The sequence below is a fragment of the Hyphomicrobium sp. genome (assembly GCF_036780825.1).
Lineage (GTDB): Bacteria > Pseudomonadota > Alphaproteobacteria > Rhizobiales > Hyphomicrobiaceae > Hyphomicrobium_C.
In genome coordinates this window covers 57672-112699 of record NZ_DAIQCD010000004.1, presented here as the reverse complement: position 1 = coordinate 112699, position 55028 = coordinate 57672, and the positions used below count along the sequence as shown (strand labels likewise).

At 62.5% G+C, this 55028-nt stretch carries 59 protein-coding genes and 2 pseudogenes (2 of these 61 cut by a window edge); 18 read left to right on the top strand and 43 right to left on the bottom strand.

Annotated features, from left to right (window positions below; genetic code table 11):
- The 7 genes in view from V7P99_RS03685 to V7P99_RS03655 are tightly spaced (at most 36 nt apart) and all read right to left on the bottom strand, a layout consistent with a single transcriptional unit that may run on beyond the window.
- Positions 1 to 51, bottom strand: the 5' portion of a protein-coding gene (locus tag V7P99_RS03685) for a DUF736 domain-containing protein (RefSeq protein ID WP_030092764.1). It extends 282 nt beyond the left edge of the window; 51 of the gene's 333 nt are visible here — the first part of the coding sequence; the start codon lies at positions 49 to 51; its stop codon lies off the left edge, out of view.
- 36 nt (positions 52 to 87) lie between these two features.
- A complete protein-coding gene (locus tag V7P99_RS03680; protein ID WP_030092763.1) occupies positions 88 to 645 on the bottom strand; it encodes a S26 family signal peptidase in 558 nt (185 codons plus the stop codon).
- Entirely contained in the window at positions 642 to 1160 is a 519-nt protein-coding gene (locus V7P99_RS03675; protein WP_030092762.1) for a DUF2840 domain-containing protein, read from the bottom strand. The genes V7P99_RS03680 and V7P99_RS03675 overlap by 4 nt, the downstream gene beginning before the upstream one ends.
- Complete coding sequence (locus tag V7P99_RS03670) at positions 1157 to 1411, bottom strand: hypothetical protein (RefSeq protein WP_030092761.1); 255 nt, start codon at positions 1409 to 1411, stop codon at positions 1157 to 1159. The genes V7P99_RS03675 and V7P99_RS03670 overlap by 4 nt, the downstream gene beginning before the upstream one ends.
- A complete protein-coding gene (parA, locus tag V7P99_RS03665) occupies positions 1408 to 2061 on the bottom strand; it encodes a ParA family partition ATPase (RefSeq protein WP_030092760.1) in 654 nt (217 codons plus the stop codon). Before parA ends, V7P99_RS03670 begins: the two co-directional genes overlap by 4 nt.
- Entirely contained in the window at positions 2058 to 3098 is a 1041-nt protein-coding gene (locus V7P99_RS03660) for a replication initiator protein A (RefSeq protein WP_030092759.1), read from the bottom strand. Before V7P99_RS03660 ends, parA begins: the two co-directional genes overlap by 4 nt.
- A complete protein-coding gene (locus V7P99_RS03655; protein ID WP_030092758.1) occupies positions 3099 to 3368 on the bottom strand; it encodes a helix-turn-helix transcriptional regulator in 270 nt (89 codons plus the stop codon).
- A gap of 470 nt (positions 3369 to 3838) precedes the next feature.
- On the opposite strand from V7P99_RS03655, the gene V7P99_RS03650 reads away from it, so the two are divergent.
- Positions 3839 to 4126, top strand: coding sequence for a DNA -binding domain-containing protein (locus V7P99_RS03650; protein WP_030092757.1), 288 nt, complete (start codon positions 3839 to 3841; stop codon positions 4124 to 4126).
- Positions 4127 to 4164: 38 nt separating this feature from the next.
- Here V7P99_RS03650 and V7P99_RS03645 read toward each other — a convergent pair whose 3' ends face one another.
- The 8 genes from V7P99_RS03645 to V7P99_RS03610 all read right to left on the bottom strand — a co-directional run bounded on the left by V7P99_RS03645 (position 4165) and on the right by V7P99_RS03610 (position 11210).
- Entirely contained in the window at positions 4165 to 4686 is a 522-nt protein-coding gene (locus tag V7P99_RS03645; RefSeq protein WP_030092756.1) for a DUF2285 domain-containing protein, read from the bottom strand.
- 46 nt (positions 4687 to 4732) lie between these two features.
- Complete coding sequence (locus V7P99_RS03640) at positions 4733 to 4948, bottom strand: transcriptional regulator domain-containing protein (RefSeq protein WP_081876353.1); 216 nt, start codon at positions 4946 to 4948, stop codon at positions 4733 to 4735.
- 308 nt (positions 4949 to 5256) lie between these two features.
- On the bottom strand, positions 5257 to 6102 hold the full coding sequence (locus tag V7P99_RS03635) for a DUF932 domain-containing protein (protein WP_099865077.1): 846 nt from the start codon (positions 6100 to 6102) through the stop codon (positions 5257 to 5259).
- Between the two features lie 397 nt (positions 6103 to 6499).
- A complete protein-coding gene (locus tag V7P99_RS03630) occupies positions 6500 to 6817 on the bottom strand; it encodes a DUF736 domain-containing protein (protein WP_030093188.1) in 318 nt (105 codons plus the stop codon).
- 755 nt (positions 6818 to 7572) lie between these two features.
- Positions 7573 to 8064, bottom strand: coding sequence for a type II toxin-antitoxin system YhaV family toxin (locus V7P99_RS03625; RefSeq protein WP_030093187.1), 492 nt, complete (start codon positions 8062 to 8064; stop codon positions 7573 to 7575).
- Position 8065: 1 nt separating this feature from the next.
- Positions 8066 to 8401 (bottom strand): type II toxin-antitoxin system PrlF family antitoxin, encoded by a 336-nt coding sequence (locus V7P99_RS03620; protein WP_030093186.1) that lies wholly within the window; start codon positions 8399 to 8401, stop codon positions 8066 to 8068.
- A 97-nt stretch (positions 8402 to 8498) separates the two neighbouring features.
- Positions 8499 to 8915 carry a hypothetical protein gene (locus tag V7P99_RS03615; RefSeq protein ID WP_030093185.1) on the bottom strand — a complete coding sequence of 139 codons (417 nt, stop codon included), beginning with the start codon at positions 8913 to 8915 and terminating at the stop codon, positions 8499 to 8501.
- A 180-nt stretch (positions 8916 to 9095) separates the two neighbouring features.
- Positions 9096 to 11210, bottom strand: a complete 2115-nt coding sequence (locus V7P99_RS03610) for a ParB/RepB/Spo0J family partition protein (protein ID WP_099866429.1) — start codon at positions 11208 to 11210, stop codon at positions 9096 to 9098.
- Positions 11211 to 11632: 422 nt separating this feature from the next.
- On the opposite strand from V7P99_RS03610, the gene V7P99_RS03605 reads away from it, so the two are divergent.
- From V7P99_RS03605 to qatD, 6 genes are all read left to right on the top strand, one after another.
- Positions 11633 to 12670: an SIR2 family protein gene (locus V7P99_RS03605; protein WP_099866484.1), complete on the top strand. Its 1038-nt coding sequence runs from the start codon at positions 11633 to 11635 to the stop codon at positions 12668 to 12670.
- Positions 12667 to 14418, top strand: coding sequence for an ATP-binding protein (locus tag V7P99_RS03600; protein ID WP_099866428.1), 1752 nt, complete (start codon positions 12667 to 12669; stop codon positions 14416 to 14418). The genes V7P99_RS03605 and V7P99_RS03600 overlap by 4 nt, the downstream gene beginning before the upstream one ends.
- Positions 14419 to 14445: 27 nt before the next feature.
- Positions 14446 to 16404, top strand: a complete 1959-nt coding sequence (gene qatA, locus V7P99_RS03595) for a Qat anti-phage system ATPase QatA (protein WP_099866427.1) — start codon at positions 14446 to 14448, stop codon at positions 16402 to 16404.
- Complete coding sequence (gene qatB / locus V7P99_RS03590; RefSeq protein WP_333793440.1) at positions 16329 to 17282, top strand: Qat anti-phage system associated protein QatB; 954 nt, start codon at positions 16329 to 16331, stop codon at positions 17280 to 17282. Before qatA ends, qatB begins: the two co-directional genes overlap by 76 nt.
- Positions 17283 to 17410: 128 nt before the next feature.
- Complete coding sequence (gene qatC, locus V7P99_RS03585; RefSeq protein WP_333793439.1) at positions 17411 to 18628, top strand: Qat anti-phage system QueC-like protein QatC; 1218 nt, start codon at positions 17411 to 17413, stop codon at positions 18626 to 18628.
- 8 nt (positions 18629 to 18636) lie between these two features.
- Positions 18637 to 19389, top strand: coding sequence for a Qat anti-phage system TatD family nuclease QatD (qatD, locus tag V7P99_RS03580; protein WP_099866425.1), 753 nt, complete (start codon positions 18637 to 18639; stop codon positions 19387 to 19389).
- A gap of 128 nt (positions 19390 to 19517) precedes the next feature.
- On the opposite strand, the gene V7P99_RS03575 is transcribed toward qatD, so the two are convergent.
- From V7P99_RS03575 to V7P99_RS03560, 4 genes are read right to left on the bottom strand one after another with little or no spacing between them, the layout of a single operon-like run.
- Positions 19518 to 20486, bottom strand: coding sequence for a glutathione S-transferase family protein (locus V7P99_RS03575; protein WP_333793438.1), 969 nt, complete (start codon positions 20484 to 20486; stop codon positions 19518 to 19520).
- A gap of 38 nt (positions 20487 to 20524) precedes the next feature.
- Positions 20525 to 21205 (bottom strand): class I SAM-dependent methyltransferase, encoded by a 681-nt coding sequence (locus V7P99_RS03570; RefSeq protein ID WP_099866422.1) that lies wholly within the window; start codon positions 21203 to 21205, stop codon positions 20525 to 20527.
- Positions 21202 to 22107, bottom strand: coding sequence for an NAD(P)/FAD-dependent oxidoreductase (locus V7P99_RS03565; RefSeq protein WP_099866421.1), 906 nt, complete (start codon positions 22105 to 22107; stop codon positions 21202 to 21204). Before V7P99_RS03565 ends, V7P99_RS03570 begins: the two co-directional genes overlap by 4 nt.
- A 15-nt stretch (positions 22108 to 22122) precedes the next feature.
- Positions 22123 to 23718: an MFS transporter gene (locus tag V7P99_RS03560; protein WP_198585982.1), complete on the bottom strand. Its 1596-nt coding sequence runs from the start codon at positions 23716 to 23718 to the stop codon at positions 22123 to 22125.
- Positions 23719 to 23844: 126 nt separating this feature from the next.
- Between V7P99_RS03560 and V7P99_RS03555 the strand changes: the two genes are divergently transcribed.
- Positions 23845 to 24288 (top strand): Rrf2 family transcriptional regulator, encoded by a 444-nt coding sequence (locus tag V7P99_RS03555; RefSeq protein ID WP_030091724.1) that lies wholly within the window; start codon positions 23845 to 23847, stop codon positions 24286 to 24288.
- 63 nt (positions 24289 to 24351) lie between these two features.
- On the opposite strand, the gene V7P99_RS03550 is transcribed toward V7P99_RS03555, so the two are convergent.
- The 3 genes from V7P99_RS03550 to V7P99_RS03540 all read right to left on the bottom strand — a co-directional run bounded on the left by V7P99_RS03550 (position 24352) and on the right by V7P99_RS03540 (position 26316).
- Positions 24352 to 24573 (bottom strand): hypothetical protein, encoded by a 222-nt coding sequence (locus V7P99_RS03550; RefSeq protein WP_198585981.1) that lies wholly within the window; start codon positions 24571 to 24573, stop codon positions 24352 to 24354.
- Positions 24574 to 24841: 268 nt separating this feature from the next.
- Positions 24842 to 25399 (bottom strand): flavin reductase family protein, encoded by a 558-nt coding sequence (locus tag V7P99_RS03545; protein WP_099866420.1) that lies wholly within the window; start codon positions 25397 to 25399, stop codon positions 24842 to 24844.
- Positions 25400 to 25461: 62 nt separating this feature from the next.
- On the bottom strand, positions 25462 to 26316 hold the full coding sequence (locus tag V7P99_RS03540) for an SDR family oxidoreductase (protein WP_030091721.1): 855 nt from the start codon (positions 26314 to 26316) through the stop codon (positions 25462 to 25464).
- 203 nt (positions 26317 to 26519) lie between these two features.
- On the opposite strand from V7P99_RS03540, the gene V7P99_RS03535 reads away from it, so the two are divergent.
- Positions 26520 to 27461, top strand: a complete 942-nt coding sequence (locus V7P99_RS03535; protein WP_030091720.1) for an AraC family transcriptional regulator — start codon at positions 26520 to 26522, stop codon at positions 27459 to 27461.
- A 382-nt stretch (positions 27462 to 27843) separates the two neighbouring features.
- Here V7P99_RS03535 and V7P99_RS03525 read toward each other — a convergent pair whose 3' ends face one another.
- On the bottom strand, positions 27844 to 28242 hold the full coding sequence (locus V7P99_RS03525) for a YciI family protein (protein ID WP_081876263.1): 399 nt from the start codon (positions 28240 to 28242) through the stop codon (positions 27844 to 27846).
- 96 nt (positions 28243 to 28338) lie between these two features.
- Between V7P99_RS03525 and V7P99_RS03520 the strand changes: the two genes are divergently transcribed.
- Both V7P99_RS03520 and V7P99_RS14760 read left to right on the top strand, forming a co-directional pair.
- A complete protein-coding gene (locus V7P99_RS03520; protein WP_030091718.1) occupies positions 28339 to 29247 on the top strand; it encodes a LysR family transcriptional regulator in 909 nt (302 codons plus the stop codon).
- Between the two features lie 15 nt (positions 29248 to 29262).
- A pseudogene (locus V7P99_RS14760) lies at positions 29263 to 29599 on the top strand (IS5/IS1182 family transposase); the annotation flags it as partial.
- A gap of 159 nt (positions 29600 to 29758) precedes the next feature.
- Here V7P99_RS14760 and arsH read toward each other — a convergent pair.
- The 4 genes and pseudogenes from arsH to V7P99_RS03495 form a co-directional block, all read right to left on the bottom strand.
- A complete protein-coding gene (gene arsH / locus V7P99_RS03510; protein ID WP_333793436.1) occupies positions 29759 to 30475 on the bottom strand; it encodes an arsenical resistance protein ArsH in 717 nt (238 codons plus the stop codon).
- A complete protein-coding gene (gene arsB / locus V7P99_RS03505) occupies positions 30475 to 31530 on the bottom strand; it encodes an ACR3 family arsenite efflux transporter (protein ID WP_333793435.1) in 1056 nt (351 codons plus the stop codon). Before arsB ends, arsH begins: the two co-directional genes overlap by 1 nt.
- Positions 31531 to 31539: 9 nt before the next feature.
- A pseudogene (locus tag V7P99_RS03500) lies at positions 31540 to 31710 on the bottom strand (ArsC/Spx/MgsR family protein); the annotation flags it as partial.
- Between the two features lie 52 nt (positions 31711 to 31762).
- Positions 31763 to 32125 carry an ArsR/SmtB family transcription factor gene (locus V7P99_RS03495; protein ID WP_333793434.1) on the bottom strand — a complete coding sequence of 121 codons (363 nt, stop codon included), beginning with the start codon at positions 32123 to 32125 and terminating at the stop codon, positions 31763 to 31765.
- A 329-nt stretch (positions 32126 to 32454) separates the two neighbouring features.
- Between V7P99_RS03495 and V7P99_RS03490 the strand changes: the two genes are divergently transcribed.
- Positions 32455 to 33633 (top strand): NnrS family protein, encoded by a 1179-nt coding sequence (locus V7P99_RS03490; RefSeq protein WP_333793433.1) that lies wholly within the window; start codon positions 32455 to 32457, stop codon positions 33631 to 33633.
- Between the two features lie 100 nt (positions 33634 to 33733).
- Here the strand turns inward: V7P99_RS03490 and V7P99_RS03485 are convergent, their stop codons facing one another.
- The 5 genes from V7P99_RS03485 to V7P99_RS03465 form a co-directional block, all read right to left on the bottom strand.
- Positions 33734 to 34075, bottom strand: coding sequence for an antibiotic biosynthesis monooxygenase family protein (locus tag V7P99_RS03485; RefSeq protein WP_333793450.1), 342 nt, complete (start codon positions 34073 to 34075; stop codon positions 33734 to 33736).
- A gap of 303 nt (positions 34076 to 34378) precedes the next feature.
- Positions 34379 to 34918, bottom strand: a complete 540-nt coding sequence (gene fae, locus V7P99_RS03480) for a formaldehyde-activating enzyme (protein WP_333792787.1) — start codon at positions 34916 to 34918, stop codon at positions 34379 to 34381.
- 266 nt (positions 34919 to 35184) lie between these two features.
- Positions 35185 to 37371, bottom strand: a complete 2187-nt coding sequence (locus V7P99_RS03475) for an oxidoreductase (RefSeq protein ID WP_333793432.1) — start codon at positions 37369 to 37371, stop codon at positions 35185 to 35187.
- Positions 37372 to 37981: 610 nt separating this feature from the next.
- Complete coding sequence (gene yidD / locus V7P99_RS03470; protein ID WP_333793431.1) at positions 37982 to 38290, bottom strand: membrane protein insertion efficiency factor YidD; 309 nt, start codon at positions 38288 to 38290, stop codon at positions 37982 to 37984.
- Between the two features lie 32 nt (positions 38291 to 38322).
- Positions 38323 to 38784 (bottom strand): iron-sulfur cluster assembly scaffold protein, encoded by a 462-nt coding sequence (locus V7P99_RS03465; protein WP_333793430.1) that lies wholly within the window; start codon positions 38782 to 38784, stop codon positions 38323 to 38325.
- Between the two features lie 137 nt (positions 38785 to 38921).
- Here V7P99_RS03465 and hisI point away from each other — a divergent pair, with 137 nt between their 5' ends.
- Positions 38922 to 39350 carry a phosphoribosyl-AMP cyclohydrolase gene (gene hisI / locus V7P99_RS03460; RefSeq protein ID WP_333793429.1) on the top strand — a complete coding sequence of 143 codons (429 nt, stop codon included), beginning with the start codon at positions 38922 to 38924 and terminating at the stop codon, positions 39348 to 39350.
- A 243-nt stretch (positions 39351 to 39593) separates the two neighbouring features.
- Complete coding sequence (locus V7P99_RS03455) at positions 39594 to 40559, top strand: patatin-like phospholipase family protein (protein WP_442909860.1); 966 nt, start codon at positions 39594 to 39596, stop codon at positions 40557 to 40559.
- A 595-nt stretch (positions 40560 to 41154) separates the two neighbouring features.
- Here V7P99_RS03455 and V7P99_RS03450 read toward each other — a convergent pair.
- The gene (locus V7P99_RS03450) at positions 41155 to 41586 is read right to left on the bottom strand and encodes a CBS domain-containing protein (protein WP_333793427.1); all 432 of its coding nucleotides are present in this window, start codon (positions 41584 to 41586) and stop codon (positions 41155 to 41157) included.
- Positions 41587 to 41781: 195 nt separating this feature from the next.
- Positions 41782 to 42390: a rhomboid family intramembrane serine protease gene (locus tag V7P99_RS03445; RefSeq protein WP_333793426.1), complete on the bottom strand. Its 609-nt coding sequence runs from the start codon at positions 42388 to 42390 to the stop codon at positions 41782 to 41784.
- Positions 42391 to 42753: 363 nt separating this feature from the next.
- Here V7P99_RS03445 and V7P99_RS03440 point away from each other — a divergent pair, with 363 nt between their 5' ends.
- The 3 genes from V7P99_RS03440 (at position 42754) to V7P99_RS03430 (ending at position 45243) form a co-directional block, all read left to right on the top strand.
- Positions 42754 to 43431, top strand: a complete 678-nt coding sequence (locus V7P99_RS03440) for a PAS domain-containing protein (protein ID WP_333793425.1) — start codon at positions 42754 to 42756, stop codon at positions 43429 to 43431.
- A 404-nt stretch (positions 43432 to 43835) separates the two neighbouring features.
- Entirely contained in the window at positions 43836 to 44462 is a 627-nt protein-coding gene (locus V7P99_RS03435; protein WP_333793424.1) for a PilZ domain-containing protein, read from the top strand.
- A 136-nt stretch (positions 44463 to 44598) separates the two neighbouring features.
- Positions 44599 to 45243 (top strand): transglutaminase-like cysteine peptidase, encoded by a 645-nt coding sequence (locus V7P99_RS03430; protein WP_333793423.1) that lies wholly within the window; start codon positions 44599 to 44601, stop codon positions 45241 to 45243.
- Between the two features lie 174 nt (positions 45244 to 45417).
- Here the strand turns inward: V7P99_RS03430 and V7P99_RS03425 are convergent, their stop codons facing one another.
- The 3 genes from V7P99_RS03425 to cysE all read right to left on the bottom strand — a co-directional run bounded on the left by V7P99_RS03425 (position 45418) and on the right by cysE (position 47129).
- Positions 45418 to 45951: a gamma carbonic anhydrase family protein gene (locus V7P99_RS03425; protein ID WP_333793422.1), complete on the bottom strand. Its 534-nt coding sequence runs from the start codon at positions 45949 to 45951 to the stop codon at positions 45418 to 45420.
- 13 nt (positions 45952 to 45964) lie between these two features.
- A complete protein-coding gene (locus tag V7P99_RS03420) occupies positions 45965 to 46180 on the bottom strand; it encodes a DUF3126 family protein (protein WP_333793421.1) in 216 nt (71 codons plus the stop codon).
- A gap of 73 nt (positions 46181 to 46253) precedes the next feature.
- The gene (gene cysE / locus V7P99_RS03415) at positions 46254 to 47129 is read right to left on the bottom strand and encodes a serine O-acetyltransferase (RefSeq protein ID WP_333793420.1); all 876 of its coding nucleotides are present in this window, start codon (positions 47127 to 47129) and stop codon (positions 46254 to 46256) included.
- 347 nt (positions 47130 to 47476) lie between these two features.
- On the opposite strand from cysE, the gene V7P99_RS03410 reads away from it, so the two are divergent.
- On the top strand, positions 47477 to 48280 hold the full coding sequence (locus tag V7P99_RS03410) for an enoyl-CoA hydratase (RefSeq protein WP_333793419.1): 804 nt from the start codon (positions 47477 to 47479) through the stop codon (positions 48278 to 48280).
- 573 nt (positions 48281 to 48853) lie between these two features.
- On the opposite strand, the gene V7P99_RS03405 is transcribed toward V7P99_RS03410, so the two are convergent.
- From V7P99_RS03405 to V7P99_RS03380, 6 genes are all read right to left on the bottom strand, one after another.
- On the bottom strand, positions 48854 to 49201 hold the full coding sequence (locus V7P99_RS03405; RefSeq protein ID WP_333793418.1) for a hypothetical protein: 348 nt from the start codon (positions 49199 to 49201) through the stop codon (positions 48854 to 48856).
- A gap of 244 nt (positions 49202 to 49445) precedes the next feature.
- Positions 49446 to 49805 carry a hypothetical protein gene (locus V7P99_RS03400; protein WP_333793417.1) on the bottom strand — a complete coding sequence of 120 codons (360 nt, stop codon included), beginning with the start codon at positions 49803 to 49805 and terminating at the stop codon, positions 49446 to 49448.
- A 53-nt stretch (positions 49806 to 49858) separates the two neighbouring features.
- Positions 49859 to 52555, bottom strand: coding sequence for a methionine synthase (gene metH, locus V7P99_RS03395; RefSeq protein ID WP_333793416.1), 2697 nt, complete (start codon positions 52553 to 52555; stop codon positions 49859 to 49861).
- A gap of 203 nt (positions 52556 to 52758) precedes the next feature.
- Positions 52759 to 53820, bottom strand: a complete 1062-nt coding sequence (locus V7P99_RS03390; RefSeq protein ID WP_442909858.1) for a homocysteine S-methyltransferase family protein — start codon at positions 53818 to 53820, stop codon at positions 52759 to 52761.
- Entirely contained in the window at positions 53817 to 54755 is a 939-nt protein-coding gene (metF, locus tag V7P99_RS03385) for a methylenetetrahydrofolate reductase [NAD(P)H] (RefSeq protein ID WP_333793415.1), read from the bottom strand. The genes V7P99_RS03390 and metF overlap by 4 nt, the downstream gene beginning before the upstream one ends.
- Positions 54752 to 55028: the 3' end of an ArsR/SmtB family transcription factor gene (locus V7P99_RS03380; RefSeq protein WP_333793414.1), read on the bottom strand. 737 nt of this gene lie beyond the right edge of the window; only the last 277 of its 1014 coding nucleotides appear in the window; its start codon lies off the right edge, out of view; its stop codon occupies positions 54752 to 54754. The genes metF and V7P99_RS03380 overlap by 4 nt, the downstream gene beginning before the upstream one ends.

The following is a 55028-nucleotide window of genomic DNA, read 5'->3' as shown; positions in this document are numbered from 1 at the left end:
GACGCGGCCGGCATAGCCGTTGGCGGTGGATTCAAAGATATTGTCAGGCATGGTCAGTCTCCTTGTGGTTTGGGGTGAAGTGACGCTTCAGAGCGCCGGCCATTGCGTGTGGGCGCGCCATTCGTAGCGGCCGTCGCCTTCTTCATCGGTCCAGAGCGGCAGCGCCCGGCCGATGACGGAACTTGCGGGGATGGGTCCGAAGTAACGGCCGTCGAGGCTGTCCTGGACCTCCCAATTCATGAGGAAGATTTCGCCGTCGCCGATGACGCGGCAGCCCTGCCAGATGGGCAATTCGCGGCCGATCCGGTCGCGTTGCAGTGCCTTGCCCATCTCCACGCCGTCCACCGTGATGGTGGATCGCACGCGGCATACGCGCTGTCCCGGCAGGCCGAGGACGCGCTTCAGAAGCGGCACGCCGCGCCCGACATAGCCGCGCCCGACCATGAAGTCGGCGAGCGGCTTGGGCGGCATCACGGCGACCAGCTCGGGCACCTCGATCCGGTCACCCGGCTCGACGGTGTAGAAGCCGATCGGCGCGCTGGCCGTGGCGTTCCAGATCAGTTTGGTGGGCGTTGGGATGAACGATGCGATGGCGACGCCCATCGCCGCGAAATACGTCACCATGACGTAGCCGAACCGGGTCATGGCGCGATCCTCCGACGCCCGATCCACGCCGCATGTCGCTCCGGCGTGTAGGCATGTGGTTCCAGACCGGCGATCAGCCGGTTGTGGACGTGCCGCCAGTGATCCGGCGCGGCGTCGGCCGGATCGAGGCCGAGCGCCTCCACCGCGTCGATGGCGGCCAGCACGCGCTGAACCTTCCCCCAGCTATCGAGGCGCAACAGGATGTCACCGCCGGGGCGCACGAAGGGCAGCGTCTGGAAGGGTTCGCCGCGGCCGATGGCGCGCACGATGTCGATGCGTGAGACGACAGTGCCATGTTCGCCGGAAGCCCAGCGGACGAAGGCGAAGACGCTCTCGGGCGAGAAGCCGACGATACTGCGGCGGCGGTCGATGATCTGTTCGTAGCTCTTGCGGCCGAAGCGTATCCAGCGCTCGACCTTGCGCTTGTCGAAGGTCAGCTCGACCAATGTGGTGAAGGGCGCAGGCCCGTCCGGCAACGGACGGCCGTGCGAGCGGCGGGCCGCGTTGCCGGTCATGTCGGATCTCCTTCGGTGGTTGGAAATTCGCGGGCGAGCAGGTCACGCAGCATGTCGGCGACGGTGATGCCGCGCCGGAACGCCGCGACCTTGATGCGCCCGCGCAGTTCGGGCGTGATGTCGATGGTCAGGCGGGCGGTGAACGCTTCGCCGGCCGCCTTGCCGCTTGGCGGAGCTTCGGCCGCCCTGACCCAGCTTTCGGCATTGCCCGGCCGGGAGGCGAAGTCGGATTTGCGGGGAGCGCGGCTCATGGAGCAGCTCTCCCGACGCCGAGACGGTCGATCTCGGCGGCCAGCGCCACGATCTCGCGCGCAGCCGGGCTGCCGTCGTCGATCTCGGAAGCGAGCCGCCCGGACTGCGCGGCATCGGCGAAGACGACGCGCTGGCCGATGGTGGCGGCGAGCAAGGGCGGATCGTGGTCGGCCAGCGTCTCGGCCGTCTCGCGAGCAATGACGGTGCGCGCGCCGCAACGGTTGAGCACGAAGCGCGCCCCCAACTCGGGCCGGTAGATGCGCGCCTCCTTCAGAAGCGCCAGCATCTCGGCCGAGGCCCAGCCGTCGAAGGGGGACGGCTGCACCGGCATCAGCACCAGATCGGCGGCGAGCAGCGCCGAGCGCATGAGACCGGCGACGCGGGGCGGCCCGTCGATGACGACGAGATCGGCGTCACGCGCCAGCTCCGGGGCTTCGCGGTGCAAGGTGTCGCGGGCCAGGCCGACGACACTGAACAGCCTCGGCAGGCCCTCATGGCTGCGCGTCTGCGACCAGTCGAGCGCGGAGCCTTGCGGGTCGGCGTCGATCAGGATGACGCGCCGTCCCTGAGCGGCCCAGGCTCCGGCGAGATGCAGGGCGAGCGTGGTCTTGCCGACGCCGCCCTTCTGGTTGAGGAGCGCGACAATCATGGCGCACCTCGGTGGCCGGAACCAGCACTGGCACCGGCACCATGGATCGCGTGCGCGCGCGTCAAAGAAGAAGAGTTAGATTCTTTGTTAGATTCTTCTATAGAGTCCGGCGTGCGATTTGCGCCTAATGTCCCGATACTGCGTGCGCCTAATGTCCCGATAGGATTCACATGGTTATCCACAGGCACTGTGGATAGATTTTCGGGCAGAAAACGCAGCAGTTCGCGCCCGTCTTCCCATTCGGTCAGGAGCAGGTATCCGGGCAGCGACTGACGAGCCGCGATCCGCCGCAGGTCGAGCGCGAAGTCGGATGGTCGCGCTGCGCTGCCGGATTTCTGATGAAGGTGGGAAATCTCGAACGCCCAGCCCTCGGGCTGGCGCCCGGCGTGTTTGCGGGCGACGCGGTAAAGCCAGCGTTCGATCCCGCCCGTCAGCCGGAAATAGGCCGGGTCGATGGTCAGGACCAGCGAGCGGTCGCTGACGCTGTTGTAGAACCATTCGGGCAGGACGAATTCCATGCCTTCGACGCGGCCGGCGCGCGTCGTCATCTCTTCCCATTCGTTGATCCATGAGAATTGCCGCCGCCGCCAATGCTTGCCGTTGCGGATGGTGGTGGCGATGACGGTGGATTGCAGGCGCGCAAGCGCGGCCTTGAGCAACAGATATTCCCGATTGCCGGTAGCTCGTCCGATCGAGCGCAGAAGCTGATAAGGCATGAAGCGGAAGAACCGCGACGTGGGGATGCCGTTGTTCCCGGCCGCGACGATCTGCGAAGCGGCCCAGATCAGCACATCGGCGTCCCAGATCGTCGCCATGCCATGTTCGGGCATGGCGAATACCTGCACCTCGACATCGGCGGCCCGGTAGAGGATCGGCGTGGTGCGGGGGCGCTTCGCCAGCGAGAAGAAGGGCCGTTCCATCAAATCGCGCTGGTCGCGCGGGGCGGCGTCGCCGGTCGCCACGATGAACGGGTCCAGGCGGGTGCGCTCACTGTCTTCGCTCGGCTGTGCGGGTCTGGGGTCGTCGTCGCGCAGCATTTACAGTTCGTCCCGCTCTTGCGGCGTCAGCGGGCGAGCGGCGAAGACCGTGCCGGTATTCTTGTCGCTGGTGGATTTGCGGGTGCCGATGGCGCTCCATGCTTCCAGATCGCGCAGGGCGTAGAGGACGCGGCCGCCGATCTTGCGGTAGGTCGGGCCGGTGCCATAGGTGCGGTGCTTTTCTAAAGTGCGGATGGACAGGCCGAGGAAGCGTGCGGCTTCCTTTGTGCGCAAAAGGCGCGGTGGCAGGTCCGGATTGCGAACGGCCATGGGGAATCACCTCGTAATTCGTCAGACAGGCGGCTGCCGAAGCGACAGCGGGCTGTGGCGAACGATGGCGAGGGATCGGCGGCCTGTAGCGTGCCGCATTTGCGCCTATGCGCTGGCGGCACCCCCTGACGGGTGATAGTCAGCCGGAAAAGGCGAGATATTTCAGCGTTTCACCGCCTGCGGCGCGGATTCGGTCAAGACAATTGCGCACGCATCGGCTAAGGGTGAAAGCGGAGCAGACGCGCTGCTCCGGGGCGTCGAAACCCCTGACTAGTGGTTGTTGCCGGCCGTAACGGCAACGCACTCCTTGACCTATGGTCGGGGAGCCTGTGGCGTATACAACAGGCTTTCCGAGCTAAAGGCCATGGGGCCGTCTAGTCACGGTTTCGAACTCCCCGATCACCAGGAGTCAGAGAGTCTTATCTGCGGGGGCGCACCGCAGGCACTCTTCTGAAGAAAGGGGAATGACGATGCGGGTTCCTGTCGAACTTGATCCCGATGTGGACGACATCGCGCCGACTGGCGACGAGATCACCACCTATGACGAACGGCATTTCGTGACCTATCTGCGCCTTCTCGATGCGAAGGCCGAAAATGCGGACTGGAAGGAAGTGGCGCGAATCGTGCTGCACCGCGATCCGGTCGCCGAAGAACTGCGGACACGGCGATGCTGGCAAAGCCATCTGGAACGGGCACAATGGCTCTCACGCGAGGGCTACAAACGGATTTTGGAACAGGCTGCCGCCAATAAGGCGTGACGCTCGGTATCGTCGGCAACCGCAAATACTGGCTGGATTCAGGTTTTGCCGGGTTTGATCGGATAATGCAGCAGCAGGCGATAGCCGCCGCGCATCATCCTGATGCCGTGGGCGACGAGGCGACGGGCTTTGTTCTTGGCTGGATCGCCTTCGAAATCCTCCTTCGTGCCGTGGAAGCCGAGCAGGACTTCGGCGATGGCGCGATAGCTCTCACCGCGCAGACGAGCATCAAGCGCGCGCAGGGACAGGATGTGCCATTCCCGGAGCTGGTCGGGAAGGATGCCGATAGGCGGTCCCGGCGGTCGCCGGGTGAGAGATCGCCAGAGACGGCGTGCGGCATGGGCGCGAAGCTCCAGAAATGAATCCATCGGCAAGGTCACGGCATAGAAGGCTGCGGCGTCGGGCACCGCGTCCGGCAACCAGAACTGGTGCGCGACGTTGCCCACCTGCCAGACGCCATGCCAGCCATCGGCGGCGCGGCGCAGATCGAGACCATCGAGATGGGCGAGAGCGACCAGCGGCTCGGTTTCTACGGCCTCCTGTTCGACAGGCGACAGCATGACCGCCTGCGGCTGAAGGCGCGGAGACCAGAACGGGGTATGGCTATCAGGCGATGCGTCGGGGTCGCTTGCGAAATCGCAACCCCCAGCGCTGCGCGAACCGCTCCAATTGCCGCGCGCCGGGTTCTCCGGTCAGGGCAATGGCGTTGAAGTCATGGCGATACTCATCGTTGCGACGAAGATATTCCCAGGCGAAACCGGCGGCGGGCAAATTCTTGGTGTGCTTGTAAGCCGCCGGAACACGCCAGTCGATGCTAAGCATGGCGTCTCTCCCAATGGCGGGTCGCACAAGGCAGACCCGAACTGGAAGCCTGCTGGATGTCAGGCGGCGACTGTAGCTGCGCCAAGGGTATAAGTGGTGTCGGTAACTCGATAAATTCCTTAGTTATTTTTGTCTTAACAGTGGTTATCTGGATTCGCGAGCCGGGCCTAGCCCGGCGAGCGGCGGCCGTGTCCCCGGCATGGCCGCACCGCCGATCCGCTGAGCCGGATCGGCGAAAAATTGGGCAATCTGAAAGCCTGAAAAGCGGAAATCCGTAGAGCCGGTTTTCCGGCTCTACGGCTTGGCGGTCATCGGGCCTTGAGGCGCTGCATGCCTTCGGCCAGCGTCCAGAGCGCGCGATTGAGGGTCACGTTCTGGTCGATGCCGTTGATAGCGCGGGTCTGGCTGCGGCGAATACGGCCGTCCGAAGTCTGGCGGCGTCCATGCAATCCGCCCCTTATCATGTTCTCCTGAATGGTGTTGTAGGTCATCCAAAGACTTTGCCCGACATCCTCGCGGCGGCGCGGCTGGATGATCTGATCCGGGCGAACGGGGCTTTCTTCTTCGCCGTAGCGGGCGACAAGGCTCGCCTCCGCCAGAACGCGGCGCTCATCTTCGCCAAGCTGGATTTCCTTCATGGTCTCGCTGGCGTCGATCAGCCGGGGGAAGTCCTCCGCGACGGTATAGACGCCTTCGATAATGTCATGCTGGATACTTCCCTTGTGGGGAACGCGCACGTCCTCGAACCGCTCGCCCGCCACTAGGCTGTTGGTGCAGACGAAACGCAACATTCCGGCGAACATCTGATAGCTGCTGGTTCCGTCATGGGAATTGACGATGATGACTTCCGCCGCCTCCTGCTTGCCGATGCCGTCATCCCGGCGCAGGCGCAGCATATGCTTGGCGTGGCCGTGGCGGCTGCCGTCGCGTGGGACCGACTGCACGGCGAAGAACGGGAACCATCCTTCCCGGCGCAACCCCTCCACAATGTCAATGGTGGGAACATAGACGTAACGCTCCGACCGGCTGTCATGGGCCTCGCGGGCGAAGATCGAGGGGACGTGCCGATAAAGCGCCTCGTTGTCGAGCGCTTCGCGCCCGCTGATCTGATGGCTGTTGCGGCCGAACCGGGTGGCAAGGTGATGATAGGTCATGATCTTGATCCTTATGGGTCTGGGTTGGAGCGCAGCGCTGCGCTGCAACCCTGGCCGTCGCCGAGACCGGGGGGTGCAAGGCGCAAGGGCGGACGGGCGGAGGGGGATCACCCGGCCTGCACAAGCGGATCGAAGTCGTGACGAGAGTGCGGAGCACATATCCGCGCGGAAGGCTGGGGATACCGCCCGGCCGCCCTTGTGCCGCGCCAGGGGGCAGCGCCCCCAAGCAACCCGCCCGGCCAGAGCAAAGCGGAGGACGGGGAGAAGATCCGATCGGGATACGCAAAGCCTGAAAACCGGAAAGCCGCGTATCCTGATCTCCTGGTTTCCTGAAAGGCGGCGGAGATGAGCAAAAAGAAGCCCCGCTCGGTTGAGCGGGGCAATCGGGGAGCTGGCCTTAGTCGCCGTTGCGGCGGGACCAGATGAGGTTGTGGGAATTTCCGTCCTCGGCTTCGACCAGGCTGGCGTAGATCGGTGCGGGGAAGCTCGGATCGTCCAGCTTGACGGAGAGGTATTCGCGCTGCGTCTCGCGGGCGGTCTTCCTCCAGGCCGCGCCGAACTCGGTAGCACCGGCGAAGATGCGGAAGTCGGGGGCGCGCTCGCTGTCGCCCTCGCTGGGAACGAACTTGGCCTTGACGTTGAGGGTCAGGGTCTTGACCGCGCCGGTGAAGCCCGCGCCGTTCTCGTTCTGGGTGAAGGTGCCGATGGTCGCCATTGTCGTATTCCTTTTCCTGTCGGGCCGCACCATTGCGACCTCGATGGTGGTCGTGAGACCGGGGACGATCGGCCCCGCACCCCTAGGGGCTGGAACATCGTGGAAGGCGGCCGGCGGCAGCTTTTTTGCTTCGCGATGCAAAGCCGAAGGCGGCGGAAAAAAGTTGGCGACGGACGTTGCGGGAAGACGAGCGAGGCGAAGCCGATCTTCGGTCAGACCCATTCCAATCGAGGACGCGAATGGAGCGCCCGTTTCAGGAAATCGCGGGAATACGGCAATGGCGGCCGTCCTGCGCCTCGCCGGGATCGGGGACGCTGCGCCGGTCGCCTTGGGTGCGGTCTTTTCCACCCTGACCGCCAAGGCCAGTTCGTATGATACCAGCGGGGCGTTGGCGGGCACGGCTTCGTCTGACCTTCGCCGGTGCTGGCGTGCCCGGTGTGGCCGGAAGACCGCTTGCGGGGCGGCATGCACTACCTCGCCAAGCGGATGATCCGAGCTTCCCGGCGCTGATCCGCCCCGCCCGTCGAAGCGGACGGAAAGCCTAACCTCATCATGGGGCTGCCGTGGCGACCGTGACCGGCCTCCGAGACTGCCTCCCTCACCGGATGGGAGCTTCCCGCGAAATGTCCGCCGCCGCCCCTTGCGTTATGGGATTGAAGCCGAATGGCGGAAACGCGGCGAAGTCGTGGTTCCGGCGCAGCCGAAAGCCCGGCCCGGAGGGCAACGCCCAATCCTGTGACGTTCAACAGCACTCGTCATGGATTCGGGGGCGAGGCTTTTTCCAGCCGTGCAACGGCCTTGGGGTCGGAAGCCTCTTTGTGCAGAGCATCCCAATTGTCGGGCGGATTGCCGTCATCCAGCATCCCCTTGAAGACCTTGTAGGCATCCGTTTTGGAGCCATAGGTCCGCAAGCTGTTTTCGTCGTTCACCCATGCGAAGATGATGACCTTGCTGGTGCTGCTGTAGCGGAAAAAGAGCCGGAAACGACCATTGCCGAACTTGGCGCGAAACCAGTGCTTGCGGTCATCGCCAAGGGTCGCGCCCTGGCGATAGATGGAAGCTGTCGGGTCCGATGGCACATTGACGGTGACGAGCTGGACCAGGGACGCGAGTAACTTGGCGTCTGCGGATTTCTGATAATCGTCCGGTTTCTTCGCTTTGAGCGCGCCGACCGCCTCGATCAGCTTTTCCCACTGATCGAGAAAGAGAGGGTGTGCGAGGACCGTCCAGCCATTGATCGTCGGCATATCAGATCGAAACGTCCCCCTCGATCTCGGCATCGAGATCGACCGTCATGCCCGCCGTCAGGGCAACAGCCCGGTCGAGCAAGGACTGGGGGAACGGAAGAACGGATTTCTCGGGGTGCTTCGCCATGTCTCGCGCGAGAAATTCGAGAAAGCGGTCGATCACGGGATCGGCGGTTTCTTCAATCTCGGCCTTCTGGACATAGACGCGGTGCTGCTCGTCAATGAGAAAAGCAATGCGTCCACCATAGTCAACGCCCAGCGCCTGCCGAACGGACTTCGGCACGGTGGTCTGTCCCTTGGCGGTGATGGTGCTTTCTTCTTTCAGCAACGCTCCCATGGCGGGCCTCCATAAATCGGTCGAGTGGAATGTAAGGAATATTCCTTATCATGTCAAGATTGGCCGTCGCCTTGCTCTGCCAGCCGGTTCCGCGCCTTTATTTCGCGGGGTGGCCGACACCGTTCACCAGCCGCGCCAAGGCAGAGAAGCCGACGAAACCGCCTCCGACGATACAGAAGATTTGCCGCCAGATGTCGGACGGGACGGCCTCCTTGGTGACGCCATGGACCAGCGCATAGCCCGCAACGGCGGCGGGAGCGGCGAAGATTAGCGCCACGATCAGGCGGATGATGGGAGTGCGGATCGTCTCGAACAGCCCGGCCAGAATGCCGAAGGCGGCACAAGCCGAGAACAAGCCGACGAGTCCCGCACCGATCAGGCCAGAGCCGGTCTGATACGCGAACTGCGCTGCGGTCAGCCCGAGCATGAAAGGCAGGGCATAGACGGCGAGATTGTAGGCGAGGACGCAGAGCAACGCGACCAGCGCAACACTCATGAACATGACGGCGACCATGATGTTTCACCTTTGCTGACGGCACCGCCTTTCGTGCAATCGCCATGATGGCGGCTGCACGTTCCGATGTGTGCCGATGTGTTCTTGTTCTGTCGAGGTCATCCGGCCGCGCGGGGAAGCCGCGCGGCCGGATTTTACGGGTAGAAGGCCGGGACCGCTGACGCGATCCCGGCCCGCCGTTCATTCCGCCGCGACGGCGAAAGGCTCATCTTCCACGGTTTCGGCGCTGTCGGTTTCGGGCAGAGCCTCGTCCTCCATGGCGAGGGCTTCCGGCTGCTCGTCCACCGCCAACCATGCGGGCCGCTCCGTGCGCAGGATCGGCGGGAGCCACCCGGTTCCGGCCAGAAGCCGTTCGGCAGCTTCCGCCATGTCCGGCTTCTTCTTGTCCGCGATCCGCTCGGCGGCTTCGTCGCCAAGCGCCTCACGCACGGCGTCAAGGATATGGGCCTTCGTGACACGCCCGAGATAGGCCCGAACGGTCGGCGTCCAATGCGCCGTCATGTCGAGCGCAACCGCCGTCGCCAGCCTGTCCGCCGTTGCATAGGCGTGGCGCTTGTTCTGCTCCCATGGCAGCTTGAGGGCGTTGACGGTCTGCGCGGCGCAATGGGCGAACAGCGCCATGACGCTCGCATGGTCCAGACCGGCGATGAAGCCCCAAAGCTCGGCCACGTCGCGCGGCATGTCCGCCGCCCATCCGGCATGACGATCCGCCAGCGCCTTCGCCGCCGCCGTGTCCTCGATGCCGTCCGCATGCCCGCCAAGGCTGGCGCTGATCGGGCGGATTTCGAGGGCGTGGGCGTCCCCGCCGCCACGATAGAAGGTCTGCGCGGCAAGCGCATGGGTGACGGCGATCAAGGCCATGTCCGGCTGTTCGCCAAGAGCGAGACGCAGGCCAAGCGTCCGATGGGCCGTCAGGTCGCGAATGAGAAGATCGGAAATCGGCTTGCCGTCTTCCTCCGCTTCATCGTCCTCGGCGTCGAACGCGGAAACATGGTTGCCGTCCTCGTCATACTCGCCGTCCTCTCCGATGATTTCGCCATCGCCGTTGACGTGAACGCCGTCGATGATGGTTTCGCCATCTGTGCTTGCTTCTTCTTCCGGTTCCGGTGCCTCGTCCTCGGGCCGGATGAAACCGCGCTCGATCCGGGCTTCGCCGTCATGGTTCAACACCACGAACACGCCGCCGCGCCCGATCTCGTCGGCGTCATAAGCGTAGCGCAGCCCGTCGATCCGCTCGATCTCGGCTTCAAGCTCCGCAAGGCGCTGATCCACATCGGGCGGCAGGTCTGTGTCTGCGTCCTGCCATTCCGCCGACAGGCGCTCAAGTTCCTCCTGCGCGGCGTCGTAGGCGGCTTCCTGTTCCTCGGAAAGCTCCACCGGCTGCGGATAGGTGCGGCGCATGCCGTGCGCATGGGGCCAGTCGATATAGGCCAAAACCCATTTCCACCCCTCGGCCTCCCGAACCTCGGCGGCAGTGCTTTCCAGTTTGTCGAGGGCAAGCCGGTCCAGCAGCGCGGCGTCCTCGTAGAAGCCGCCGCGATCCTCGGTGAACAGGTCACGGATAATGTTGCCACCTGCCTCGGTATAGGCTTCCGCGCCGACGAACACCGCGCGCCGATCCGAAGCCGCCACATTGCTAGCGGTCAGGTCGCGGCGGATGATCCACGGCTCCTTGTTGTAGGACAGATTCTCATAGACCTGTTCCTGCCGGTCGTAGTCGTCGGTGATGGCGAACGCCTGCAACTGGTCCATGGTCAGCCCGCCATCGCGGTAAACTTGAATCAGCTTGGGGCTGACAGCGCCGAGGCGAAGCCGCTGCTTCACGACATGCGCGGACTTGCCGAACCGGGCCGCGATTTCCTCCGCGCCCCATCCGCGATCTTCCGAAAGCTCGCGGAACTTCTCGAACTCGTCGGCGGGGTGAAGGTTTTCGCGGTTCACGTTCTCGTCAAGGCTGATCTCGGCGGCGTCGTTCGCCGTGTCGATGACGCAGCGGATCGGCTCCGTCTTCTTGATCTCCTTGCGCTTGGCGCGCAGAAGCTGCGCCAACCTGCGGCCTTCCCCGACGCTGACGAGATAGAAGCCGGTCGGTTCCCCGCCCGCGTTCGTTTCCGGCTCTACCACAAGGTTTTGCAGCATCCCCTTGGCGGCGATGCTTGCGGCCTTCCCCTCGATAGACGCCTCGCTGTGCGGGGTCTTCCGGGCATTCTTCGGATGCTTCTTAAGCTTGTTGAGCGGGATGAAAACCGTTTCGCCATGTTCTGGAACGGTCGTGATCTGTGTAATGGTCGTCATGATCTTGATCCTTTTGGTCTGGGTTGGAGCGCAGCGCTGCGCTGCAACCCTGGCCGTCGCCGAGACCGGGGGGTGCAAGGCGCAAGGGCGGACGGGCGGAGGGGGATCACCCGGCCTGCACAAGCGGATCGAAGTCGTGACGAGAGTGCGGAGCACATATCCGCGCGGAAGGCTGGGGATACCGCCCTGCTGCCCTTGTGCCGCGCCAGGGGGCAGCGCCCCCAAGCCACCCGCCCGGCAAGAGCGAAGCGGAGGACGGGTACAAAGCTAGATCAGGATGTGCAAAGCCCCAAAACCCGAGGACCGAGCATCCTGATCGCCGCTTTTGTTATTCTGTTGCGATATAGTTGGTATCGCTTAGGAATTGATCATCTGCCATACTGGCCAAATAGATGTCAAAATATAAAGACGAGAAGACGCGCTTGGACATTCACGAGCTTAAACTACTGTTGCAACAGCATCTGACAGACGGCCTAGTAACGGTTGTCGGCTCTGGTCTGTCATGCGCGGAAGGGCTGCCGGGTATGGGCGAGTTGGGCACTCATCTCGATGCGACAGTGACAGCAGGCTTGGCGGCAGCGGAGGTAGATCGGTGGAAAGCGATTTCACCGCTCCTGCCAACCAAGGGACTCGAAGCGGCTCTTCTGGAAGTGCCCCCGACGACAGGACTGGAAATCGCGATCGTTGCGCGCACGGCCGAACTGATCGCTATACGTGAGCGTCAAATTGTTGCCGAAGTTTTCTCGCGGACCCGGACGCTGCGTTTTACCGGGCTCGTCAAGCACTTGTTGAAACCTCATACCGGACTTCCGGTGGTTACTACCAACTATGATCGCCTGGTTGAGGTCGCCGTGGAAGAAGCCGGTCTCGGCGTTGATACGTTGTTTATCGGCCATTTTGCAGGAGAGTTGAACGAGCAGGAAAGCCGCCTGAGCTTCTGCCGGGAAGTGACGCTGAAGGCCGGACGAGCACAGTTTCGTTATCGTCCGCGCGCCAATATCTTCAAACCTCATGGCAGTCTCGACTGGTATCACCGTGACGGGAAGCCCGTCCGCTACTCTGGTGATCTCGATCTACCGAGGCTCATCATCACGCCGGGGTTGAACAAGTTCCGCAACGGCTACGAAAGCCCGTTTGACCGCCATCGGGAACGGGCAAATTCGGCGATCGACCGTGCCAGCCGCTTTCTCGTGATCGGCTATGGTTTCAACGACGATCACCTTGAAACTCACCTGACGCCCCGTATCCGCAGCGGCGTGCCCACGCTGCTTTTAACTTACGGACTGTCGGATAATGCGGTGAAGCTCGTAAACGAGTGCCGCAATGTCATCGCGATTCAGCGCGCCGAACAAGCTGGTGTTTCCGGCTCTGGCGTCTTTGTCGCTGGCGTCGAGACCTTCTTTCCTGGTCTGGACCTGTGGGATCTGGGCTCATTCGTTGCCGAGGTGCTTGAACCATGACTGAAGCCGCTCTCCAATTTGCTGACGAGGATAAAATCGGGCGCGTCGCGTCGGTCGATACCAGCCGTGTTGCGATCGATGTGACGAACTCCGTTCTGCTCACGCGGATCGGCATCGGACAGCTCATCGCCATTCGCGGCGCGACGGAGCGCGAATACCTCATCGCCATGACAGAGCGCGTTACCCGCAGCATCAGGGAAGAATTGCCCGGCCCGGACGATGAGGATGCCGATGGCGGGCTTTTGGCAGCGGTGCCGACCGACCTGATCCAGGGCGTGTTGATCGGTACGTTCAGAACGGTGGAGGGAGATCGGCGGAATACATTCAAGCGCGGTGCGGATAGCTTTCCGCAGATCGACCGGGACTGCTTCGTCATTGAAGGCGGAAATCTTCAGCGCTTCATGGGAATCCTGGGTGCCGGTTTTTCCGCCGATGAAAGACTCAAGCTCGGCACGTTCGTTGCGGATCGCACGGCCGATGCGATCGCCAGTGGGGACAAGTTCTTTCAGCGGCACGCAGCGATCCTCGGAAGCACCGGGTCCGGCAAAAGCTGGGCTGTTGCACTGATCCTCGAACGGGCCGCCAAGCTGAAGTTTCCAAACATCATCGTGTTCGATATGCACGGCGAATACGCTCCGTTGGCAGATAAGGCGAACGGAGGATTCGCTACGCGCTTCCGCGTCGCTGGTCCCGGCGATCTGGAAAATCCGGGAAACGACACGCTGTTCCTGCCATATTGGTTGCTCAACCGTGATGAAATGCTGTCGATGATCCTCGATCGCAGCGACCAGAACGCGCCAAATCAGGCGTCGCGGTTCACGCTGCATGTCCGCTCCTTAAAAGGGCAGACACTCGATGCTGAGAAGAAGGCCGATATCAAGAAAACGTACACTGTCGATTCGCCGATTCCTTACGACGTCAAACAGTTGGTCGGGCTTCTGAACACAGACAACACCACAAAAGGGGTGGGTAAGAACGGCCCGGTGAAGGGGGAATGGGAGGACAAGCTGACCCGGTTCCTGTCGCGCCTCGAAGCAAAGCTGGACGATCGTCGCTACGGCTTCATGTTCGCACCGCCACCTGCTGCGATGAAATACGACTGGCTTGCAACGCAGGTGCTCAAACTGCTGCAATCTGGCGATGACACAGGCATCAAGGTTATCGACTTCTCCGAAGTGCCCGCCGACGTACTCCCCGTGGTGACGGGAACGCTGGCGAGGCTACTTTATGATGTTCAGTTCTGGATGAGCGGGAAGACCCGGACGCCGGTTACGCTGCTCTGCGACGAGGCTCATCTTTACCTTCCGGTTCGCGATGACGCTGACGCGGTCCAGCGTCAGGCCCTCGGATCATTCGAGCGGATCGCCAAGGAAGGCCGTAAATACGGCTTCTCGTTGCTCGTGGTGAGCCAGCGCCCGTCGGATGTCAGCCGGACGATCCTGAGCCAGTGCAATAATTTCTTGGCTTTGCGCCTGACGAACGAAACCGATCAGGGCGTCATCAAGCGCCTGATGCCGGATTCGCTGGCTGGGCTGACGAGCATCTTGCCATTGCTTGATACGGGTGAGGCGCTGTTGTTGGGTGACGCTGTTCTGCTACCGACGCGGATCAAGCTCGACATGCCAAAAGTGCCGCCGGATAGCGCGACGCGAGATTTCTGGAAGGAATGGGGATCGGCCAAGCCGGATGATGCCGCAATAACTTCTGCGGTCGAATGTTTGCGGGGGCAATCGCGTAACGGCGGATAAAGCCCGCAAAGGCGCATTGGGGGGGAAATGATTCTAACGGATAATGAGACAAAGGTGGATCTCCTCAACAATGAGGCGATCGCCAAAACTATCATCGAACTGCTGCGTGAAAAGCCTGACCGCGCTGTGACAATCGGTGTTCATGGCGACTGGGGCGCAGGCAAATCCAGCATCCTTGAGATGATCGAGAATGGCCTCAGTTCGGATGAGGACGTGCTCTGCATCAAATTCAACGGGTGGCGTTTCCAGGGGTTCGAAGACGCCAAGATCGCGCTGATCGAGGGCATCGTTACCGGGCTCGTTGAAAAGCGGCCCTTACTCACCCAGGCCGGCGTGGCCGTGAAAGACATCTTTCGGCGGATCGACTGGCTGAAGATCGCGCGGCGCGGGGGCGGTCTCGCGTTCACCGCGTTCACCGGCATCCCCACAGCCGATCAGATCGGCGCAGTGGTGGGCACCTTGAAGGGAATCTTCTCCGATCCCTCGAAACTCGCCACGCAGGAGAATTACGACAAAGCGATCGATGGTGTGCAGGGTCTGCTGAAGCCCGGAGAGTCGAAGAACGTCCCGGAGGAGATCGAAGCCTTCAGGAAGGCTTTTGACGATTTGCTCAAGCAGGCAGGCATCAAGCAACTGATCGTACTCATCGACGATCTTGACCGCTGCCTGCCAGACACGGCGATCGAAACGCTCGAAGCCGTCCGACTGTTCGTCTTCACCGCTCGCACCGCATTCATCGTCGCGGCCGACGAGGCGATGATCGAGTATTCGGTGCGCAAGCATTTCCCCGAGTTGCCGGACACGACTGGCCCCCGTGACTATGCGCGCAACTATCTCGAAAAGCTGATCCAGATTCCATTCCGGATTCCGGCTTTGGGCGAAACAGAAACCCGTATCTACGTCACCCTGTTGCTCATCGGCGCCGAGCTGGGTGACGACGATCCCGCTTACTCGTCGCTCATCACAGTCGCGCGTGAATTGCTCAAACGGCCTTGGAAGACGGCCGGGCTCGACGCGCAGACGGTGAAGACCGCCTTGGGCGACAAAGCCGGCCAGGTACAGAACGCGCTCACCTTGAGCGACCAGATCGGTCCGATCCTGGCCAGCGGTACTCAGGGCAATCCGCGGCAGATCAAGCGCTTCTTGAACACCTTGCTGCTGCGCCATCAGACCGCGCTCGCTCGCGGCTTCGGAGAAGAGGTGAAGCTGCCCGTCCTGGCGAAACTAATGCTGGCCGAACGGTTCCTCTCCAGACTATTCGATCAGATCGCCAGCGCCGCCGCCCGTGATCCAGACGGCCGTTGCGCAGACTTGGCGGCGCTTGAAGCCGCCGCGTTGGAGAAGAAGCCAGTTCCAAAGGCCAAGCGGGCCGGGCCGAAAATCAGTGTCATCGATGACACCAAGCCGACCGTCGTGCCGGATTCCAAAGACAGTGCCGTTCTGACGGAATGGAAGGCGGCCGACGCGATACGGGCCTGGGCGCGGCTATCGCCGGCCTTGGCTGAGGTCGATCTGCGCCCCTATCTGTTCGTCACCAAGGATCGGAAAGACTATTTTGGCGCGGCCTCCGTCCTCGGGCGTCTCGCCGCTGTGGTCGAAAAACTGCTCGGCCCAAAACTCGCGGTCCAAGCGTTCGAAGGCGAACTCAAGCAACTCGTTCCTGCGGAGGCGGCGCAGGTCTTCGAGGAACTGCGCGGGCGCGTTATGGGCGGAGACACCTTTGATACCGTGCCACCCGGCATCGACGGACTCGCGGTGCTAGTTCGCGCGCATCCGACGCTTCAAGCCAATCTTCTTGACCTGCTCGAAGCCTTGCCCGCCGATCGGTGCGGGCCTTGGCCCGCGTCGGGTTGGGAGGGTGTCGTCAAGGATTCCGACGCCGTGGCGCGCTTCGAGAATCTACTCTTAGGATGGTCCACCTCCGGTTCGTCCTTCCTGAAGCCCACGGCGAGCGCCGCGCTTCGCACGCGGAAGGGTGGTCGCTGATGGGCACGTCGAACGCCTATGGGGGTGCAGGAGGCGGTACGCCGCTCATTCCGAGTTGGTTGCAAGGTGACAGCGACGGCGGAGCTGGCGCGGGTGATAGCGACGGAACGCAATCCCCGGCTCCTGATGGAGCGCCGCCCGCAGTTCCTCCCGCGCCAGCACCTCGGCCGACCGCGCCGGCAGGGGCGTCGGATCGCTTCACTTCCGCCCGAAACAATTTCACGCGTTTCGCAAGTTCGGGCGGAAGCGACCGTAGGAGCCTCGGCCGCGCGGTTTCGCAATATGTGTCCAAATCAGCGGGCGGCTCACGCCAGGCTGCGCAGCGGATGGGTTCGTCGCGGGGCGCGGGTGCTGGACTGGTCAGGTTCCTCAACGACGCCAGCGCGAATGGCGTGCGTGAGGCGCTACGAACGCTCAACCTTGAAAGCCTCGCCGGGCGTCCGATCGAGGAAGTGTTCGCGGGTCTCGCCGATTATATCTGCCCCGAAGGTGGGTCTATTGATGAGGGAATCGCGCGAGACGCCTTCGTCGAGACGATCGCCGATCTCGCCGGTGCTGGCATTACCGACATCGACGCGCTGACACCTGGGCAAATCCAGACCGTCTTCGAACTATATGCGACTCACGCGATCGAGGCGCGCATCTGTAACGACATCGGCACCAAGGTCGTAACCTTGCCTGCCGATCCGCGCGCGGCCGAGAGGGTTCAGGCGCAATTGCGTGATTTCATCCAGCGGGGTGTCAGCGACGCGATCAACGCCGCGGGTGTCAACATTCAGTCGCTGACCCCAGATGCAGTGATGGGCTTTGTAACTAACGTCTATCAATCCGCCTTCGACGTGTTGCAGACGATGGGCGATGGGGAGGCAGCGAAATGAGGCGCCATGTCATCATTGGCCGTTTCGGCGAGGACGATAAGACCCGTGTTCCAAAGGCGCGCGACGAAGTCGCATCGATCTTACAGTTGGTAGCGGGCAAGCGTCTCGATCATGGGATCGGCCACGCCTTGGCTGACCTCAAGGCGCTGCACCTGACCCCGAGCGAGATCGGCGCGGACATGCTCGTGGTCGCGGCCCACGTTCACGCAGCGGACACCCGCATCTCCCGCTCGACGGAATCGCAGGATGCCTGGACGCGCGAGATTCGATTAGTCGTCCCCGTGAGCGATCCAGTGCGATGGACGGCCGCCGCGCCGATCTTGGTCCGCGCCTTGAACTTCCTGACAGGCGACAGATGGGATGTGGGCTTCCGCAAACGGGCCAAGGGCTACGCGAAGCTGGTTTCTCCTGCCGCGCCCACCCTCATTCCCGCCCCGTTCGATGGCGTGAGCTTGTTCTCCGGTGGTTTGGACAGTTTGATCGGTGCGATCGACAGCTTGAATGCCGGCGAGACGCCGCTTCTGGTCAGCCATGCCGGCGAAGGACTGGTGAGCAAGTCGCAGGAGCAGTGCTTCCACGGTTTGAAAGCCGCTTATAAAGCCTCTTCTTTCGATCGGCTGCGGGTATGGATGAGCTTCGATAGCGGGTTTGTCGAGGACGTCGGATCGGAGGACACCACACGCGGCCGCTCGTTCCTGTTCTTCTCGCTGGGCTTGGCCGCCGGGACTGCGCTCGGCCGCGACTTCGTGCTCAAGGTTCCGGAAAACGGGTTGATCGCGCTCAACGTGCCGCTCGATAGACTTCGGCTCGGCGCGCTCAGCACCCGCACGACGCATCCCTTCTACATGGCCCGGTGGAACGATCTGCTGCGGGCGCTCGGTGTCGGAGGGAAGGTCGAAAATCCCTATTGGGACAAGACCAAGGGGGAGATGGTCACCCAATGCACCAATCCGGCCCTGTTGAAGCAGCTCGCCCCGCTGTCGCTATCATGTTCATCGCCGACGAAGGGGCGCTGGACCAAGAAGCCACAGGGACACTGCGGATACTGCCTACCGTGTCTCATTCGACGGGCCTCTCTACAGGGCAAGGATTCGACAATTTACGGCGTGCCAGACCTGAAGACTGCCACATTAGACACCCGACAGGCCGAAGGTCAGCAGGTCCGATCCTTTCAGATCGCGATCGCGCGGCTATCGAAGCGTCCGGAACTCGCCAAGGCCCTCATCCACAAGCCAGGGCCGCTCTATGATGATCCTTCCCGTCACGATGACTTGGCTGATGTCTACCGCCGCGGATTGGAAGAGGTTGGGCGCTTGCTGACTGGCGTTCGCACCGCACCGTCGTAAGAGGCATCATGCGATCAAGTCTCGTTGATTTTCATTGCCACCTCGATCTCTACCCGGACCACGTGGCCGCGGTGGAGCGTTGCGAGAGCGATGGCGTTTTCACCCTCGCCGTGACCACCACGCCTAGAGCTTGGCCGCGGAACCATGAACTGGCGTCCGCCACCCGTCACGTTCGCGCGGCTCTCGGCCTGCATCCTCAACTGGTCGGCGAGCGCGCCCGCGAGATCGGGCTGTGGGAGGAATTGCTTCCGCTAACACGCTATGTTGGCGAGGTCGGACTGGACGCCGGCCCGCGGTTCTACAGGTCGTTTGAGACGCAAAAAGAGATTTTCGCTCGTGTGCTGACGCTCTGTGCGGCGGCGGGGAACAAGATCGTCACGACGCATAGCGTCAGAGCGACGAAAGCCGTGCTCGATATGGTCGAGCAATACATGCCGCCCCAGCGTGGACGCGTTGTGCTTCATTGGTTCACCGGTACCGCGAAAGAGGCAAAGCGGGCGGTAGATCTCGGCTGCTATTTTTCAGTGAACGCCGAGATGCTCGTAAATGAAAAGCGGGCGGCAATAACCAAATCTTTGCCTCTCGATCGCATTTTGACAGAGACGGACGGACCGTTCACACAAACTAGCGGTAATCCTTCCACACCAAGCGATGTTTGGGTCGCTGTCGAGGGATTGGCGCGTCTGCATGGGATTTCAGTAAGAGACATGTCCGCAGCCATTCTGAATAACCTCAAAGACCTACTTGCCGAGCGGAGCTAGATGGGCGGCTCACCGTCGCCTACGGATGCATTGGTATGTGCTGCATCCCCGGCGGTTGCAAACGCGGCAAACCATGGCTCGACTTGTAAGGCATTCCTTAGAGGCGTTCGGATTAGATCCGGTGCGCTTCAAACATAAGTTGCGGCCATAGACTTGCCGTCTTTAGTCAGCGATTGGAGGTGACTAATTGCCTCTGCGACTGAGAACTCTTTGCCAGTCTTATCCTTGAAGTTGCTGGGCAGCCCTGTCCACACTACGACATCATATTCTTTTTCGGCAGCCCATTCAGCGACTGCGTCCGGCACGGGGGGCGAACAAGTCCGGCTGCCATCGCGGAAATAGAAACCTATTCGCTTCATGATCGTACCTTCGCGGCAGCGCAGATCGGCAATCGCGTCATCAGGGTTGCTGCGCCTGCTGAGCGAGTAGGCGGCCAGGCCCTGCGCCCGTGCAAGCTTATCCTCGGGGTATCCGGGCCGAGCGGCGCTCGGTCGCGTGGAGAAATGTTCGAACCACGTCTGTAGTTTGATGCATTCCGGTGGAACCGGTACCGCGTAGAAGTCTGCCGCATATTGCAGGGTCGCCATGGCAACGCAGTCGGCCACGGTTATCCGATCTCCTGCGATGAACTCAGTGCCGCCAATCATTTTCTCGATAAGACGCAGTTGCCCGAAATACCTGATAGCGCAGATTTCGGCGACGTCCTGACTGGTCCGCACGATGCCATGGCCGAGCGGACTGCCATGACGCCCCCATAGGCCGAAGAACGTCAGCGCTTCATCGAGCATATGCACGAATTGCCGGGTGCGCGCCCGCGCAGCAGGCATTGCTCCCAACATGTCGGGACCGAAGGCCTTGTCCTCGAGATATTCGAGGATCGCCAGCGACTGACCAATGACCGTGCCGTCCTCATCTTTGAGGATAGGCATCGACCCGGTCACAGTAAGCGCCGTGATCGCTGCCGGCGGGACATCGGCCCGTCTGTCCGGCTCGTCGAACAGGGTGACCTCAACATTGGTTGGCTTTTTCTCGGCCAGGTAGATGTTGAGCCTTTGCGGATAAGGCCCGAAGGCAAAATTGTAGAGTTTGATGGCCAATATGTCGGCTCCTATGTCCGGTCAGGCAAACCCACCACTCAGCCGGCGATCGCGACCCAGCCGCGGAACGAAAACGCGGCATAGAACAGCGCCGGGTCCACAAAACCTGCTTCCAGCAGAAGCGTCTCCTCGTCGTCAGGCGTCAGGAGGGGCAGACGCTGTGCCATAATAGCTGCGGAAGCGGCGGCCTTTGCCGGATCGGACCCGTCCCGGTCGGCGAAGAGAGCCGAGCGAGCGAGCCATCGCTCCGAGGCGGCGTCCGGCGCGGTGTGATGAGCGACGACGACGGCGCTGCCGGGTTTCAGGCGATGACGGATTTCCCGCAGCGTCTTCAGCCTTTCATCCCTGTCGAGAAAGTGAAGCGTGAGAAGACATGTCGCGCCGTCGTATGGACCGGGCGGTGCCTCATCCACAGTTCCGGCACTCAGGTCCATGCGGCCAGCGAACGGCGAGACGGCTTTGTGTGCGAGGTCCAGCATGGCAGGTGACGGATCGACGCCGGTGAAGCGCCATTCCGGTCGCACTTGCGCCATCGCCTTCAGTTCCAGCCCGCCGCCGGCGCCGACCACGAGGATGCGCGCTGCGTCCGGCGCGTGCTCGGCGAGAAGCAGCTCGGTCATGCGGTGCAGGTCGGTGAGGCCGGGGACTTTCTTCAAAGTTTCCTCGGCGTAAGATGCGACAGAGGTCGGGTTCAGGAACGGCGTGAGATTGTCGTTCATTGCTTGTCACCCCCGAACACAAGGGAGCGATGGATCGCCATTGCCGCCATGACCCCGTCGGCGCAGGCGAAGGTGACGTTGTGCGCCATGCGGGTAATGTCGCCGGCGGCATACACGTCGGGAACGCTGGTCATCTGCATCTGGTCGACCTTCACGGTTGAGCCGAGTGGCCCATGATCGATATCGCAGCCCAGCGTCCCGGCAATCTCGCTGTTGAGACGATTGCGTGGACTGATGAACAGAGCATCGATGGGCTGCGTGCTGCCATCCGAAAGGTGGATTGCCGAAAGGTTGGATCCGTCACCCGTCACATGTTCGACACGCGCCGGCTCGATGCGCACACCGCGCCGGGAAAGCGCTTCGCTGGCCGCTGCCTCCAGCTCGCCGCCGTCCAGGTAGAAGGTCGCCGGGCCCCAGTCTGCGATCAGCATCGCCTGATGGTAGGACATTGGCGAGACGTTCAGCACGCCGAGCAGGCGGTCGCTGAACTCGTAGCCGTGGCAATAGGGGCAATGAATGACGGATGCGCCCCAGCGTTCGGCTAGCCCCGGCATCTCGGGAAGAATGTCTGAGACGCCGAAGGCGAGCAGCAGGCGCTTTCCGGCGATGGTCGCCCCGCTCTGCAAGGTCACGGAGAACGAACCGTCTGCCTTCTGTGCCTCGACGGCGGCATCGTTGAAAAAGCGTACGGTCGGATAGGCGCCAACCTGCTGGCGCATCGTGTCAAGCATGAGTTTGGGATCGCTCCCATCCTGCGCAAATAAGCCGTGCGATGCGGCGGCGAAGCGATTGCGCGGCTCACCCGTATCGAGAACGCAGACGGATTTGCGGGCGCGGGCAAGATACATGGCAGCGGAAAGGCCGGCGAAGCTGCCGCCGATGATGATCGCATCATAGTGCATGAAATTCTCCCCGCATCAGGCTTTTGCGGAAGTGGATTCGGTTGACGCAGGCCGCTCAGGGCCGCGCAGGACGATAAAAAGGAAAAGCAGCGCCATCACACCGACGCCGACCCACATCGCCTGCTGCCAGCTTTCGACGAAAGCTTCCTGCGCGGCCCTGTAGAGGCTATCCGCGTAAGGCAACCCGCCGTCCGCGAGGGCCATTGCGTTGGCAATGTTTTGTCCCGCCAGTCTGGCTGCATCGCCGGGAAATCCGGCCAGTCGCGGAGCGATCGCGCTTGTGTAGCCTGCGGCGAACACCGCGCCGAGCAGAGCGACCCCAAGTGATGTTCCCAACTCGCGCGTGACATCGTTGAGCGCCGACGCGACACCCTGCTGATCGCGTGGCAGGGAGGACGTGATCGCTTCCGTCGAGGGCGCCATGGCCAATCCCATGCCGATGCCCATCGCGACCATGCCCGGCAGAACCGAGAGGTATCCGCCATCGACCGACACAAGGAGCGACATCAGTGCCAGCCCCGTCGCACCCAGCAGCACGCCCCCGGCGATCGTCGTCTTCGGGCCGATTCGTGCGGACAGAAGCGGCGCGACCCCGGAAAAAACCATCATCAGCAACGCCATGGGCATGAGGCCCAGCGTGGCGCGCAGGCCCGACCACCCGAGGACCGCCTGGAAGAATGGATAGAGGACGATGAATACGCCGGCCTGCACGCCGAACCAGGTCGTCAGAGAGACCGAGCCACTGGTCAGACTGCGTTTCCTGAACAGCCTGATATCAAGCAACGGGTCGGGATGGCGCAGTTCCCACCAGACGAAAGCGATGAAGGCGGCGATGCTGACCGCAAAGCCAAACAGCGTCGGAGCCGCTGTCCAACCAATCGCCGGGCCTTCATGCAGAACAAAACTCGCGCCCATGATGGCGAGAAGCGACAGGACAGAGCCGACCGTATCGAACCGATGTTCCGAGGACTGGCGCGAATTGGGAACGGCACGCAAAGCCATGACCGCGGCAACTGCTACCAGTACGACAGGAAGCGCGAACAGCCAGCGCCAGGACAGGAAATCGACCAGCACGGCGGAAAGGAACATGCCGAGGATGCCGCCCGCGCCGGCCACGCCGGTCCAGATGCCGATGGCCTTCGATCGTTCCTCGTCGGGAAAGGCCGAGGTAATGACCGAGAGCGTCACCGGCATGATCATCGCCGCGCCGACGCCGCTCAGGAAGCGTGCGCCGAGCATCACCTCGACGCTCGGGGCAAGAGCCGAGCCAATATTGGCGACCCCGAAAACCGCAAGGCCGATCAGCAGCACCGGCTTGCGGCCCCAGCGGTCTCCCACCGCGCCCAGCGGCAGCAGCAGCGAGGCAAGGCTGATCGCATAGAGATTGATCATCCAGAGCACCTGGCTCTGGCTGGCCCCGAGATCGAGCGCCAGATGCGGCTGCGCGACATTGAGGCCGGTCACGGCGGCGATGACCGCCATCAGCGCGATGCAGACCGTGATCAGGATGCTGCGGCGTCGCGCGGGATCGTGGACCGTAGGGTCGGGCAAGGAATCACCATGAAGAAGAATGGCGTCTTCAGGCGAAGTCGAACTGTCAAAGCTGGACATTTGGGCACCGGATCATGTATCAGACGAAGATACATATAACCAGTGCCGCCTTACGTATCAAGAACAGATACATGAACTCCGGATCAGGCCGGTCTGCGGCCTGAAAGCTCGCAAACGGAAATACGGATGAACAAGGACACAAGGCTTTCCGACGTGCTGCACGTCCTGCTCCACATGGGGCAGGTCGACGAGCCGCTGACCTCCGAGATGCTCGCCAAGAGCATGGGAACCAATCCGGCGGTGTTCCGCAGGACGATGGCGGGGTTACGCGAGGCAGGCCATGTCCATTCAGGCAAAGGCCATGGTGGTGGCTGGCGGCTGGCGCGTCCGCTGGCGGAGATCACATTGCTGGATGTCTATCAGGCGCTCAATTGCCCGACCCTGTTCGCCATAGGTAATCGCAGCGAGCGTACGGATTGTATGATTCAAAAGAACGTCAACGCCGCCCTCTCCGAGACGATGGCGCAGGCGGAAGCGCTGTTCGTCAGGCGGTTCGGCGAGGTGACCCTCGATACGCTGCTGCCGGCAAATCCGGATTCCCCCACATTGCATGTGCACGACGCCGGCTGAGCACGACTGCTGCACGATACGCCGATTTCGTAAGGTCGGTGCCGGCGTTCCTGTTGGCGCTTCTCAATCCTGAGCAGTAGGACGCACGACGATGCTGCCGATCTCGACATCGTCGGGCTGCTCGACGGCAAAGGCGATGGCCCGTGCGATGGCGTCAGGAGAGACGGCCATTTCCTCCTTCCGCTTCAGTATGGCTGCCTTGACGGCAGGATCGTCGATGGCCGCATCTGCAAAACCCGTATCTATGAAGCCAGGCGAAATCTCGGTGACGCGCAGGCCTCTCACGCATTTCTGCCGTAGCGCTTCCGTGGCGGTCCTTAGGCGCGAGCCGGCCTGCACAGTTAACGGCGAACTTCGCGGCGCTTTCGCTGCATCTGTCCGAGGATCACCGGGCGCGGCTTGATGCAGCCAGAGTACTGCCGGTCATCAATCCGTATTTTATCTTTCAACTGCCGATGCCGATGTTGTTTGGCGGGATGGATGTCCAGTCCTGGCGGCGGAACTGATACCTCGCTGAGCCGCAGTATCGGCTCCGCTATCTCTGTCCGCGGGATCAGTCCATGAGATAGCGCCATTTGACCATGCGTTCACCAAGATCGATGGTTCCGCCATCGACGCTGAAGCGTCCGTCACCCTGATGGTGGATCAGCCGCTTTTCGCGGCGCTTGGTGTCAGCCCAGATGCGCTGCACTTCCAGCACCACCATGTCATAGCGGTTTAGCCAGCCATCATCGGCGATGCGGCATTCCAGATTGGCCCAGCATTCTGTGACGAGCGGCGCGCCCACGGTCTGCGCCGGTAAGGGCGTCAGGCCGAAATGATCGAACTTGTCGATTTCATCGCCCGAGCAATTGCCGATATCGACCACCGTCTCGGCCAGATCAACGGTCGGCACCGCAAGCACGCATTCGCCGGTTTCCAGCAGGGCCTTCTGGCTGTGATCCCAGGACCCGATGACCGCGCCGACGAGCGGCGGCGCGTGGCTGATCATCATGTGGAAGCCCATGGTCATCAGATTGGCCTTGCCCGCGTGCGAGCGGGTGGAGACCATGACGATGGGGCCGGATTCGAGAATGCGATAGGCTTTTTCTGGCGGGATTTCGTCGAACATGGCAAGCTCTCACAGGGTTGGCCCCGGGCAGGTACAGGATGGGCCTGCCCGGTGCTTGAGGTTCAGTCCTCAAAATCAGTGGCATCCGAGGCTGTGCGCCAGGCGTCGAGATCCGTCTTCACCGCGTTCATCTTCTCATCAGCCAGCGTGGTGGCGATTTTGCCTGCAAACAGGTGCAAAGGCGGCTCGGCAACCTTTGAGGCCTCAATAATCAGTGCCGCCACCTTTTCCGGGTCGCCAGCCTGCTTGCCATCCAGCGCATTCAGATGCAGGTCGAGCGAGGCCTGCGCCTCGGTATAATCGGCAATCGCGCGTTCGGCGACGACGAGGCTGTCCTTCGACAGGAAGCCGGTGCGGACGGGGCCGGGGTAAACCACCGTGGCCTTGATCCCCAGTTCTGCCACCTCGGCGCGCAGGCTTTCGGTCAGACCGGCCAGCGCGAATTTGCTGGCGACATAGCTGCCCCAACCCGCATAACCGCCCTGAAAGCCGACGATGGATGCGACGTTGAAGATATGCCCGCTACGGGCGGCGCGCAGATGCGGCAGCGCATGGCGCAGCACGTTGAGCGGGGCGAAGACGTTGACGTCGAAATTGCGCCGCAGCTCGGCATCCGACAGCGCCTCGATCGCGCCCTGCTGGCCGTAGCCTGCGTTGTTCACCACGCGGTCGATGCGGCCGAAATGGGCGATGGTGCGCTCAATGGCGGCCTTGGTGCTGGCATCATCGGCCAGATCGACCGCGAGCGCCAGAAACTGCGCGCTGTCTTCGCCAAGCGCATTGCGCAGGCTGGCAAGATTGCGCGATGTGGCGGCGACGGCATCGCCCCGCGCCAGAACCTGACGGGCCAGCGACAGGCCGATGCCGCGTGCGGCCCCGGTGATGAACCAGATGTTTTTGGGAGAGATGTTTTGCATGGAAGGCTCCGTTCGTTCACTGCGATGCGCCCGCCTGGGGTCGGTGTTGCGATGGTGGGAACCTAAGGAGCGATAGAAGGCCGGACTAGGCCGAGGGCTATTTCATAATTGCCTAATCCTATTTGGTATTCATAAATTCATAGATTGAAACGCATATAATATGCCATGTTCATCTTGAACTTAAATTTTCAGGACCGTGCAGCATGCATGCACCCGACCCAATGCTACAGCAGGAGATGATCGCCCTGATTCAGCAACTGGCCCCGCATGAGGGCCACACCAGAACCGCGCTGGACGGGGTGCGGCTGATGCGCACCGATCACCCTTTGGGACGCACGCCGGTGCTTTATGAGCCGAGCATCGTCATCGTCTGTCAGGGCCACAAACGCGGCTATCTGGCGGATCAGGTCTATCATTATGATGCGCAGCATTATCTGGTGCTCTCGGTGCCGCTGCCGTTTTCGACCGAAACCGAGGCGAGCCCGGAGGAGCCGCTGCTGGCCGTATCGGTCCGGCTCGACATGACGGCGCTGGCCGATCTGGTGATCGAGGTCGATCAGAGCGCCTCGGTGCCGCCTGCCACGCCCGTGGGGATCCTCTCGACGCCGCTCGATGCCACGCTGGCCGATACCACCTTGCGACTGCTACGCGCCCTGCAATCGCCGCTTGAGGCGCGGGTACTGGGGCCAGCAATCATGCGCGAGCTGTGTTTTCGGGTGCTGATTGGGCCGCAGGGCGGGGCCATCCGCGCAGCTTTGGCAAGTCATGGTAATTTCGGGCGCATCGCGCGGGCGCTGCGGCGCATCCACAACGACTACGGCCAGTCGCTGGATGTGGCGACGTTGGCGGGCGAGGCAGGGCTGAGCGTCCCGGCCTTTCACGCGCATTTCAAGGCGGTCGCTGCGACCTCGCCCATTCAGTACATCAAATCCGTGCGTCTGCATCAGGCGCGGCTGATGATGATCCGTGACAATCTGACGGCAGCGGCGGCGGCGGCGCGGGTGGGCTATGAAAGCGCTTCGCAGTTTAACCGTGAGTTCAGGCGGCTCTTTGGCCGTTCCCCGGGCGAAGAAGCACGCGAGATGCGTTCGGCCTTCGCGTTAATGGCGCCCACGCAGCTTGAGGCGCTGGCCGTCACGCATTAGCCCCGCGCGAGGCTGGCGCGGAAAAGCCCTGCGCCGTAATCGGCGCCAGGCAGCTGGAGCGGTTTTGGTGAACAATATCCGGTAGATCACCGGGGCCACGACCTGATCGAGCAAGGTTTCTGCTAGGAATGACTCGCACCTCACTCAACGATCGGACCGCTTTTGCCGCCGTCGTGCGCCGCCAGAGCTTTACTACTGCTGCGGCCGATCTCGGAGTATCACCCTTCCTACACTCCGCCACGCGATGCGATGACTGGAGGAGCGCCTAGGAGTGCGGCTTCTGGCGCGCTGACTCGATCCGTCGCGCCCACCGAGGCCGGCGCGGCGTTGCTTTCAAACTTGCAGCCCGCACTTTGCAGATCGAGCAGGGCTGAGCGCGCTATCACATTGTCCGCCCTAGATCAGGGTCGCGTGGATCGGCACCGGGGAGCCGACCCCAGGCGTACCCAAGTTTTTCGGCAATCGCATTGAGGTCCGGCGGCAGAGTTCTGCTGGATTCTTCGCCGAAGACGCCGAAGAGTGGATCCCATTCTTCAATGGAGAGCGACACGATCAGTTTTTCCCGGCTGAAGGGATCTTCTTCGATCAGGGCTTCGACCTCCGTCCTGCTGTTCGCGACTATGATCAGAAAGCCTGACCGCAACGGCGATCCCTTCAGCGGGCCGGAGGCCTTCAGCTTTTCCTTCTCGACCAGTTCCAGCAGATATTCGACATGTTCAGCGACGTGACGGTTCCATTCCGGTCCGTCGGGATGAGACATGGTGACGATATAGAATGCCATGATCGATGTCCTTTTATTGCGAAGGCACGACTAACATTGGCAAACAGTAATGATAAATCGTAGTTTCTACCGTACAGAAACAACCAATGGTGTTGAATGCCTGACCGGCTCGAAAGCATGGCCGCCTTCGTCAAGGCGGCAGAACTAGGCTCCTTCGCCGCAGCGGCTGAGAGCCTCGGAGTATCGCCGCAGATGGTGGCAAAGCATGTTGCCGCTCTTGAAAGCCGCCTCGGCCTGCGCCTGATCAGCCGCACCACACGGCGGCAGAGCCTGACCGAATTCGGTCAGCGCTACTGTGAAAGCTGCCGGACGATCCTTGGCGATATCCAGGACGCAGAAGCCGAGGCGACCGAAGTCCGCAAGGTTGCGCGGGGCGTCTTGCGGATCAATGCTCCCGTGACGTTCGGTACCCATGCGCTCCTCCCGGTCATCACCCGATATCTTGTGGAGAACCCCGAAGTACAAGCGGACGTCGTCTTGTCAGATCGGTTGGTTGATCTGGTCGAGGACGGCTTCGAAGCCGTGATCCGTATCGGTCCACTTTCGGAAACCAGCGCACTTAGCGCGCGAGAGCTCAGCCCTTATAAATTGATTGCCTGCGCCGCACCTGGCTATCTCGAAGAGCGCGGCGTCCCCGCCACACCTGACGATCTGAGCCGGCATGAATGCCTAGGCTTCAGTTACTGGTCGCAGGCGATGGCGCGTGAATGGACTTTCCGGAAAGCAGGCACGCTGTTTCGTATACCCGTCCATGGCAGGTTGAGGGCGAATGACTGGAAGGGCCTTCACCATGCGGCGCTGGTCGGCTTTGGAGTGACGCTCGGGCCAATGGTTGCGCTGCGCGACGACATCGCAGCCGGTCGTTTGGTTCAGGTTCTTGCCGACTACGACGGGCCTTCCCGCCCTATGCATCTTCTCTATGCGCAGGATCGCCGGATGACGCCCAAGCTGCGGCACTTCATCGACACGGTGCTGGCTGCGTTCCCTCGCGAGCCGGAGGCGTAGCGGCAAGGAGTTCGCTACCTGACCTTCGACAGGACCATCGCGCAGGCCCACCGACACGCAGTAGGCGCAAAAATGTCTGATAATTCAGTATATTGTCCGCTCCCGCGGCGACCTTAGCACCAAGATCCACCTGGCCGTGCGCAGCCTTGACTGCCCGGCCAGGATCATCCTGACCGCCGGTCAGCGCGGCGATGCGCCCCAGGCTGCTGCCCTGCTCGGTGAGGATCGGCCCGACGGGCGGCTGGCCGATGCCGCCTACGGCGCAAATCACTTCCGCGAGGCCATCACCAAGGCTGGCGCTGTCGCGATCATCCCCAACAACCCGTCACGGATGAAGAAGCGTCCGATCGACCGCTTATTTGGGAGGGTAATAGAGGGCTATGGAGTAGATATCGTTCTCATCGCTATCCCGCATGGCCCGCCAAACACCGCCGATTGCACGCGATAATGCGAATTGCCGCCGATAGCCCGCCACAGCACGACAACAGTGGCCGCGCCGTTACAATACTGGTCAGGTCGCCGCCGTCAGGCTCACCCGCCGCGCCAAAGCTTCGGTGCTTTCCTTTCGCTCGGAATAGCGATCCGTCAGGTAGAGCGATACGTCGCGCGTCAGCAGCGTAAACTTGACCAGTTCCTCCATCACATCGACCACCCGGTCATAATAGGAGGACGGTCTCATCCGGCCAGCTTCATCGAACTCCTGATACGCTTTGGCGACGGAGGACTGGTTGGGGATCGTCATCATCCGCATCCAGCGGCCGAGCACGCGCATCTGGTTGACCGCGTTGAAGCTCTGCGAGCCGCCCGATACCTGCATCACCGCGAGGGTCCGGCCCTGCGTTGGGCGGATTGCGCCGACTGAGAGCGGAATCCAGTCGATCTGGGCTTTCATGACGGCACTCATCGCACCATGTCGCTCGGGGCTGGTCCAGACCTGGCCCTCCGACCAGAGCGAGAGGTCGCGCAGTTCCTGCACCTTGGGATGATCGACGGGAGCGCCATCCGGCAGCGGCAGGCCGGACGGATCGAAGATACGTGTTTCCGCCCCGAAATGTTTCAGCAGACGCTCGGCCTCGAATGTCAGGAAACGGCTGTAGGATCGTTCGCGAAGCGAGCCGTAAAGCAGCAGGATACGCGGTGGATGGGTAGACGGCGTTGCTGCACGCAGCCGGTCTATGCCAGGAATATCAACGCAAGCGGCATCGAGATTGGGAAGATCGTCAGACATCAACGCTGCTCTTTCGCGAGTTCTGATACTTTGCCACCGCGCTCATACCAGCCTTTGGAGCGGTTTACGATCCAGACGACCGAGAGCATCACCGGCACTTCGATTAGCACACCGAAAACAGTGGCGAGCGCCGCGCCCGAGTGAAACCCGAACAGGCTGATGGCGGCAGCAACCGCCAGTTCGAAGAAGTTCGACGCCCCGATCAGCGCCGAGGGGCCAGCGACGCAATGCTGCTCGCCGGCCATCCGGTTGAGCAGATAGGCAAGGCCGGAATTGAAATAGACCTGAATCAGGATTGGCACGGCAAGCAGGCCGATGATCATCGGCTGCGCGATGATCTGTTCGCCCTGAAATCCGAACAGCAAAACAAGCGTCGTCAGCAGCGCCACAAGGGAAGCCGTGCCGAGTTTTGCGAGTAGCCTGTCGAGTGCAGCTTGCCCGCCGAGCGTCAGCATCCGGCGACGAATGATCTGCGCGATGATGACGGGAATGACGATGTAGAGCACGACGGACAGAACCAGCGTACCCCATGGCACCGTGATCGCTGACAGGCCCAGCAGCAGCCCGACAATCGGCGCGAAGGCGACGACCATGATGGCATCGTTTAGGGCAACCTGACTCAATGTAAAATGCGGCTCACCCTTTGTGAGGTTCGACCAGACGAACACCATGGCCGTGCATGGCGCGGCGGCAAGAATGATGAGGCCGGCAATATAGCTGTCGATCTGATCCGCCGGCAGATACGGCCGGAACAGCCAGCCGATGAACAGCCAGCCCAGCAGCGCCATCGAGAACGGTTTTACCGCCCAGTTTATGAACAGCGTCACGCCGATGCCCCGCCAGTGGCGGCCGACTTCGCCCAATGCTGCGAAGTCGATCTTGAGCAGCATAGGGATGACCATCAGCCAGATCAGCACCGCCACCGGCAGGTTGACGCTGGCGATCTCTGCCGAGCCAATCATCTGGAACACGCCAGGCAGGAAGTGGCCAAGCGCGATGCCGACAACGATGCACAGGGCGACCCAAAGGGTGAGGTAGCGTTCGAAGGTGGACACGCAATTCCCTCAGGCCGTTGCGACGCGCCGGCCGTGTTCGTCGATCACGCGCTCGCCATCTTCCTTGACGAACGCGCCGCACTGCGGCGGCAACAGGCCGAGCACGTCCTCGGACGGTCGGCAGAGCTTGACGCCCCTCGGGCTGACGACGACAGGCCGGTTGATCAGGATAGGATGCGCCGAATTACCGGTGCAGAGGAATAGGACGTTGAAGACGCGGTGCTCTTGTCCATCAGACATGGGACCTGCCTTTCGTGGGGTCGCAACAGGAGGACAGCGCCGCCATTGCCGGATTGCAGACTTCCGGGTGGCCCTGACAGCAATCGCGCATGAGGAATTCCACGAGACCGGAAAGCGTGGCCAGCGCAGCGCTGTAGATGATCGACCGTCCCTCACGGCGGGACACGACAAGTCCGGCCTGTTCGAGATGGCTCAGGTGAAACGACATACGAGACGACGACGCGCCATCCATCGCTTCGCCGATGGCTCCAGCCGACATGCCTTCCGGGCCAGCGGTCACCAGCAACCGGACGATACGGAGTCTCGTCTCCTGCGAGAGTGCGGCGAAGGCGTTAAGGGCTTGCTTCTCGTTCATCGCAACTTCAACATCTCAAGAATCATTGAGATAATGAATATGCCAAAGTTGCGCTAAGCGCCAGGGGGAATCTCAAAGCTCTGTCCGAACGAGGCCCCATCGGTTGTCATGGCCGCTTTAAGGAGGGCTAGGGAGGGGAATAGCGTAAACGTAGTTCTCTGTTTCATCGCTCTCCGCCCGCCACCTCATACCGCTTACGTGCCTGCTCGCACGCTTTAAAGACATCTGGCGCTCTGGTGAGGACGCAGTAGAAAAGCGGACTGGTCCCGCTCGCAATGCGGGGCAGGCTCAGCGAAGGAAGGCGGCCGGTCGCCCTCCACACAGCCCTCATGAGGAACGTGCAGCAGGACCGCCCATTCTGGCACACGCCACATCGGCCCCTGTTCCTGCTCGCGGCTTTAACGGCCTTGGCAGTGCCCGCCGTATGGCTCCTTCCCTACGGAGTAGGGCCCGAGCCGGTCGCGTGGCATTTGCACGAGTTGCTGTTCGGCATGGGTGGCGCAGCCATCGGCGGCTATCTGCTCACCTCTTTACCCGCCTGGACAAAGCACGGCCCCATCGCGCCAAGTCTCACAGTGGCCATGTGCATCCTATGGGCCGTGTCGCGTCTGAGCTTTCTTCGGGCGGATACGCTGCCCGACATCCTCCTGACAGCGGGAACACAAGCGTACCTCGCAACGCTCGCGGCCCTCGTCGCTTGGCACACACTCACGCGGCGGATCTGGTCCAAGGCCTATCTTGCACTCGCGCTGCTGATGCTGATTGCGAGCGATCTCCTCTATCTCGCTCGCCTGCGTGAAGATGGGGTCGCGTCGGCCGGGGCAACGGAAGCGGTCCTTGGGTTTGCGCTATTGATTTGCCTCGTCGGCGGCCGCGCCGTGCCAGCCTTCACCAGAAGCTGGCTCGAGAGACAGACCGCGCCGAGCCTCATGCGGGACAGCCCTGTCCTGTCCGTTCTGAGCTTGGGAGCGCTCGTCTGTGGCGGTCTTCTCGCCTTTGCCGAAGCTCACAGGGCGGCAGGGCTCCTGCTCATTCTGTCAGGAGCGCTCCAGATCGCGAGACTTCTCGGCTGGCAGACTTGGAGCGTGCGCCGCTACCCCGCACTCCTCCTATTGCATCTGGCTTGGATCTGGTTGCCGGCGGGATTGCTGCTCCTCGGTTTGGCCATGCTGCACCCCGAATGGAGCGCGGCGCCGGCCGCCATCCACGCGCTGACCATGGGCGCGATGGGAACGATGATCCTCGCGATCATGGCGCGCTCGGTCATGGCACGCAGGGACGATAGGCTTGCGTTGGGCCGGCGGCTGGCGCTCGCCTTTGCTCTGGTCTGGCTATCGGCCCTGCTGCGCGTCTTGACGCCCGTCATACCCTCAGGGCTGCCCGATCCAATCCGCACGGCCGCCATCTTTTGGATGACGGGCTGGATGCTTTTCCTTTGCACCTATGTTCCAGCCCTGCGCCGTCCGGTCCCGCGCCCCATTTTGAGCGCGCGTCTCACACTCCCATGACCCCGCATGTCCGCATGTCCCTTACGCTCGAGCTGCTGCCGGTCGAGACGGAGGCCGGATCGCCCTGCACTGAGATCTCTGTCCCCGTGCCGCCTTACGCTCATTCGGCAGCAACGCTCCGTGTTCCGTCCTGGGCCACAGTCTGCAGAACGGTGAACCCCTCAAACTCCGGATGGCCTTGATAGAGCGGCTTGGTCGCCCCTGCGCCGGCATGAACTTTGCGGAACTGCTCCGATTTGGTCCACGCCTCAAAGTTGGCCTTCGAGCGCCAGATCGTGTGCGAGGCGTAAAGAACATGATCATCGCGCTCCGGCCCTTTGAGCAGGTGGAACTCGATAAAGCCCGGCAGTTCATCGAGGTGGCTTTCGCGCGAAAGCCAGACCTTCTCGAAATCGGCCTCCGCGCCCTTCATGACCTTGAAGCGATTCATGGCAATGAACATCATCTTCTCTCTCTTGATCCAGGCCTGCGTCTTGCGGCCGTCCCGATGGCACTCAATGACAGCGCCTTGTCAAATCCAGGGCAACGATCAAACAAGCCGTGCCTGACCTGGATGCGGTGCTGGAGCAACGCCTTCGGGGGCGCGCAGGTTCTGCTCGACGAGCGTTGTCCGCAGATCATATTATTCAATACTTTAAGTATCAACAAACGATCGAACCAATCGGGCATCCGCCCGCATTACTCAAAACAAACGCCAGCCGGGAGCGAGCCCGGCTGGCGATACGTGTTGAGACGAAGCCGCAGCTCAGTCGATATCGATGCCCGCCAGGGCGTAGTGGCGGATCGTCTTGCGGTTGGCGATCAGCTCGTCAACCGTCGGCTCCTGCTTCATGGCCCGCGTCAGCGCCGTGGTCATGGCCTCGTAGTTGTTCTTGTAGAGCTCTTTCTTGTCGAGGTTCGCGTCCGTCGCCGTCCGCGGATCGAGCCACACCGTGGTGATGATCGCCACGTCGTTTGCAATGTCCTTCGGGATGATGCCGTTGGCCACCGCATCGACGATCGCGTCGCCGAGCGCTGCCTGCACCACGCCGCCGAGAAGATCGACGTACTCGGCGCTGGCGATGGTCACCTTCGAGGTCATGATCGCCGCCGGGCGAACCATCTGGTTGCAGTCGCGCAGGATGAACATCCGCGTGTGACCTGCGGACTGGCCCATCATCGTGGCGAACGCCGTGCCGACCGGGCCCTTGACGGAGCCGATCACGACCTCCGGCATCGCATCGGTCACCTGGCCTTCAGACGCGAACACCGTGGCTTCGCCAGTCCTGAACCAAATCTCAGACATGAATTCCTCTTGTTTCCTTGAGTGGATGGAGTTCGGATCCATTCGACGAGACACTCGTCCTGCTGGACCGTGCAGGTCTGCAAAATTGGGGAGATACGTCGCGCTGCCGACGGCGCCCGAGAGCGCCGCCGGCTTTCATCTTTCAAGCGTGTGCAAGCGTGTGGATCGGGGCCTTATGTGCACCCGGAGGGAAGGGAACCAATCTTCCTCAAGACGCACGGCCAAAAATGAGAGCCGTTTTCCGATCCACTCGAACTGTAACGGCCCTAAACTCGATACTTGATCTCGTGGGAACCGCCTGGCATGTGGGGCACGCCCCAGACAGCCACCTCCCTGCGATAGGGCAGCGGATACTGCGGATCCTTCTCCTCGATCTCACGCGCCAGCCGGTGCCCATCGAAGGTCGCATCCGCGATCAGCTTCGGCGCAAGCGCATCCCCGATGAGATAGATGCCCTTGATGTCGTTCTTGGCCCAGTCGTCCTGGCGGGCCTTGAGATCGCGGAACAGCGACACGTTGGATCTGCGCCCCGTCACGAGAACGAGCGTGTCGTACTCATGCCACTTGTGGGTGCGGTTCTCCGTGCGCGGGCTGCGGCCTGCGCCGTTGAACTCGATCTTATGGCCGTCACCCCAGACGTCATAGAGCTCGATCCGTCCCTCTTCCGCCCGCGACGCCCAGACATCGCTGATGATCTCGATATTGAGCTCGTTGAACATGCGCCGCACGTTCGGATATTCGAGCGTGAAGTGCATGTAACGCCCGAGATCGACCCCGCTCGCAACCTTCACCTCATGGCCCGCTTCCGCGAGCTTCTGCGCGAGGCTCGGCGCCATGTAATAGGGATCCGCGTTGAGGATCATCACACGCTTGCCGATCTTCTTGCTGCCGGCAAAGATCTGCTCCGGCGTCACCATGTAAGGCAGGTCGGCGCTGATGCCGGGCACGGGCGCATGCGTCATCGCGCTGGTGCCGTCGACGTTCCAGTGCGCGCCGGTGGCAACAACGACCTTGTCGGCGCCGTAGCCGAGCACGTCGTCCACCCCAAGCGGCTTGGATCCGAGCGCGATCTGGGAATCGCGGTTCTTCTTGACGAGCTTGGTGAGCTGCGTCTCGCGATAGTCGCGATGGTAGCCCCACTCGCCGAGACCCGGAAGCGTCGCCACCTGGTTGACGTATCCGCCGATCTTGTCGGCCTTGTCCGCCAGATGCACCGTATAGCCGCGCTCCATGAGAACGCGTGCGCATTCCGAACCGGCCGGGCCGGCGCCGATGACGAGGATGGTATCGTCGGAGGCCTTCTTCTCGAACTTCTCGGGATGCCAGCCGCGGCGGTATTCCTCGCCCGCCGTTGCGTTCTGCGTGCAGACCATAGGCGGCCCGCCGATCTCCCACCGCGAGATGCACACGTTGCAGCCGATGCAGGTGCGGATATCGTCGACGCGGCCCTCCTTGATCTTGTTCGGAAGGAAGGGATCCGCGATCGACGGCCGCGCCGCACCGATAATGTCGAGCTGCCCGGTGCGGATCACCTCGACCATCTTCTCCGGATCCGTGAAGCGCCCGACGCCGAGAACCGGCTTCTTGGAGGTGAGCTTGATATAGCGCTGCCACGGCAGCTGATGGCCTTGGCGATGGAAGCGCGACGGACCCGCATCCTCGCCCCACTCTGCGATCACGCCGATGTTGACGTCCCACACGTCGACGAGCGGATCGGCGAGCTCGACAAAGCGCACGCCATCCTCTTCGACCTGGACCCCATCCTGGCCGCTGAGCGAGTCGACGGCGAAGCGCGTCGCGATCGCGCAGTCGTTGCCGACAGCGTTGCGGACCTTCTCAAGCGTCTCGAGCCAGAAGCGCGCGCGGTTCTCGAGCGATCCGCCGTAGCCGTCTGTGCGCTTGTTGTAGAAGGGCGAAAGGAACTGCAGCGGAAGGTAGGCGTGCGCGCCATAGACGTAGACGATGTCGAACCCCGCATCGCGCGCCCTCAGGGCCGCATCGACATAGAACTGCTGCACCATCCTGATGTCATCGAGATCCATTTCCTTGCAATAGGACTGGGTCTCGAAGTCCGACGCGTACTGGCTCGGACCACGCGGCGTCTGCCGGCTTTCGAGGCACGGCGCGTGCGGGCCGCCATACCAGAGCTCGACGCCGACGAGCGCGTCGTATTTATGCACTTCGTCCGTCATCGCGCGCAGGTTGCGCACGTCGCCCTCGTCCCAGATGCGCGCCGAGACGCGGTTCGTATCGTCTGATTCCGGATGGATGGAGCAATATTCGGTATTGAGGCCACCCCATCCGCCTTCGGCTTTCATGGAGCGGTGCGCGGCCTGGAACCCCGGGCGGTCGCTTCCGGCACCAATGCAATGAGGCACCTGATAGAAACGGTTCTTCAGCGTCTTTGGGCCGATTTGTATGGGCTCGAATAGAATAGAATACTTCTCGTCCATGGCGTTTCTCCCGATTATTCAACTCGTTTTTCTTGTTCAGAATTCCAGAGAGCAAGGCATGACTCTCCCTTCGTCCTGAACCCAGGCCGGCAAGCGCAATTCCTTTGCGAGGCCGAGCGGCTGCCATCGGAAAACCGGGGTTTTCCGAGGAGTTCTCGTTTTTGTTTTTTATGCGGTAGCGTAATCAGCGAGGCAGACGCGGCGCGTTTGCTTCACCGTTCAAGCGCGTACTTAAACGTTCCCGCGTCCCTTATGATTTCGAAGTTCGTCGCGGAGACTAACCGCAAACTCACGCGAGCTCCGAACGCAGGACACTAGAACCGGACCGTGTGCGCCATACCAAGTTCCTCCCGCTCATTATTTCTTTATGTCGAAAAAATAGGTCAACTGACCAAGATCTGTCAAGCACTGAGAAAGCGCGCACAATGCAAAACCGGTCCGCTTCGCACACGCGCCAGCCGACATCCTGCTCTATCAAAAAATAGATGGGCGTGTCGCAGCCAGTGCCCGCGCTTACACGGCGAAGAGCATCGCGACGTTGGATCGCAAAACTACGATGTGAAAGCGCGCGAAAGAGCAAGAGAGCGCCTTGCCACCCTGCCTGCTGAAATCAGCCGTTCCGTTGCCAATTCTGCGAGCAGCAGTCGCGCCGCCAGCGCCCATACTTCCAAGGCGCGAACGGGTGGTGCTCGCCGCGGATATCGGGCGGAGGATCGTAGCCTGCGCTGCCCCAGGGATGGCAGCGGGCAAGCCGCGACAGCGTCAGCCACAGGCCGCGCCATGGGCCATTCCTGTCGATCGCCTCGAGCGCGTATTCCGAGCAGGTGGGCAGGTGGCGGCACTCGGCGCCCATCAGCGGCTTCAACGTCCAGCGATAGGCATGGATCGGCGCTTTGACGATTGCCGCAAGCCAGCCCATCGCTGCAAAGTCCTCCTCGATCGCGCCGGCTGTCAGGCGCCCGCGGCAGCGCGCGGCGATGCGCCTGCGTTCACATCATCGAGCGCGCGCTCGATGGCGTCGAAGATCAGCAGCGTCGACGCGTGGCGATGCGGATAATCCTTGACCGGCTCGAGTAGCCCGAGGTCCGCCCAGCGTCCCTGCGGCCGCGGCCCCCCGGCCTTCAGCATGTCGCGCATGGCGGCCGCCACGGCCCTGAGTTCACTGACTTGCGTGCCGACGATCTCACGGCCCACGATCGCCGCCGACGCCTGGCCGAGCAGGCAAGCCTTGACCGACTGGCCAAAGCCGGAGATGCGGTCGCCGTCGAGCTTCAGATCGATCTCGACGGTCGAGCCGCACAGCTTCGAGTGCGCGCGGGCGGAGGCATCCGGATGCTCGAGCCTGTCGGAATGCGGGATCGCCGCCGCCAGCTCGAAAATCCTTTGATTGTAGATGTCGTCAAGGTCCGCCATAGGCGTTGGTATCCCCTCTCGCTCTTCCGACTTTTCCCAGTGGCTTCTATATATAGGACGCCGCGCGCTGCCATTCGAGCCGCGTCGTGCCCGTCCATCTTGTCACGTCTCCCCGATTTTACAGACAAAGGGCCTCCATGTCCGACGACCGCCTTCCAACCGGCTTTCCCGCGCGCGGCTCAGCCACGGAGATCGAAGAAGGTCTCGTCTTCCAGCCCAAATTCGGCGCCGATGGGCTGATCGCCGCCATCGTGACCGATGATGCCACGGGCGCGGTGCTGATGTTCGCCTGGATGAACGCCGAGGCCCTGCGGCTCTCCCTCGACACGGGCATCGCGCATTTTTGGAGCCGCTCGCGACAGCGCCTGTGGCGGAAAGGCGAAGAGAGCGGCAACCTCCTCGCCATCCGCGAAGCCCGCGTCGATTGCGACCAGGACGCCATCTGGCTCAAGGTTGCCGTGGAGGGTGCCGGCGTCGCCTGCCACACAGGTGCCAGATCCTGCTTCTACCGCCGGGTCGAGTTCGGCAGTGAGGCGCGCGGAAAGCTTACGCGAAGCGATCCTTGAAGGATCTGGGTGAACACGGGAACCAAGGCGCCCGCTTCGGCTCCGCGCGATAACCGTCACCGCGTAAAGGAGTTTTCTATTCGGTCACACCCTTGGTAGTGGGACTTTAATCGAAATCTGCTAGTCTCCACGTAAGAGTTGAGGGGATCCCGAGGCTCGGCGACGCGACGGATTCCACGAAGCACCCGCACCGGTTGAGCCCTGGGCAGGGACGAGGCCGGAGGAGTGGAGTCTGGCATGGCCATGGCAAATCCCGGCGCAGGCAAGGTCAAGATCGGACTGGCCCTTGGCGGCGGGGCGGCCAGAGGATGGGCTCACATCGGCGTATTGCGCGCCCTCAACAGCGCCGGCATCTACCCCGACATCATTGCCGGCACATCCATCGGCGCCGTCGTCGGTGCGTGCGAGGTTGCGGGCCAGCTCGATGACCTCGAGACATTCGCCCGCGAGCTTACGCGCCGTCGCGTGTTCGGCTATCTCGATTTCAATCTTTCCGGCACCGGGCTGATCACGGGTCACCGCCTCGGCGAGCGCCTGCGTCGGCAGCTCGGCGACATCACGTTCGAGGATCTTCCGCGGCGCTTCACGGCGGTCGCCACCGAGATCGGGACCGGCCACGAGGTCTGGCTCTCTCGCGGCAACCTGGTCGACGCGGTCCGCGCCTCTTACGCGCTTCCCGGCGTTTTCCGGCCGGTGAAGGTGGAGGGGCGCTGGCTGTTCGACGGGGCGCTCGTCAATCCCATTCCGGTTTCCGTCTGCCGTGCCCTCGGCGCGCGCTACGTCATCGCGGTCAATCTCAATATCGATATTTCGAACCGAGGCACCATCTCGAACATCAGCGCCATACCGCACGCCGATCCGGACGTGGAGGAGCCGCCCCCCGTGACCGGAAAGAACGGTATTGCCGTGCGCCGGCTCCTGCAGCGGCAAATCTTCGGGCGGGGCGAGGATGTGCCTGGCATCTCAACGGTCATGGTCGATGCGTTCAACATCGTGCAGGATCGTATCGCGCGCTCACGCTTGGCCGGTGATCCACCGGACTCCATGATTAGCCCGCGGCTGCACGGCATCGGCCTCTTCGATTTCCATCGTGCCGAGGAAATGATCCAGCGAGGAGAAGCGGCGGCGAAGCGCGAGATCGAGGATCTCACGCGGGAGCTCGAGGGCCGCCATCAAGCCGGCGGCGGGACCGAGGTCGCCGCTTCGTGAGCCTTCCGCATCCGCGTGAGCGCGAGCGTTTCACGGAGACTATCATCTGAAATCCGGCTGGACGAAAGTGGCGCACATGGCCGTCTTTCCAACAGCAAGCCGTCGAGAACTCGGCCGCGTTCACACAGTCCGTCCAATGTTTGAGAGCGTGAAACTATCAGGCTCTAGAGTGCGTCCGGAAAAGTGGGAAGCACGAGGAAACAAAAGCTTAGAGCCGTTCCTCGATTCTACTTAAAGCGGAACGGCTCTAAGCATTGCGTTGCGACCCGGCTTTCGAGAAGCGAAAGCAAGAGCAAAAAAACGTCCCTTAAAGGGGTCGCCGTCCGCCCTCTCTCGATGGATGCAGAAACCGTTCGCCGCAGGAAACATCGCTGATAAAAAATATCGCCCGCCGCGCACCGCGCTTGGAGATGAAACGGCTCCAAATATGCAGGTCCGGTTTTACAGCCGAACGAAAATCAGACCTCGCGACCGGGCACGCTTCCTTCGCTTCGCGAACTTGGATCAGTCCTTGGTGTCGGTCTTACACGTCGGGAGCAAACGTTGTTTGCTCCCGACGACGACCCGAATGGATCACGCGTCGCAGCGCGCCGCCTCAACCCGTCGCGATGTAGTTGCGCATGGCCGAGACTTCCAGCTGCACCTCGGCAAGGTGATACTTCACCACGTCTCCGATCGAGATGATCCCGACGAGCGCGTCGTCTTCAATAACGGGAAGATGGCGGAAACGCCCCTTCGTCATCATCTCCATCAGCTCGTCAAGCTCGCTCATCTCCTGGCAGGAGACCACCACACGCGTCATGACTTCGGACACCGTCATGCCGAGCGCATGGACGCCGTGATCGGCAACAGCGCGAATGATATCGCGTTCCGAAATGATGCCGTCCACCCGGCCGCTGTCTCCCACGACGACGACCGCGCCGATCTTCTTGGGAGCGAGCTTCTTCACGACGTCGAGCAGCGTGGCGTTCGGCCGTACGGTCGAAACTGCCCTGCCCTTCGACTTCAGTATCGATGCAACGTTCATGACTTGCCTCCCGCCTGCCACGTCCGAAACGCCCGCCCACTGGCTCGCCGGCCAGCTACATCAGCATTTGCGACCGCACAGGCTTTATTGTTTTAGATTATTTTCGCCTTCAGTCGTGTCACTAGAGAACGCTTTACGCACTATCCGTGCACCTCGAATTACAGAGTGATGCAAACTCGCAAGCTGCGCAAGAGTTCAATCAACGTTTGGTTGCACAGATTCCGGCCGGGCGGAAATATCAAAAATCCCATAAGCAATAAGGCCGAACAAATAACCTCCGAGATGGGCTTCCCATGCGATTCCCGCGGAGTTTTGTGCAACGCCGAAACCGATGACGGTGAGCACGTTCAAAACAACGAGGATCGCGCTCACGCCAAGGATGCGCGAGTCCGTCAGCGCCGCGCGGAGGGGCATCAGCGGCACCGAGCGGGGTGCCTCCCGCAAGCGGCGGAACCCTCCTGAATCTACGGCCGGAAAGAGAATTCGCAGCACGCCGCCCATGAGCCCGAAGATGGCGCCTGAAGCACCGATCATGGGCTGCATCAACCCGGGATTTGCGACGTAGAAGACGCCGGCGCCGGCGAGTCCGGAAAGTGTGAAGAACACCAGAAAGCGCAACGTTCCGAGCCGTTCCGCTATTGCACCGCCGAACGCGAGCAGCCATGCTCCGTTGAAAGCGAGATGCATCCAGTCTCCATGCAGCAACATGTGGGTAAAGGGTGAGGTGAAGAGCGCGAGCTCTCCCCCTGGGAGATCAGCGCCGCCCGGCCCATAGCGTCCGGGGATGAATGCGCCGGCCAGCACGAGCCAGAACGCCTCGTCGTTGGAAAGGAGCGCGAAGGCCGCGTGCACGAGCACTAAGAGCGCAAGCAGAAAAAGCACGACGTTCGGGACATTGAAAGCAGGCTCATGCCGGGGCGCGTTGGTGGGGATCACGCGGGTCTCCTCGCTCCTGTCGGATATTGGACACGTGAGTAGCACGGCAGAGCCGTGCCGGTCGCCGGGATAGCAGCCCCGCTGCATATGGCACGGAAGCTGCTGTTGTCGATGCCAGGCCCACCTTGAAACGCCGGTGAGCTGAACAATTCCGCAGAGCCACTGCTCTGGGCGGGCGCGGCGATCTGCTGCGGTCCTGTCCGAGGCGTGCGCCCCGAAAACAGGACCGAGATGAGACACCCGGCAACCGAGGCCATCTATGCCTATTGGAACGAGCTCAGAGGAGGGCGCCCGGCGCCGAGGCGCCTGGAGATCCAACCCTCCCGCATCTCGCCGCTGCTGCCCGACACCTTCATCCTCGAGCGTATCGGCCGATCCGCCTTCCGCTTCCGCCTCGCCGGCTCACGTGTGAGCGCCCGTTTCGGGACGAGCCTCAGGGAACAGGACTTCATGGCATGCTGGACCGAGGCCGACCGGGGGCTGCTCGAGCCGCATCTGATGTCCATCATAGACTGTCGCCGCATCGGCCTCTTCACCGGCGAAGCGCCGAGCGACGCGAGCGGGAAGCACGATTGCGGCCATCCCGTCCGGAGGGAGTTCGAGCTGATCCTCCTCCCGCTGTTTCATACCGGCTACGAGATCGATAGGTTGCTCGGGCACCTCGCCTTTCATGAGGATCCAGCGGCGACTTATGCCGATCGGATCTCCCGCCTCCGCCTGCTCGCGGCCGAGTCCGTCTGGCCCGAGGGCGAGGAAAACTACGCATCCTCATGGCACGAGCGCCAGCTTCCGCTGAGCCCGCACGTGCGGACAGCGCGCATCGTCCGGCAGGGGCATCGCCAGTTCCGCGTCTATGAGGGCGGGCTTGCTGCCGTGCGGCGCGGCAGCGCTGAAACCCATACACGCTGATCCCCAGCAGCTGGCTTGTCCCACAGCGAACCCATGCTTGGACCGCATCGATGAAGAGCCTGCCGCTGGCGAGCCACCTTCTTCGGAAGTATAAACCATTGTTGTAGTTTACTATTTACCATCAACTCACGCCACTGCCGCAAGGGCAGAAGGCACAATATCGCTCGCCCGCGCGGCGCACCCCCGGCAGCTTCCCGCCTCCGCCGGACATGGGTGAGGGAAACCCGCCGCTCACTGGCGCGTTGAGGCCCCAGGGCGCCCCTCTCCAGCGTGCAGTATCGGGGCGGCGGTTAGGCGTTCGTTAAACCTGCTGTTCCAATATGGGACTCCTATGGTCCATGAACGGCTGACGTGCCGTTTTGGGGCCTGGGAAAGTTGTGCTTCGGTAAGGCGCGGGTTTGTCCATGTCTCATAGTTCAGCCAGCATCCTGAAGCCGTCGCTGCGGCTCGACGCCCGGATCGTTCCCGACCGGCGGCGCCATAAGCGCTACCCGCTCGCCCTCCTCGGCCGCTTCATGCGCGCGAACAAGCAGGAGTTTCCTTGTAGGCTCAACGACATTTCGGTCGGCGGCGCATCGTTCATGTCCCCGGTCGAGGTGGATATCGGCGAGCGCATCGTGGCCTACCTGGATGAGATCGGCGGCATCGAAGGCGTGGTCGTGCGCACCTTCGACGGCGGCTTCGCCATCTCGCTCACCGCAAGCCAGCACAAGCGGGAGAAGCTCGCCGCGCAGATCACGTGGCTGGTCAACAAGGATGAGCTCGGCAGCGCCTTCGGGCGGCGCCACCAGCGCATGCCCGTCAACCGGACCTCGAAGCTTCAGCTCAGCGACGGCACGACCATCGACTGCCGTGTGATCGACGTCTCCCTTTCAGGAGCGTCCATCCAGACCGACATCCGCCCACAGATCGGAGACGTGGTGATGTTCGGCAAGCTGCGCTGCAAGGTCATGCGCTACCACGACCGCGGTATCGGCGTGCAATTTGTTGACATTCCCGATCCGGAAGCCCTGCGGCGATACTTCGGCTGACCGGGGCGAACAGATGTCCCGTGGGGAACGCCAATTTAGCTCAAATTTTGCTCGATTTCTGGCGCCGTACTTCAGACGGCCACGACTTTTCTCGGCTACTGTCGATCGCGTGAGAGGGTTCGTAGGGGTAGTGAGTATGAAGCGTCTCGTAGTGTGCGTAGTGGCCATGGCGGCGTTGGCCGGGCCGACGGGAGCGATGGCGGAACCATCCGTCTACCGGGCCGTCACCGCCAAGAGTTCTCCGTTCATGCGCGTGTATGGTCCGTCGCAGCCGCCGTATGGGTTCGTCCGTTTCTGTGACCGCAACCCCAGCGAATGCAATCCGCAGCGCATCGAGGACGTGCGCTTCCAGCCCACGCCCGAGCGGCTGAGCGAGCTCGACGAGGTCAACCGCTGGGTCAATCACGCCATCGAGCCCGCGACCGACCAGGACATCTACGGCGTCAGCGAGTATTGGACCTACCCGGTCGATCGCGGCGACTGCGAGGACTACGCGCTGTTGAAGCAGAGGATCCTGCTCTCGCGCGGCTGGCCGAGAAGCTCGCTCCTGCTCACCGTCGTGCGCGACGAGAAGGGCGAAGGCCACGCCGTGCTCACGGCCCGCACCGCCCAGGGCGATTTCGTCCTCGACAACAAGGTCGATGACGTCCGGCTTTGGAGCGATTCCGACTACTATTTCATCATGCGCCAATCGTACCTCGATCCGCGCGTATGGGTCTCGCTCGACGCCACCGATCGCGCTGCACCGGACGCCATCGCCGGCGTGCGGGACGGGCAGTAAGGAAAAGGATCGACGGCGCACGTCATAAAGGCTTCCCCGAGCCCGGGCTCCCTGCCCTGTCCCCCCAAAGCCGGGCTCCCTCGAGCCGGACGCGACATCCCCCGCGTCCGGCTCATTTTCTTGGGCACGATACGTTCCGGATGGTCTGTGGCCCGCTCACCGCCATGCGGGCCTCTATTCCGCTTGAGCGCGAAGGCCGGCCTTGTAGCGTTTCCAGTTGGCCACGTAGCGCCCGGCACCCTTGCTGAAGCCGCGCACCTCTTCATCGGTCAGCTCCCGGATTATCCTGCCGGGCGAGCCGAGCACCATCGAGCGCGGCGGGATGACCTTGCCCTCGGGGATCAGCGTATTGGCGCCGATCACGCATTCCTCCCCGATCCGGCTGCCGTTCAGGATGATCGACCCGATGCCGATCAGGCTGCCCCGGCCGATGGTGCAGCCATGCAGCATGACCATGTGGCCAATGGTGCAGTCTTCACCGATATCGAGCGGAAATCCCGGATCCGTATGAAGAACGCAGCCGTCTTGCACGTTGGAGCGCGCTCCAACCCGGATCAGCTCGTTATCGCCGCGCAGTACCGCGCCGAACCAGATGCTGGCATCCTGCTCGATCGCCACCTTTCCGATGACGACCGCATTGGGCGCCACCCAGTATCGGCCGTCGGGAGGAGTGTCGGCGGATATGCCATCCAGCTCGTAGAGCGCCATCGCCGGCCGCCCCTCACGCGTCCTCGAGATCCATTTCGAGGATAGCCATCTGGAACTGGTAGCTGATCTCTCCCTCCTCTTCCTCACGGTAGAGGGTGGCGACGAATTCTCCGCCGATGAAGACCTCGGCCATATCGGCCTTCTTGGGTTGCGGACGCACTTCGAGCTTCGGAGCGCCAAACGTTTTGCTCAAATAGGCCTGCAGCTTCGCCAGTTCGTCTTTTTTCACTCTTCGCGCTCCTCGTTATCGGCCACTCACCCCCGCATCGTACCCCAAGGGGCAAGAGCGATGCTGTGCGAGGTCAAAGCATTGCATAGTCGTCTGGTAGCGTGGATGGATCGGAGACAAAGGTCTGATCCATGGACCGTGCGGGCTCGGCCGTGCCGGCCGGCCCCACGATGCGTGCTGGAACGCCGGCAACCGTCACGTGCGGGGGCACATCGCGCAGCACCACGCTGCCCGCCGCGATGCGCGAGCAATTTCCCACGTGGATGTTGCCGAGCACCTTTGCGCCGGCGCCGATGAGAACACCGGATCCGATCTTGGGGTGCCGGTCGCCCGTAACTTTCCCGCTGCCGCCAAGCGTGACCGCGTGCAGCAGCGAGCAGTTGTCCCCGAGCGTCGCAGTCTCACCGATCACAACGCCCGTGGCGTGATCCAACATCAATCCATTGCCGAGCCGGGCCGCTGGATGGATATCCACTGCGAACAGACGCGACGCCTGGCTCTGCAGGTAGAGTGCGAAATCGCGGCGGTCGTGGCGCCATAGCTCGTGCGCAAAACGGTAGGTGACGAGGGCATGAAAGCCCTTGAAGTAGAGAAAGGGCTCGAGATAGCGGGATGTCGCCGGATCGCGCTCGAGGACGGCTGCGAGATCCGCGTTGAACGCGCGGCCGAGTTCCGGATGGGATCCGAGCACATCGCGAAACGTCTGCTCGATCAGCCCGGCGCCGACATCGGCATGGCCGAGGCGCTGTGCGATGCGGTGGCAGATCGCATCCTCGAGGCGCTCATGCCGCGCGATGCTCCCGTGAATGAACCCGGCGAGTGCCGGCTCTGCCGTCATCGCCGCCTGAGCCTCGCTGCACAGCGTCCGCCAGATGGCGTCCTCCGGCACAGGCGATACGCCGGCGGGACGCTTTCCGCCGCGGGCCACCGTGTGCTTGACGCTGTTCATACCCTTTGCTCCTTCGGACTAGAGCCTGATTGTTTGAGAGCAACGCGGACACCCGCCCAGCGAGACCGTGGATCAGACCCTAAAACCAAGACTAGAGTGCTTTCGGAAAAGCGGGGCGGCCCGCGCGATCCAGTGCCAGCGGGCGCCTCTACTATAAATCGGATACGGTTCCGCCGTCAGATGGTTCAGCGGCAGACCTCCGATGCAAGGGGTATCGGCGCGGGTGGACGCCCTGTCAATCCTTAACCACATGGCCTCGCACCCTTTTTCCGAAAATCGAGGCGTGGGGCCGCGTTGCGCACCACGGCACAAAGCCGCAAGCTGCGCCCAACGAAAGGATGGCCGCCATGACCGACGCGCCGCGAGGCACACCCGCAGACCTCAAACTCTTGATCGACGGGCCTCTCGCGTGGATCGTCGCCGAGAACCCGGACCGGATGAACGCCCTCACCGCCGCCATGTGGGAGAAATTTCCAGCGCACGTCGCAGCAGCCGAGGCCGATCCCTCGGTACGCGTGATCGTGCTGCGGGGCTCGGGCACCCGCGCCTTCTCCGCCGGCGCCGACATCTCGGAATTCGACGGCGCACGCACCGGCGCCGGCGTGGCCGACTATGACCGTTTGAACCACGCCGCCTTTATGGCGCTTCTGTCGGCGCAGAAACCGGTCATCGCCATGATACACGGCTTCTGTCTCGGCGGCGGACTGGGCATCGCGGCGTGTGCGGACATGCGGCTGGCCGATCCGAAGGCACAGTTCGCCATCCCGGCCGCCAAGCTCGGTCTCGGCTACAATCCACGCTGGGTCCCCCCACTCCTGGCCATGGCGCCGCCCGCCTTCGTCAAGGAGATGCTGTTTACCGGCCGCCACGTCACGGCCGCAGAGGCGCTGCGCATCGGGCTCGTCAACGATGTCGTCGAGGCCGAGAACCTGGAGATCGCAGTGCGGACGGTCGCGGGAGATATTGCAGCCAATGCCCCGCTCTCTGTTCAGGCGGCGAAGCTCGCCGTGAACGAACTCGTGCGCCATCCGGAGCATCCCGACATAGGAACCCTCGACGACGCCGTCAGGGCCTGCTTCGAAAGCGCCGACTATGAGGAGGGCCGCCGCGCCTTTCTCGAGAAGCGCAAGGCGAAGTTCGAGGGGCGCTAAGCCCTGTGCCCGCCTTGCTTCGGGAGCCCTAAGGCGGCTTGCATCGCAGCATGAATCAGAAGCCGAATGGCGAAATACTTTTGCGCGGACGTGCGCCGGCACAGCGCCAGCATTGTGCAGCGCATGATCTTTTTCACTTGGCAAGGAACTTATTTGCTCAATACTTCTTATCGTCCGACCGGGACCCTTCCCCGGCGGTCCGCTCCAGGAACGGGGCGACACCCTGTCTAAGATGCGTGGAGAAGAACAGCGTGCTGAAGCGCAAGTTTGCGCTTCAAGTCCTCGACGAGATCACCTCACACGCCCTCGGCGCCCAAGCCGGATGCGGCGGTGATCAGCAGCCGGCTAAGCCGGCAGGAGGCAACGATGGAACTCTCGATGCGACTGAATGTGCTTGCTGCACTTGTGTCATTCGGATTCCTCGCTGCAATCGTGGTCGGCATGGTCTGAGCTTTTGCCTGACCATTCGGCCTCTCACGGTTCAGCTCCCCCCGCCGCTCCTGATGCGGGACACGCAAGGGAAAGGCGCGAGACTTGATGGTCTCGCGCCTTTTTCTTGCAAGCATGGTCGCGCTATCTTTTGATCTGATAGCCCAGGATCGCCGCCGCCAGCACCGCATATTCGGCCCGCACGCGTCCCCATGGAATCTCGGACAAGAGCGGCAGCTGCGGCCCCCACGTCCAGAGCACCGCGGCCAGGAGGCCGAGGCCAAGCGCCCAGGAAAGCGTGTGGCTCGATGGCGTGCCCACATCCTTCAGGACCTGCGCCGCAATGATGCCGATCAGGAAGACGACGATGGCAGCGACCACGGCGAAAATGAAAAGCCGGAACTCGCCGAACTTGATGAAGCCCATGATCGCCGTGCTGCCAAACCATCCGATGACGATCTGGAGCAGCAAGAGAACAAGACGTCCAAGCATAATGAGGCAGGCCTCCCCCGGTTGGCGTGCTTCTGGAAACGCGGACGCCCGCCATGGAGAAGCCATGCAAGCGCGCCTGGAGCAAAGGAAGCACGATCAGATAAAGACCCGGTGACGCCATACCCTTCAGCTCATTGGCACGGGAGCATGCGGCACCGAGCGGACGGCAACGAGAATCAAACACCGTGCAGCACTTTAGAGCATGCCGGCCCCGAGTTCCGGAATAACGCATTGAGCGGGCCGCCTACGCGCCGGCGTAGCGCGTTGCGAAAAAATAACCGGCGATAGCGGCCGCGACCGGCGAGAACGTGAACATATGCGTCGCAAACTCGGAGTGCCCGACACTCGGCCCGAATACGACGAGAGCCAGGGCTGCGGCAATGATCGCGAACGAGACGGAGGCAACGAGCGAAAGCAGCGTCGGCCGCGCAATGCTATCCGTGATCCGCGAGCCGATCACCGCGCCGATCAGAACGATCACGGCTCCGACCGCCGCCACCACGTAGTAGTAGCCCGGCCCATAGCCCATTACCATGCCGACGAGGTTCGGCGCGGCAATCCACGCCGCAGCCGCCTGTGCCACGGCCAGGTTCACGAACGGCATCCCGGTCTCTCATCTCTTTATGGCGGCCCCCGTCTAAGGGGCGAGATTGCCGATCATGCCACGTTTCGCTTCGTCGAAATAGGGTCGTAGTTGAGCACCGGCGCTAGCCATCGCTCGGCCTCCTCCAGGCTCCAGCCCTTGCGGCGGGCGTAGTCCTCGACCTGATCCCGCTCCACTTTCCCCACCCCGAAGTAATGGCTTTTCGGATGGGAGAAATAAATGCCGGACACCGATGCGCCCGGCCACATGGCGCCGCTTTCCGTAAGCTCGATGCCGGTCTCGGCCTCGACGTTCATGAGATCCCACAGCGTGCGCTTCTCGGTATGGTCCGGCTGTGCGGGATAGCCTGGCGCCGGGCGGATGCCCTGGTACTTCTCGAGGATCAGGTCGTCGTTTGACAAGGTCTCGTCCCGCGCATAGCCCCAGAGTTCGCGGCGCACCTTAGCGTGCATGGCCTCGGCGAATGCCTCCGCCAGACGGTCGGCGAGCGCCTTGGCAATGATGCGGCTGTAATCGTCGGTCTTATCGATATGGGCGGCAATCGCTTCGTCTTCGCCGAAGCCGGCCGTCACCGCGAAGCCGCCCACGTAATCGGCAAGCCCCGTCTCCTTCGGCGCCACAAAATCCGCAAGCGCGGTATGCGCGCGGTTGCGCGAGGGATCGCGTGCGATCTGCTGGCGCAGCGTGAAGAGCGTCGCCCGCTCCTTCGTGCGCGTGTCGTCCGTATACACCGTGATGTCATCGCCGATGGCGTTGGCCGGCCAGAAGCCGACGACCGCATTCGCAGTGTACCATTTCTCGCTCACGATGCGCTCGAGCAGCGCCTGTGCGTCAGCGAAGAGCTTGCGCGCCTCGCTGCCGACCTTGTTGTCGCTCAGGATCGCTGGATAGCGGCCGGTCAGCTCCCAGGCCTGGAAGAAGGGTGTCCAGTCGATATAGGGCACGAGCTCGGAGAGATCGAAGTTCTTGATCGTGCGCGTGCCGAGGAAGGACGGCTTGGGCGGCGTATAGCCCTCCCAGTCAATGGCGAACCGGTTGGCGCGCGCCGCGCTGATCGCCATGCGCGCCTTCTTGGCCTCGTTCGCGAGATGGTTCTCGCGCACCTTCACATACTCAGTCCGGATGTTGTCGACGTAGCTTTTGCTCTCCGTCTCCGAGAGGAGTTTCGAGACGACGCCCACGGCGCGGCTGGCATCCAGCACATAGATCGCCTGGCCCCGCTTGTAGTTGGGGCTGATCTTGACGGCCGTGTGCACCCGGCTGGCCGTTGCACCACCGATCAGCAGCGGACAGGAGAAGCCCTCACGCTCCATCTCGGCGGCGACGAAGCACATCTCGTCGAGCGACGGCGTGATGAGGCCGGAGAGGCCGATCATATCCGCCTTCTCATGCCGCGCCGTCTCAAGGATCTTGGCCGCCGGAACCATGACGCCGAGGTCGATCACCTCGTAGTTGTTGCACTGGAGAACGACGCCGACGATGTTCTTCCCGATGTCGTGCACGTCGCCCTTCACCGTCGCCATGACGACCTTGCCGGCCGCCGGCATCTGGTCGATGCCGGAGCGCCGCTTCTCCTCCTCGAGGAAAGGCTGCAGGTAGGCGACCGCCTGCTTCATGACGCGCGCGCTCTTCACCACCTGCGGCAGGAACATCTTGCCGGCGCCGAACAGGTCGCCGACGACGCCCATGCCGTCCATCAGCGGACCTTCGATGACCTCGAGCGGCTTCGGATACTTCTGGCGCGCTTCTTCCGTATCGGCCTCGATGAAGTCGGTGATGCCGTGCACGAGGGAATGCGAAAGGCGCTCTTCCACCGTCCCTTCGCGCCAGGAGAGATCCTTCTCCTTGGCCTTGGCGCCGCTGCCGTCGCCCTTGAAACGCGGCGCCGCATCGAGCAGGCGGTCCGTGGCGTCGGGCCGCCGGTTGAGGATCACGTCCTCGCAAAGCTCGCGCAGCTCTGCCGGGATGTCGTCGTAAAGCGCGAGCTGCCCGGCGTTGACGATGCCCATGTCCATGCCGGCCCGGATGGCATGATAGAGAAATACGGCGTGCATCGCCTCGCGCACCGGCTCGTTGCCGCGGAAGGCGAACGACAGGTTGGAGACGCCGCCCGAGACGTGCACGAGCGGAAACTTCTCCTTGATCTGCCGCACGGCCTCGATGAAGGCGAGCCCGTAGCCGTTGTGCTCCTCGATGCCCGTGGCAACCGCGAAGATGTTCGGATCAAAGACGATATCCTGGGGCTCAAAACCGACTTTCTCGGTCAGGACCTTGTAGGCGCGCTCGCAAATCGCGACCTTGCGCTCGACCGTATCTGCCTGGCCCACCTCGTCGAACGCCATGACGACCACGGCGGCGCCATAGCGCTGCACCTTGCGCGCCTGCTCGATGAACGCCGCCTCGCCCTCTTTGAGCGAGATCGAGTTGACGATGGCCTTGCCCTGCAAGCACTTTAGGCCTGCCTCGATGACGGTCCATTTCGAGCTATCGATCATGATCGGCACGCGGGCGATGTCGGGCTCGGACGCGATGAGGTTCAAGAACGTCGTCATCGCCTTTTCGCTGTCGAGCAGGCCCTCGTCCATATTGACGTCGAGGATCATGGCGCCAGCCTCGACCTGCTGCCGCGCGACTGCGAGCGCAGCGGGGTAGTCTCCCGCTTCGATGAGCTTGCGGAATTTCGCCGAGCCCGTGACGTTCGTCCGCTCGCCAACGTTGATGAAGGACTGCGCTGCGCTTGCCGTGGTCATCTCTAGACTACAATCCGTTTACGTTTCTATTCGTCATCGCGCACACGAGACGCGATCGACATCGATCTGGCCGCTCACGCCCGGCCCGGCGCCGCACCAAGCGGCTTCCGCCTGAACCTATCCGTCACGAAGCTTGCGAAGTCCCTCACCTGCCCTCGAGCATCCTCTCCCATCTCGGGAAAGAACGACCGGCCGCCGCTCCCTCATCCATGCACGAACGGCTCCAAGCCCGAGAGGCGCATCTTCGGCGCGATCTCCGGAATTTTCCGTGGCGGATACTTCGCGACCTGCTCCGCGATCCGGCGAATATGATCGGGCGTGGAGCCGCAACAGCCGCCGATGAGATTGATGAGGCCGTCGCTCGCCCACGGTTCGGTCTTCCCCGCCATGTCGTCGGCCGTCTCGTCGTATCCGCCCATGGCGTTGGGCAGGCCGGCGTTGGGATAAGCCGATACGCACACGTCCGCGATCTGCGCCAGCTCCGCGAGGAAGGGACGCATCAGGTCCGCGCCAAGCGCACAGTTGAGGCCGATTGAGAACGGCCTCAGATGACGCATCGAGTACCAGAAAGCCTCAGGCGTCTGTCCAGAAAGCGTGCGTCCCGAGCGGTCGGTGATGGTTCCCGAGATCATGATCGGCAGCTCGACCCCCTTCTCGTCGAACGCCTCGAGCGCTGCCATGCCGGCCGCCTTGGCGTTGAGCGTATCGAAGATCGTCTCGATGAGGATGATGTCCGCACCGCCCGTGATCAGCCCGAGCACCTGCTCTCTATAGGCGGCACGCAGGCCGTCGAAGGTGACGTTGCGGAAGCCCGGGTTGTTGACATCGGGCGAAATCGAAGCGGTACGGTTGGTCGGCCCGACAGCACCGGCGACGAAGCGGGGCTTGTCCGGCGTGAGGCGCTCGAATTTGTCGGCAGCCCGCCGCGCGAGCGTCGCCGCAGCGACATTCATCTCGTAGGAGAGGTCCTCCATGCCGTAATCCGCCATGGAAATGCGCTGCGCGTTGAACGTGTTCGTGCCGATGATGTCGGCCCCGGCTTCGAGATACTGCGAGTGAATCTCCTCGATGATGCCGGGCTGTGACAGCACGAGAAGATCATTGTTGCCTTTGACGTCGCGCGGCCAATCCTTGAAGCGCGTCCCGCGATAGCCGGCTTCGTCGAGCCCGTAGCCCTGGATCATGGTGCCCATGGCGCCGTCGATGATCAGGATACGTTCGGCGGCGGCCTTCTCGAGAGCGGCGCGGATGTCTTTCTTGCTCATTTCCAGCTCCCCACGGCTTTGCGTGTCTCCAGCGGCGCCTCGTTCAGCGGCCGCAGGCCTAGCAGATGACAGATTGCATAAACCAGGTCTGCGCGGTTCAGCGTATAGAAGTGAAAGGCTTTCACGCCCTGGTCCACGAGATCCATCACCTGCTCCGTGGCGACGGCCGCCGCCACCAAGTGGCTCGTCGCTGGATCGTTATCGAGCCCTTCGAAGCGGCGCGCGAGCCACGCCGGTACACTGGCGCCGGCTTTGACGGCAAAGCCCGCCACCTGACGGAAATTGTGGATCGGCACCACACCAGGCGTGATCGGAACCCAGATGCCGGCCGCACGGGCGCGTTCGAGGAAGCGCAGGTAATGCGCATTGTCGAAGCCGAACTGCGTGATGATGCGGTCTGCTCCGGCATCGACCTTGGCCTTGAGATTGTCCAGGTCGGCCTGGAGCGACGCGCTCTCGGGATGCTTTTCCGGATAGCCCGCCACTGAGATCTCGAAGTTCGCGATCTTCTTCAGTCCCGCCACCAGCTCGGCCGCGTTCGCATAGCCGCCCGGTGTCGGCGTGTAGCGCTGGCCGATGCCGCCTTCCGGATCGCCGCGCAACGCCACGATGTGGCGGACACCGGCATCCCAATAAGCCCGCGCGACGGCGTCCACTTCCTCGCGCGTTGCATCCACGCAGGTGAGATGCGCGGCCGGGTGCAGCGCGGTCTCCGCGATGATGCGGGCGACGGTCGCGTGCGTGCGTTCACGCGTCGAGCCGCCCGCGCCATAGGTGACGGAGACGAACTCGGGGCAGAGCGGAGTGAGCCGCTCGATCGCGGTCCACAACGCCTCCTCCATCTTCTCGGTCTTCGGCGGGAAGAACTCAAACGAAACGTCGATTTCGCCCGCTCCGACGAGACGGCTTTTTCTTTCATTGCCTGGCGGTGTCATGATCCGATCCGTTCAAGTTTCTGCGTCCTGCCCGACGCCTCCGCACACTCCGGCTTGCGCGCGAGCCAGAGCGACACCGTGAGCTGCTGGCGGTCGTCATGCGTTTCGGGCGCGAGCTTCTCGATCTCGACGTCCGACAGCCCTGCCTCGGCGAGCCATGCCGCCACCTGCTCCGCTTCAAAGCCGAGCCGCTCGTGGGCGTGCTGCTCGCGCAGTTCCTCGAGGCCGTGGGGCGCGAAGTCGACGATCACGAGTTGCCCTCCCGGGGCGAGA

Excerpts from the sequence above, each read along its gene's own strand:
- V7P99_RS03430 (WP_333793423.1), top strand. The coding sequence starts at position 44,599 with ATGAAGCGTCTCGTAGTGTGCGTAGTGGCCATGGCGGCGTTGGCCGGG.
- V7P99_RS03560 (WP_198585982.1), bottom strand. The coding sequence starts at position 23,718 with ATGTCCAGCTTTGACAGTTCGACTTCGCCTGAAGACGCCATTCTTCTT.
- qatB (WP_333793440.1), top strand. The coding sequence starts at position 16,329 with ATGGTCCACCTCCGGTTCGTCCTTCCTGAAGCCCACGGCGAGCGCCGC.
- V7P99_RS03435 (WP_333793424.1), top strand. The coding sequence starts at position 43,836 with ATGTCTCATAGTTCAGCCAGCATCCTGAAGCCGTCGCTGCGGCTCGAC.
- V7P99_RS03465 (WP_333793430.1), bottom strand. The coding sequence starts at position 38,784 with ATGGCGGACCTTGACGACATCTACAATCAAAGGATTTTCGAGCTGGCG.
- V7P99_RS03615 (WP_030093185.1), bottom strand. The coding sequence starts at position 8,915 with ATGGTCGCCGTCATGTTCATGAGTGTTGCGCTGGTCGCGTTGCTCTGC.
- V7P99_RS03570 (WP_099866422.1), bottom strand. The coding sequence starts at position 21,205 with ATGAACGACAATCTCACGCCGTTCCTGAACCCGACCTCTGTCGCATCT.
- V7P99_RS03495 (WP_333793434.1), bottom strand. The coding sequence starts at position 32,125 with ATGAACGAGAAGCAAGCCCTTAACGCCTTCGCCGCACTCTCGCAGGAG.
- qatD (WP_099866425.1), top strand. The coding sequence starts at position 18,637 with ATGCGATCAAGTCTCGTTGATTTTCATTGCCACCTCGATCTCTACCCG.
- cysE (WP_333793420.1), bottom strand. The coding sequence starts at position 47,129 with ATGAACAGCGTCAAGCACACGGTGGCCCGCGGCGGAAAGCGTCCCGCC.
- V7P99_RS03635 (WP_099865077.1), bottom strand. The coding sequence starts at position 6,102 with ATGACCTATCATCACCTTGCCACCCGGTTCGGCCGCAACAGCCATCAG.
- V7P99_RS03440 (WP_333793425.1), top strand. The coding sequence starts at position 42,754 with ATGAGACACCCGGCAACCGAGGCCATCTATGCCTATTGGAACGAGCTC.
- V7P99_RS03535 (WP_030091720.1), top strand. The coding sequence starts at position 26,520 with ATGCATGCACCCGACCCAATGCTACAGCAGGAGATGATCGCCCTGATT.
- V7P99_RS03545 (WP_099866420.1), bottom strand. The coding sequence starts at position 25,399 with ATGTTCGACGAAATCCCGCCAGAAAAAGCCTATCGCATTCTCGAATCC.
- arsH (WP_333793436.1), bottom strand. The coding sequence starts at position 30,475 with ATGTCTGACGATCTTCCCAATCTCGATGCCGCTTGCGTTGATATTCCT.
- V7P99_RS03565 (WP_099866421.1), bottom strand. The coding sequence starts at position 22,107 with ATGCACTATGATGCGATCATCATCGGCGGCAGCTTCGCCGGCCTTTCC.
- V7P99_RS03655 (WP_030092758.1), bottom strand. The coding sequence starts at position 3,368 with ATGGCCGTTCGCAATCCGGACCTGCCACCGCGCCTTTTGCGCACAAAG.
- V7P99_RS03400 (WP_333793417.1), bottom strand. The coding sequence starts at position 49,805 with ATGCCGTTCGTGAACCTGGCCGTGGCACAGGCGGCTGCGGCGTGGATT.
- V7P99_RS03455 (WP_442909860.1), top strand. The coding sequence starts at position 39,594 with ATGGCAAATCCCGGCGCAGGCAAGGTCAAGATCGGACTGGCCCTTGGC.
- V7P99_RS03625 (WP_030093187.1), bottom strand. The coding sequence starts at position 8,064 with ATGCCGACGATCAATGGCTGGACGGTCCTCGCACACCCTCTCTTTCTC.
- V7P99_RS03675 (WP_030092762.1), bottom strand. The coding sequence starts at position 1,160 with ATGACCGGCAACGCGGCCCGCCGCTCGCACGGCCGTCCGTTGCCGGAC.
- V7P99_RS03490 (WP_333793433.1), top strand. The coding sequence starts at position 32,455 with ATGAGGAACGTGCAGCAGGACCGCCCATTCTGGCACACGCCACATCGG.
- V7P99_RS03450 (WP_333793427.1), bottom strand. The coding sequence starts at position 41,586 with ATGAACGTTGCATCGATACTGAAGTCGAAGGGCAGGGCAGTTTCGACC.
- V7P99_RS03640 (WP_081876353.1), bottom strand. The coding sequence starts at position 4,948 with ATGCTTAGCATCGACTGGCGTGTTCCGGCGGCTTACAAGCACACCAAG.
- V7P99_RS03670 (WP_030092761.1), bottom strand. The coding sequence starts at position 1,411 with ATGAGCCGCGCTCCCCGCAAATCCGACTTCGCCTCCCGGCCGGGCAAT.
- yidD (WP_333793431.1), bottom strand. The coding sequence starts at position 38,290 with ATGGGCTGGCTTGCGGCAATCGTCAAAGCGCCGATCCATGCCTATCGC.
- V7P99_RS03405 (WP_333793418.1), bottom strand. The coding sequence starts at position 49,201 with ATGCTTGGACGTCTTGTTCTCTTGCTGCTCCAGATCGTCATCGGATGG.
- V7P99_RS03620 (WP_030093186.1), bottom strand. The coding sequence starts at position 8,401 with ATGGGAGCGTTGCTGAAAGAAGAAAGCACCATCACCGCCAAGGGACAG.
- V7P99_RS03425 (WP_333793422.1), bottom strand. The coding sequence starts at position 45,951 with ATGGCGCTCTACGAGCTGGATGGCATATCCGCCGACACTCCTCCCGAC.
- parA (WP_030092760.1), bottom strand. The coding sequence starts at position 2,061 with ATGATTGTCGCGCTCCTCAACCAGAAGGGCGGCGTCGGCAAGACCACG.
- V7P99_RS03660 (WP_030092759.1), bottom strand. The coding sequence starts at position 3,098 with ATGCTGCGCGACGACGACCCCAGACCCGCACAGCCGAGCGAAGACAGT.
- V7P99_RS03475 (WP_333793432.1), bottom strand. The coding sequence starts at position 37,371 with ATGGACGAGAAGTATTCTATTCTATTCGAGCCCATACAAATCGGCCCA.
- V7P99_RS03390 (WP_442909858.1), bottom strand. The coding sequence starts at position 53,820 with ATGAGCAAGAAAGACATCCGCGCCGCTCTCGAGAAGGCCGCCGCCGAA.
- V7P99_RS03630 (WP_030093188.1), bottom strand. The coding sequence starts at position 6,817 with ATGGCGACCATCGGCACCTTCACCCAGAACGAGAACGGCGCGGGCTTC.
- metH (WP_333793416.1), bottom strand. The coding sequence starts at position 52,555 with ATGACCACGGCAAGCGCAGCGCAGTCCTTCATCAACGTTGGCGAGCGG.
- V7P99_RS03525 (WP_081876263.1), bottom strand. The coding sequence starts at position 28,242 with ATGGCATTCTATATCGTCACCATGTCTCATCCCGACGGACCGGAATGG.
- V7P99_RS03680 (WP_030092763.1), bottom strand. The coding sequence starts at position 645 with ATGACCCGGTTCGGCTACGTCATGGTGACGTATTTCGCGGCGATGGGC.
- V7P99_RS03650 (WP_030092757.1), top strand. The coding sequence starts at position 3,839 with ATGCGGGTTCCTGTCGAACTTGATCCCGATGTGGACGACATCGCGCCG.
- metF (WP_333793415.1), bottom strand. The coding sequence starts at position 54,755 with ATGACACCGCCAGGCAATGAAAGAAAAAGCCGTCTCGTCGGAGCGGGC.
- fae (WP_333792787.1), bottom strand. The coding sequence starts at position 34,918 with ATGTCTGAGATTTGGTTCAGGACTGGCGAAGCCACGGTGTTCGCGTCT.
- V7P99_RS03520 (WP_030091718.1), top strand. The coding sequence starts at position 28,339 with ATGCCTGACCGGCTCGAAAGCATGGCCGCCTTCGTCAAGGCGGCAGAA.
- V7P99_RS03485 (WP_333793450.1), bottom strand. The coding sequence starts at position 34,075 with ATGTTCATTGCCATGAATCGCTTCAAGGTCATGAAGGGCGCGGAGGCC.
- V7P99_RS03410 (WP_333793419.1), top strand. The coding sequence starts at position 47,477 with ATGACCGACGCGCCGCGAGGCACACCCGCAGACCTCAAACTCTTGATC.
- qatA (WP_099866427.1), top strand. The coding sequence starts at position 14,446 with ATGATTCTAACGGATAATGAGACAAAGGTGGATCTCCTCAACAATGAG.
- V7P99_RS03610 (WP_099866429.1), bottom strand. The coding sequence starts at position 11,210 with ATGACGACCATTACACAGATCACGACCGTTCCAGAACATGGCGAAACG.
- V7P99_RS03600 (WP_099866428.1), top strand. The coding sequence starts at position 12,667 with ATGACTGAAGCCGCTCTCCAATTTGCTGACGAGGATAAAATCGGGCGC.
- V7P99_RS03555 (WP_030091724.1), top strand. The coding sequence starts at position 23,845 with ATGAACAAGGACACAAGGCTTTCCGACGTGCTGCACGTCCTGCTCCAC.
- hisI (WP_333793429.1), top strand. The coding sequence starts at position 38,922 with ATGTCCGACGACCGCCTTCCAACCGGCTTTCCCGCGCGCGGCTCAGCC.
- V7P99_RS03540 (WP_030091721.1), bottom strand. The coding sequence starts at position 26,316 with ATGCAAAACATCTCTCCCAAAAACATCTGGTTCATCACCGGGGCCGCA.
- V7P99_RS03645 (WP_030092756.1), bottom strand. The coding sequence starts at position 4,686 with ATGCTGTCGCCTGTCGAACAGGAGGCCGTAGAAACCGAGCCGCTGGTC.